51 protein-coding genes (2 of these 51 cut by a window edge) are annotated in these 57,671 nt (G+C 29.2%); 31 read left to right on the top strand and 20 right to left on the bottom strand.

Annotated elements, in window-relative coordinates:
• The 7 genes from acs to MC378_RS10785 all read left to right on the top strand — a co-directional run.
• Positions 1 to 191, top strand: the 3' portion of a protein-coding gene (gene acs, locus MC378_RS10755; RefSeq protein ID WP_242178771.1) for an acetate--CoA ligase. The gene continues 1,717 nt to the left of window position 1, outside the view; the window shows 191 of its 1,908 coding nt (coding positions 1,718-1,908); its start codon lies off the left edge, out of view; its stop codon occupies positions 189 to 191.
• A gap of 23 nt (positions 192 to 214) precedes the next feature.
• Entirely contained in the window at positions 215 to 1,315 is a 1,101-nt protein-coding gene (locus MC378_RS10760; protein ID WP_242178772.1) for a sensor histidine kinase, read from the top strand.
• Positions 1,316 to 1,318: 3 nt separating this feature from the next.
• Positions 1,319 to 2,644, top strand: coding sequence for a sigma-54-dependent transcriptional regulator (locus MC378_RS10765; protein ID WP_242178773.1), 1,326 nt, complete (start codon positions 1,319 to 1,321; stop codon positions 2,642 to 2,644).
• Positions 2,645 to 2,829: 185 nt separating this feature from the next.
• Positions 2,830 to 3,015 carry a hypothetical protein gene (locus MC378_RS10770; RefSeq protein WP_242178774.1) on the top strand — a complete coding sequence of 62 codons (186 nt, stop codon included), beginning with the start codon at positions 2,830 to 2,832 and terminating at the stop codon, positions 3,013 to 3,015.
• A gap of 2 nt (positions 3,016 to 3,017) precedes the next feature.
• Positions 3,018 to 4,313, top strand: coding sequence for a Glu/Leu/Phe/Val family dehydrogenase (locus MC378_RS10775; RefSeq protein WP_242178775.1), 1,296 nt, complete (start codon positions 3,018 to 3,020; stop codon positions 4,311 to 4,313).
• A gap of 13 nt (positions 4,314 to 4,326) precedes the next feature.
• Complete coding sequence (locus MC378_RS10780; RefSeq protein WP_242178776.1) at positions 4,327 to 4,725, top strand: GreA/GreB family elongation factor; 399 nt, start codon at positions 4,327 to 4,329, stop codon at positions 4,723 to 4,725.
• 21 nt (positions 4,726 to 4,746) lie between these two features.
• Positions 4,747 to 5,130, top strand: a complete 384-nt coding sequence (locus tag MC378_RS10785) for a hypothetical protein (protein WP_242178777.1) — start codon at positions 4,747 to 4,749, stop codon at positions 5,128 to 5,130.
• Between the two features lie 6 nt (positions 5,131 to 5,136).
• Here MC378_RS10785 and MC378_RS10790 read toward each other — a convergent pair whose 3' ends face one another.
• On the bottom strand, positions 5,137 to 5,685 hold the full coding sequence (locus MC378_RS10790) for an NUDIX hydrolase (protein WP_242178778.1): 549 nt from the start codon (positions 5,683 to 5,685) through the stop codon (positions 5,137 to 5,139).
• A 61-nt stretch (positions 5,686 to 5,746) separates the two neighbouring features.
• Entirely contained in the window at positions 5,747 to 6,835 is a 1,089-nt protein-coding gene (locus tag MC378_RS10795) for a M42 family metallopeptidase (protein WP_242178779.1), read from the bottom strand.
• 215 nt (positions 6,836 to 7,050) lie between these two features.
• On the opposite strand from MC378_RS10795, the gene MC378_RS10800 reads away from it, so the two are divergent.
• The 14 genes from MC378_RS10800 to MC378_RS10865 all read left to right on the top strand — a co-directional run bounded on the left by MC378_RS10800 (position 7,051) and on the right by MC378_RS10865 (position 23,993).
• Complete coding sequence (locus MC378_RS10800; protein ID WP_242178780.1) at positions 7,051 to 7,941, top strand: ABC transporter ATP-binding protein; 891 nt, start codon at positions 7,051 to 7,053, stop codon at positions 7,939 to 7,941.
• Positions 7,942 to 8,042: 101 nt separating this feature from the next.
• Positions 8,043 to 11,699, top strand: a complete 3,657-nt coding sequence (locus MC378_RS10805; protein ID WP_242178781.1) for a M1 family aminopeptidase — start codon at positions 8,043 to 8,045, stop codon at positions 11,697 to 11,699.
• A gap of 2 nt (positions 11,700 to 11,701) precedes the next feature.
• Entirely contained in the window at positions 11,702 to 12,361 is a 660-nt protein-coding gene (locus MC378_RS10810) for a lysoplasmalogenase (RefSeq protein WP_242178782.1), read from the top strand.
• A gap of 26 nt (positions 12,362 to 12,387) precedes the next feature.
• Positions 12,388 to 13,467 carry an esterase-like activity of phytase family protein gene (locus MC378_RS10815; RefSeq protein ID WP_242178783.1) on the top strand — a complete coding sequence of 360 codons (1,080 nt, stop codon included), beginning with the start codon at positions 12,388 to 12,390 and terminating at the stop codon, positions 13,465 to 13,467.
• Positions 13,468 to 13,503: 36 nt separating this feature from the next.
• Positions 13,504 to 14,022: a DUF6913 domain-containing protein gene (locus MC378_RS10820; RefSeq protein ID WP_242178784.1), complete on the top strand. Its 519-nt coding sequence runs from the start codon at positions 13,504 to 13,506 to the stop codon at positions 14,020 to 14,022.
• A 100-nt stretch (positions 14,023 to 14,122) separates the two neighbouring features.
• Complete coding sequence (gene dapA, locus MC378_RS10825; protein ID WP_242178785.1) at positions 14,123 to 15,001, top strand: 4-hydroxy-tetrahydrodipicolinate synthase; 879 nt, start codon at positions 14,123 to 14,125, stop codon at positions 14,999 to 15,001.
• Positions 15,002 to 15,028: 27 nt separating this feature from the next.
• Entirely contained in the window at positions 15,029 to 15,535 is a 507-nt protein-coding gene (locus MC378_RS10830) for a ferritin (protein ID WP_242178786.1), read from the top strand.
• Positions 15,536 to 15,659: 124 nt separating this feature from the next.
• On the top strand, positions 15,660 to 16,520 hold the full coding sequence (locus MC378_RS10835; protein WP_242178787.1) for an outer membrane protein assembly factor BamD: 861 nt from the start codon (positions 15,660 to 15,662) through the stop codon (positions 16,518 to 16,520).
• 8 nt (positions 16,521 to 16,528) lie between these two features.
• Positions 16,529 to 16,849: a DNA-directed RNA polymerase subunit omega gene (locus tag MC378_RS10840; protein WP_242178788.1), complete on the top strand. Its 321-nt coding sequence runs from the start codon at positions 16,529 to 16,531 to the stop codon at positions 16,847 to 16,849.
• Complete coding sequence (gene coaBC, locus MC378_RS10845) at positions 16,849 to 18,060, top strand: bifunctional phosphopantothenoylcysteine decarboxylase/phosphopantothenate--cysteine ligase CoaBC (RefSeq protein ID WP_242178789.1); 1,212 nt, start codon at positions 16,849 to 16,851, stop codon at positions 18,058 to 18,060. The genes MC378_RS10840 and coaBC overlap by 1 nt, the downstream gene beginning before the upstream one ends.
• Positions 18,053 to 18,946, top strand: a complete 894-nt coding sequence (gene porD / locus MC378_RS10850; protein WP_242178790.1) for a type IX secretion system protein PorD — start codon at positions 18,053 to 18,055, stop codon at positions 18,944 to 18,946. The genes coaBC and porD overlap by 8 nt, the downstream gene beginning before the upstream one ends.
• A 58-nt stretch (positions 18,947 to 19,004) precedes the next feature.
• Positions 19,005 to 20,657 carry a DNA repair protein RecN gene (recN, locus tag MC378_RS10855; RefSeq protein ID WP_242178791.1) on the top strand — a complete coding sequence of 551 codons (1,653 nt, stop codon included), beginning with the start codon at positions 19,005 to 19,007 and terminating at the stop codon, positions 20,655 to 20,657.
• Between the two features lie 283 nt (positions 20,658 to 20,940).
• Complete coding sequence (locus tag MC378_RS10860; protein ID WP_242178792.1) at positions 20,941 to 22,941, top strand: T9SS-dependent choice-of-anchor J family protein; 2,001 nt, start codon at positions 20,941 to 20,943, stop codon at positions 22,939 to 22,941.
• Between the two features lie 92 nt (positions 22,942 to 23,033).
• Entirely contained in the window at positions 23,034 to 23,993 is a 960-nt protein-coding gene (locus MC378_RS10865) for a glycosyltransferase family 2 protein (protein WP_242178793.1), read from the top strand.
• Here MC378_RS10865 and MC378_RS10870 read toward each other — a convergent pair.
• The 3 genes from MC378_RS10870 to MC378_RS10880 are packed head-to-tail and all read right to left on the bottom strand — an operon-like array spanning position 23,977 to position 29,433.
• Positions 23,977 to 26,466 (bottom strand): beta-mannosidase, encoded by a 2,490-nt coding sequence (locus MC378_RS10870; RefSeq protein WP_242178794.1) that lies wholly within the window; start codon positions 26,464 to 26,466, stop codon positions 23,977 to 23,979. The two genes, MC378_RS10865 and MC378_RS10870, sit on opposite strands and share 17 nt — an antisense overlap.
• Positions 26,459 to 27,163, bottom strand: coding sequence for a copper homeostasis protein CutC (locus tag MC378_RS10875; protein WP_242178795.1), 705 nt, complete (start codon positions 27,161 to 27,163; stop codon positions 26,459 to 26,461). The genes MC378_RS10870 and MC378_RS10875 overlap by 8 nt, the downstream gene beginning before the upstream one ends.
• On the bottom strand, positions 27,163 to 29,433 hold the full coding sequence (locus tag MC378_RS10880; RefSeq protein ID WP_242178796.1) for a beta-N-acetylhexosaminidase: 2,271 nt from the start codon (positions 29,431 to 29,433) through the stop codon (positions 27,163 to 27,165). Before MC378_RS10880 ends, MC378_RS10875 begins: the two co-directional genes overlap by 1 nt.
• 40 nt (positions 29,434 to 29,473) lie before the next feature.
• Here MC378_RS10880 and MC378_RS10885 point away from each other — a divergent pair, with 40 nt between their 5' ends.
• The 3 genes from MC378_RS10885 to MC378_RS10895 are packed head-to-tail and all read left to right on the top strand — an operon-like array spanning position 29,474 to position 35,119.
• Positions 29,474 to 32,386 carry a GH92 family glycosyl hydrolase gene (locus MC378_RS10885; protein WP_242178797.1) on the top strand — a complete coding sequence of 971 codons (2,913 nt, stop codon included), beginning with the start codon at positions 29,474 to 29,476 and terminating at the stop codon, positions 32,384 to 32,386.
• A 47-nt stretch (positions 32,387 to 32,433) separates the two neighbouring features.
• Positions 32,434 to 34,098: an MFS transporter gene (locus tag MC378_RS10890; RefSeq protein ID WP_242178798.1), complete on the top strand. Its 1,665-nt coding sequence runs from the start codon at positions 32,434 to 32,436 to the stop codon at positions 34,096 to 34,098.
• Between the two features lie 16 nt (positions 34,099 to 34,114).
• Positions 34,115 to 35,119, top strand: coding sequence for an isoaspartyl peptidase/L-asparaginase family protein (locus tag MC378_RS10895; protein WP_242178799.1), 1,005 nt, complete (start codon positions 34,115 to 34,117; stop codon positions 35,117 to 35,119).
• Positions 35,120 to 35,199: 80 nt separating this feature from the next.
• On the opposite strand, the gene MC378_RS15480 is transcribed toward MC378_RS10895, so the two are convergent.
• The 3 genes from MC378_RS15480 to MC378_RS10905 all read right to left on the bottom strand — a co-directional run bounded on the left by MC378_RS15480 (position 35,200) and on the right by MC378_RS10905 (position 39,126).
• Positions 35,200 to 35,409: a T9SS type A sorting domain-containing protein gene (locus MC378_RS15480; protein ID WP_420851009.1), complete on the bottom strand. Its 210-nt coding sequence runs from the start codon at positions 35,407 to 35,409 to the stop codon at positions 35,200 to 35,202.
• Positions 35,410 to 35,461: 52 nt separating this feature from the next.
• Positions 35,462 to 37,348, bottom strand: coding sequence for a membrane protein insertase YidC (gene yidC, locus MC378_RS10900; RefSeq protein ID WP_242178800.1), 1,887 nt, complete (start codon positions 37,346 to 37,348; stop codon positions 35,462 to 35,464).
• Between the two features lie 164 nt (positions 37,349 to 37,512).
• A complete protein-coding gene (locus tag MC378_RS10905; protein ID WP_242178801.1) occupies positions 37,513 to 39,126 on the bottom strand; it encodes a CTP synthase in 1,614 nt (537 codons plus the stop codon).
• 228 nt (positions 39,127 to 39,354) lie between these two features.
• On the opposite strand from MC378_RS10905, the gene rpmH reads away from it, so the two are divergent.
• Both rpmH and carB read left to right on the top strand, forming a co-directional pair.
• Complete coding sequence (gene rpmH / locus MC378_RS10910) at positions 39,355 to 39,516, top strand: 50S ribosomal protein L34 (RefSeq protein WP_026775082.1); 162 nt, start codon at positions 39,355 to 39,357, stop codon at positions 39,514 to 39,516.
• A gap of 109 nt (positions 39,517 to 39,625) precedes the next feature.
• The gene (gene carB, locus MC378_RS10915; protein ID WP_242178802.1) at positions 39,626 to 42,481 is read left to right on the top strand and encodes a carbamoyl-phosphate synthase large subunit; all 2,856 of its coding nucleotides are present in this window, start codon (positions 39,626 to 39,628) and stop codon (positions 42,479 to 42,481) included.
• 61 nt (positions 42,482 to 42,542) lie between these two features.
• On the opposite strand, the gene MC378_RS10920 is transcribed toward carB, so the two are convergent.
• Both MC378_RS10920 and MC378_RS10925 read right to left on the bottom strand, forming a co-directional pair.
• Positions 42,543 to 43,466, bottom strand: a complete 924-nt coding sequence (locus tag MC378_RS10920; RefSeq protein ID WP_242178803.1) for a hypothetical protein — start codon at positions 43,464 to 43,466, stop codon at positions 42,543 to 42,545.
• A gap of 143 nt (positions 43,467 to 43,609) precedes the next feature.
• Positions 43,610 to 44,158 (bottom strand): acyl-CoA thioesterase, encoded by a 549-nt coding sequence (locus MC378_RS10925; protein ID WP_242178804.1) that lies wholly within the window; start codon positions 44,156 to 44,158, stop codon positions 43,610 to 43,612.
• 120 nt (positions 44,159 to 44,278) lie between these two features.
• Here MC378_RS10925 and MC378_RS10930 point away from each other — a divergent pair, with 120 nt between their 5' ends.
• Positions 44,279 to 45,454: a GlmU family protein gene (locus MC378_RS10930; protein ID WP_242178805.1), complete on the top strand. Its 1,176-nt coding sequence runs from the start codon at positions 44,279 to 44,281 to the stop codon at positions 45,452 to 45,454.
• A 78-nt stretch (positions 45,455 to 45,532) separates the two neighbouring features.
• Here the strand turns inward: MC378_RS10930 and MC378_RS10935 are convergent, their stop codons facing one another.
• The 5 genes from MC378_RS10935 to ttcA all read right to left on the bottom strand — a co-directional run bounded on the left by MC378_RS10935 (position 45,533) and on the right by ttcA (position 49,370).
• Entirely contained in the window at positions 45,533 to 46,267 is a 735-nt protein-coding gene (locus MC378_RS10935; protein WP_242178806.1) for a head GIN domain-containing protein, read from the bottom strand.
• Between the two features lie 328 nt (positions 46,268 to 46,595).
• The gene (locus MC378_RS10940; RefSeq protein WP_242178807.1) at positions 46,596 to 47,381 is read right to left on the bottom strand and encodes a hypothetical protein; all 786 of its coding nucleotides are present in this window, start codon (positions 47,379 to 47,381) and stop codon (positions 46,596 to 46,598) included.
• Entirely contained in the window at positions 47,365 to 47,889 is a 525-nt protein-coding gene (locus MC378_RS10945) for a hypothetical protein (RefSeq protein WP_242178808.1), read from the bottom strand. The genes MC378_RS10940 and MC378_RS10945 overlap by 17 nt, the downstream gene beginning before the upstream one ends.
• Positions 47,879 to 48,445, bottom strand: coding sequence for an RNA polymerase sigma factor (locus MC378_RS10950; protein WP_242178809.1), 567 nt, complete (start codon positions 48,443 to 48,445; stop codon positions 47,879 to 47,881). The genes MC378_RS10945 and MC378_RS10950 overlap by 11 nt, the downstream gene beginning before the upstream one ends.
• A gap of 130 nt (positions 48,446 to 48,575) precedes the next feature.
• Positions 48,576 to 49,370 carry a tRNA 2-thiocytidine(32) synthetase TtcA gene (gene ttcA, locus MC378_RS10955; protein ID WP_242178810.1) on the bottom strand — a complete coding sequence of 265 codons (795 nt, stop codon included), beginning with the start codon at positions 49,368 to 49,370 and terminating at the stop codon, positions 48,576 to 48,578.
• 183 nt (positions 49,371 to 49,553) lie between these two features.
• On the opposite strand from ttcA, the gene lon reads away from it, so the two are divergent.
• The gene (gene lon / locus MC378_RS10960) at positions 49,554 to 52,028 is read left to right on the top strand and encodes an endopeptidase La (RefSeq protein ID WP_242178811.1); all 2,475 of its coding nucleotides are present in this window, start codon (positions 49,554 to 49,556) and stop codon (positions 52,026 to 52,028) included.
• 59 nt (positions 52,029 to 52,087) lie between these two features.
• Here the strand turns inward: lon and MC378_RS10965 are convergent, their stop codons facing one another.
• From MC378_RS10965 to MC378_RS10985, 5 genes are read right to left on the bottom strand one after another with little or no spacing between them, the layout of a single operon-like run.
• Entirely contained in the window at positions 52,088 to 52,699 is a 612-nt protein-coding gene (locus tag MC378_RS10965; RefSeq protein WP_242178812.1) for an IMPACT family protein, read from the bottom strand.
• Between the two features lie 2 nt (positions 52,700 to 52,701).
• Complete coding sequence (locus MC378_RS10970) at positions 52,702 to 53,562, bottom strand: EamA/RhaT family transporter (protein ID WP_242178813.1); 861 nt, start codon at positions 53,560 to 53,562, stop codon at positions 52,702 to 52,704.
• 2 nt (positions 53,563 to 53,564) lie between these two features.
• Entirely contained in the window at positions 53,565 to 54,170 is a 606-nt protein-coding gene (locus MC378_RS10975) for an HAD hydrolase-like protein (RefSeq protein ID WP_242178814.1), read from the bottom strand.
• On the bottom strand, positions 54,163 to 55,200 hold the full coding sequence (ribD, locus tag MC378_RS10980; protein WP_242178839.1) for a bifunctional diaminohydroxyphosphoribosylaminopyrimidine deaminase/5-amino-6-(5-phosphoribosylamino)uracil reductase RibD: 1,038 nt from the start codon (positions 55,198 to 55,200) through the stop codon (positions 54,163 to 54,165). Before ribD ends, MC378_RS10975 begins: the two co-directional genes overlap by 8 nt.
• On the bottom strand, positions 55,201 to 55,665 hold the full coding sequence (locus tag MC378_RS10985; RefSeq protein WP_242178815.1) for an LEA/WHy family protein: 465 nt from the start codon (positions 55,663 to 55,665) through the stop codon (positions 55,201 to 55,203).
• A 53-nt stretch (positions 55,666 to 55,718) separates the two neighbouring features.
• Between MC378_RS10985 and MC378_RS10990 the strand changes: the two genes are divergently transcribed.
• The 3 genes in view from MC378_RS10990 to MC378_RS11000 are tightly spaced (at most 13 nt apart) and all read left to right on the top strand, a layout consistent with a single transcriptional unit that may run on beyond the window.
• Positions 55,719 to 56,210 (top strand): GNAT family N-acetyltransferase, encoded by a 492-nt coding sequence (locus tag MC378_RS10990; protein WP_242178816.1) that lies wholly within the window; start codon positions 55,719 to 55,721, stop codon positions 56,208 to 56,210.
• Positions 56,207 to 57,055 carry a peptide chain release factor N(5)-glutamine methyltransferase gene (prmC, locus tag MC378_RS10995; protein WP_242178817.1) on the top strand — a complete coding sequence of 283 codons (849 nt, stop codon included), beginning with the start codon at positions 56,207 to 56,209 and terminating at the stop codon, positions 57,053 to 57,055. Before MC378_RS10990 ends, prmC begins: the two co-directional genes overlap by 4 nt.
• 13 nt (positions 57,056 to 57,068) lie before the next feature.
• Positions 57,069 to 57,671, top strand: the beginning of a protein-coding gene (locus MC378_RS11000; RefSeq protein ID WP_242178818.1) for an NAD(P)/FAD-dependent oxidoreductase. 954 nt of this gene lie beyond the right edge of the window; only the first 603 of its 1,557 coding nucleotides appear in the window; it begins with the start codon at positions 57,069 to 57,071; the stop codon falls past the right edge of the window.

Consider the following 57,671-nt stretch of genomic DNA (forward strand, 5'->3'; position numbering starts at 1 on the left):
CAGATAGAATTGGGCCAATTGCAAAACTAGATAAAATTCAGTTTACACTTGGATTGCCAAAAACTCGTTCAGGAAAAATAATGAGAAGAATATTACGTAAAATAGCTTCAAATGAAATGGAAAACTTAGGAGATGTTTCTACTTTGTTAAATCCAGAATGTGTACAAAATATAATAGATAATAGGTTGTAATTATTTAAATTTTTGTCGATTACATGGAGAGTCAAATAACTTTAGAAGACAAACTAAAAGAACGGATTAAAGAATTAACTTGTTTGTATAAGGTTAGTTCTTTAATTCGTAATAATGATTTCTCTAATATAAAATCTTTATTGCAAGAAATTTCATTAAGTGTTAAAAAAGCCATACGTTTTCCTGATGAAGCGTTTGTAGAAATAAAAACGGATGATTTTACAATTGTAGAGGGAGAGAAAATAGAAGATGCTATATGTATTGTAGCCGCTTTAAAGCCTTTTAATAAAATTAAAGGGGCCATAACTGTTGGCTATTCTAAACAAAAATTTTCTGAAAATGCCTTTTTGAATGAAGAAAAATTGTTATTAAAAAAAGTATCTTCAGAAATCAGTGATTTTTTTGAAAGAAAAGCAATAAAGGAAAAAGAAGATATTGCTAAAAGACAAATAGAAAGAGCAGGAAGACTTACTATTTTAGGAGAGATTACAGCAGGAATTGCACACGAACTAAATACACCTTTAGCAAATATTTTAGGGTTTACAGAATTGTTAAAAGAGCGTTATAAAGAAGATAAAATAGGAAGTGAAGATTTAGAAAAAGTAATAAATAGTGCTATTTATTCTAGAGAAATAGTAAAAAAGCTAATGTTTTTTTCTTGTGAAATGCCACAGCAAATGGCATCGATTAATATTAATAAAATTATAGATGAAGCCATAGGGTTGTTAAAACCTAACTTTAAGAAAAAAAACATTCAATACAATGTTTCTTATTTAAATGATGAAATTTATTTAAAAGTTGATAGAATTCAACTTACACAAGTTATCTTTAATTTAATTATAAATGCCATTTACTTTTCGCCATTAAATGGTAAAATTAATATTATTGTTGAAGAGAAATCTAAAACGATACAAATTAAAATTTCTGATGAAGGAAAAGGAATAGGAACCACAAATTCAGAAAATATTTTTAATCCGTTTTTTACAACCAAACCTGTAGGAGAAGGTTCTGGTTTAGGTTTAAGCGTTGTTCATGGAATAATTAAAAGCCATAAAGGGACTATAATTCACCAGCCAAATTCACCTAAAGGTACTATTTTTGTTGTTAGTTTCCCTAAAAGTTAAAAGATGCTAAATAAAGAAAATATATTAATTGTTGATGATGATGTTCATATTTTAGAGCTTATCCAAAGGCATTTACAATCCTTAAATTATCATACTTATAAAGCCATTTCGGTAAAAGAAGCTTTAGAAATTTTAAAAGATACTTCAATAGATTTATTAATTACTGATTTACAAATGCCTGGTGTAGATGGCTTGGAACTTATAAAATATGTCTCTGAACATTATCCTAAAATACCTAAATTAGTAGTTACAGGTTTTCCATCTATAGATGGCGCTTTAGAAGTCATGAAATCTGGTGCAGTAGATTACATTACAAAACCATTTACAAAGGAAGAGTTAAAATTGGCAACTTTAAAATCATTAGAATTAAACCTTAAAGTTAGAAAAACTCAGAAAGTAAAAGAAGAATTAGCACCAAAGTCTTATGGAGAATTAATAGGTTCTTCTATTGCTATAAAAAAGGTTACCGATGTTATTGAGCGTTTAAAAAATAACAAAGCAACAGTTTTTATTCATGGTGAAAGTGGGACAGGAAAAGAGTTGGTAGCGCGTTCTATTCACTATATGGGGAAATATTCATCAGCTCCTTTTGTTGTTGTAAATTGTGGGGCAATTCCAGAGAATTTATTAGAATCAGAATTATTTGGTTATGTAAAAGGCGCTTTTACCGGAGCAGAAAAAGATAGAAAAGGTTTTTTTCAAGCGGCAAATAACGGAACTATTTTTTTAGACGAAATTGGCAATGCTTCTTTAGCTACACAATTAAGATTGCTACGTGTTTTACAAGAAAAAGAAGTAGTAAAAGTTGGGACTCAAAAAGCAGAAAAAATTGATGTAAGGGTAATCGCAGCTACAAATGTAGATGTAAAAGATTTGATTAAAAAAGAACGCTTTAGAGAAGATTTGTATTACAGATTAACTGTTGTTCAAATAGAGGTGCCATCATTATTAGAACGACTTTCAGATATCCCATTATTGGTTGATAAATTTTTATTAAAATACGGAATAGAATATAAAGATCGATTTTTAAAAATCACTCCAGAAGCTATAGATATTCTTAAAAAATATCATTGGCCAGGAAATATAAGAGAGTTAGAAAACGTAATTCAAAGAGCTATTATTATGTGTGATAAATTTGTAGATGTAGAGCATTTGCCGGAACACATAAAATATCAGATAAATTTCCCTAAAACAGATAAGCTTTTATCATTAAAAGAATTTGAAAAAGCATATCTTTTAAAAGTGCTTCATGCTACTAATAATAATAAAACCAAAGCGGCAGAAATTCTTCAAATTGATAGAAAAACTCTTCGAGAAAAATTAAAATAAATTTTATTTATAAACGAGTAAAAAAGTAGCGACTGGGGATTTTTTCCTCAGTCGCTACTTTTTGTATCTATAATAAATTTAGTTCTTAATACTTGATAATTAGATTTTTAAGTATTGGGTGTGTTTAGAGTATTAATAATTGGCATATCACTTGCCTATGTTAAAGTGTAATTAAAAATATAATTATGAGTATTGACAGTAAAAGTTTATGTAATGCTTGCATGCATGTAAATTCTTGCAGCTTAACATCAAGTAAAAAATTTATTTGGTCTTGTAGTGAATATGAAGTGTTAAGTAGTACTGATACAGAACCAATTTTACCAACCAATTTTAGTTTCACAAAAAGTGAAAAAGAAATTGAAATTAATTAAAGATGACATTAACAAAAGAATTAAAACAAAAACAACAACCTAAACAAGGGATGTTAGAAAATGTTATGCAGCAATTTGAAAATGCCGCAGAATTAATAAACTTAAACCCTAATATTAAAAAGATATTAAGCGTAACAAATAATGAGCTAATAATTCATTTTCCAGTTAGAATGGATAATGGAGAGGTAGAGGTTTTTAAAGGGTATAGGGTACAGCATAATAATGCCCTTGGACCTTATAAAGGAGGCTTAAGATATCATCCAACAATTGATGTAGATGCTGTAAAAGCATTAGCGATGTGGATGACATGGAAAACATCTTTAGCAGGTTTGCCTTATGGAGGAGCAAAAGGTGGGATTCAAATAGATCCAAAGAAATATTCTAATGCAGAATTAGAGCGTATTACAAGAAGGTTTACCTATGCTTTAGGGGATAATATTGGTCCAGAACACGATATTCCAGCTCCTGATGTAAATACAAATGCTCAAACTATGGCGTGGATAGCAGATACCTATATGTCTACAAAAGCACCATCAGAAAGATCAAGAAATCAGCATGTTGTTACAGGGAAACCAATAGGTTCTGGAGGTTTAGAAGGTAGAGATAGGGCTACAGGTTTTGGTGTTTTTCTTACGATTAAGTTTTGGGCAGAACAAAAAAGTGTTAAACTTAAAGATAAAACTTTTATCGTTCAAGGTTTTGGAAATGTTGGTTATTGGGCTGCACATTTTTTAGAAAAAGAAGGAGCTAAATTTGTAGGTGTGCAAGATGCATTTGGTACAATTGTAAATAAAGAAGGAATAGAAGTAGAAAAATTATTAGCCTACACTAAAGAGAATCAAGGAAGTATTGTCGGTTTTTCAAATTCAGAAAACATTGCTAAAGAAGACTTCTTTGGATTAGATTGTGATATTTGTATTCCTGCTGCTTTAGGAAATCAAATAACAGAAGAAAAAGCACATCAAATTAAAGCTTTTTTAATTGCTGAAGGTGCAAATGGACCTACAACTGTAGAAGCAGAAAAAATATTATTAGAAAAAGGTGTGGCAATTATTCCTGATATTTTATGCAATTCAGGAGGTGTTATTGGAAGTTATTTTGAATGGCTTCAAAATAGAAACGGTGAACTTTGGGAGTTGAATGAAATAATTGAAAGACTTAATAAAAAAATGAAAGAGGTTTTTATTAAAGTTCTTAATGTTGCCGAAAGTAAAAAAATAGATCTGCGTTCTGCAGCTTATGTTTTGGCTATTGAAAGATTAGAAAGAACTTATATTCAACGTGGTGTTTTTCCATAAAAAAAATGTATAGATGATGAAATATGGAAAATTAATTATAGAAGAAAACCAATATGTAATACTTAAAAAACTTTTAAACCTGTCTAGTATAGATCATTCTAAAACGGTAAAAGGTTATATTTTGAAGTTGCAAAATGAGTTAAGAGAAGCAATTGTTTTGTCAAAAAAAGAAATGCCTCAAGATGTAGTAAGGCTTAATTCTTTGGTTACTGTTATCACTAAAGATAAGTTGTGGAAAAAAACTTTTGAGTTAGTTCTACCTTCAAAAAATAATATTTTAGATAATAAAATTTCTTTATTATTACCAATGGGAGCTGCTGTTTTAGGTTATGCAAAAGGTGATGCTATTCTTTGGGAATTTCCTGGTGGCTTAAAAGAATTAAAAGTTTTAGACGTAGTGCAAGTAGATTAGAAAATGAATTAAAATACTCATATGCAATCAAATAATATTTATAAAAACGATTCTGAAAACCAAATAATTCAAAAAAGAAGTTTAGAAGAGTTAAATATGTGGATATCACAAGTAAATTATATCTTAGAAGAATCTAATACTTTGGCTAAAATAGCGTCGGATAAATTAAAAAATAAAGATTTAAGAGATCAATTTTTAATGATAATTGAAAAAAATGCAGGTATCCTAAGTGCTTTTTTAACCTATAAAAATACAACAGATAACTTTATGGAATGTATTGATTTAGATTGTGATTTATTTTATTACAATGAACACGAAAAAATTAGAAATCTATACACTGAGTACCTTAATAATTATAGAAGTGTAAAAAAGAAGTTTTTTAAAAGTTTATTAATTCATAATTAATTTTTACTATTTAAGAAGCAGTTCATCACTAATTTTATCATAAACGGTACAATAATAATCATGAAATCTAGGAAGCAATATGTTTTCTAGGTTTTTTGTTTTTTTTAGGATATCTAAATCAAATAATTGAATTGCATCAACCTCTTCCTCTTGAATGGTTAATGTTGATAAAGGAACTTTTAATTCTGCGATAAATACATGATGATGTTCATTGTCTTGAATTCCGTTTGCATGAGAAACTTGATGAATTCGCGTACCAATTTTGATGAGGTCTTTATCTACTAATTGTAATCCGATTTCTTCAAAAACTTCTCTTTTTGCAGCGGTTAAAATTTCTTCACCTGCAGCAATATGTCCAGCAACAGAAATATCCCATAAACCAGGAAATACTTTTTTTGTTAAGGCTCTTTTTTGAAGCAATATCTTTTTATCCGAAGTAAAAATCCAAATATGTACAGTGGCGTGAAACCATCCATTTTTATGTGCTTCAGATTTTAAAGCAGTTTTTCCTGTTGGTTTCCCTTCAGGAGTTAAGATGTCAATGAGTTCGTCCATATATAAGAATTATGAATTACGAATTCGTAATTACAAATTCGTAATTCATAATTGAAGTATTTTATTCAAAATAAGAAAAAGTTTCATCACCTTTAATATTCAATAAAGTTTCATAAATCATTTTAATCACATTTTCCACATCTTCTCTATGTACCATTTCTACTGTTGTATGCATGTATCTTAATGGTAAAGAAATTAGAGCAGAAGCAACACCACCATTACTATAGGCAAAAGCATCTGTATCCGTTCCTGTTGCTCTAGAAAGGGCAGAACGCTGAAAAGGAATCTCTTTTGCTTGGGCAGTTTCTGTAATTAAATCACGTAATTTTTGTTGAACAGCTGGCGCATAAGCAACCACGGGGCCTTTACCTAACTCTAAATGACCCGCAGATTTTTTCTCAATCATTGGAGTTGTTGTGTCATGAGTTACATCGGTAACTATAGCCACATTCGGTTTAATGGTTTGTGTGATCATTTCTGCACCACGTAAACCTATTTCTTCTTGTACAGAATTGGTAATGTATAATCCGAAAGGCAATTCTTTTTTGTTTTCTTTTAGCAAACGAGCAACTTCGGCAATCATAAAACCACCCATTCTGTTGTCTAAAGCTCTACAAACAAACTTATCTCCGTTTAAAATATGAAACTCATCTGGGTAGGTAATTACACAGCCAACATGAACACCAAGTTTTTCTACTTCTTCTTTGGTTGCACAACCTGTATCAATAAAAATATTGTCTGGTTTTGGAGCTTCTTCATTAGCTTTATTTCTAGTGTGAATTGCAGGCCATCCAAAAACACCTTTTACAATTCCGTTTTTGGTATGAATGTTTACAATTTTACTAGGTGCAATTTGATGGTCAGAACCACCATTTCTAATTACATAGATTAAACCGTTATCAGAAATATAATTTACATACCAAGAAATTTCATCAGCATGTCCTTCAATTACTACTTTGTATTTTGCATTAGGATTGATAACTCCAACAGCAGAGCCATAGGTGTCTGTAATAAATTCATCTACATAAGGTTTTAGATACTCCATCCAAATTTTCTGACCTTCCCATTCGTATCCGGTTGGTGCAGCATTATTTAAGTATTTTTCTAAAAATGTAAGTGACGCTTTATTTAAAATTGATTTTTTTTTCATTATATATTTATTTATAAATTTGAAAAGTATTTAAAGTTATAATGCCTGTTTGTAGGTTTTCTTCTAGTAAAATTGAAAAAGAAAAAGTATTGATAGCATTTTGTGTTTCCAATTGTAAAAATAATACGATTTTTTAGGAATTCCATTAAAATAATCACAAAAAAGTGTAACAAAAGTCCTTACTTTTACACTTATTAACAAATAAAACCAAGACCATGAAGTTAGTAATTGAAAATTTGACAAAGACTTATAAAAACGGCGTAAAAGCAATTGATAATTTAAGTATAGAAATTGGTACAGGGATGTTTGGTTTGTTGGGCCCCAATGGAGCAGGGAAATCATCTTTAATGAGAACAATTGCAACGCTGCAAAGTCCAGATTCGGGTTCAATTAAGTTTGGTGATATTAATGTTTTAGAAGACAATATGTCTTTACGAAAAGTATTGGGTTATTTACCTCAATCTTTTGGAGTATATCCTAAAATGTCTGCAGAAGAATTACTCGATTATTTTGCGACTTTAAAAGGAGTTGCAAATAAATCAGAAAGAAAAGCAATTGTAAAAGAAGTTTTAGAAATTACCAATCTGTATGATGTAAGACACAAAAATGTTGCGGGTTATTCTGGAGGAATGAAACAACGTTTTGGGATTGCGCAATTGCTTTTAAATAACCCCAAATTAATCATAGTTGATGAACCAACTGCGGGTTTAGATCCGGCAGAAAGACATCGTTTTTTAAATGTTTTAAGAGAAGTTGGTAGTAATTGTACCGTTATTTTTTCTACACATATTGTTGAAGATGTAAAAGAATTGTGTAATGAAATGGCAATTTTAAATGGAGGTAAAATATTAAAACACTCTACACCACAAAAAGCAACAAAAGAATTAGAAGGTACAATTTGGACAAAGGTTATTGATAAAGATGATTTAGAAGAAAATATGAAGCTTTACAATGTATTGTCTAGAAACTTTAATCCAGATAACACATTAAATATTAGAGTGCATTCAGTAGAAAAACCTTCTAAAGATTTTATGACTGCTACACCTCAATTAGATGATGTGTATTTTATTGCTTTAAAACAAGATGAACCAGTTTTAACAAGTTAAGAGTTTTTTAATTATGAGTTTTAAGTTAGAATTTAGTCTAAATTTTTATAATGAAACTCAAAAAACTAAATACTCAAAACTAAACACTCAAAACTTTTTTTATGTTTTCAACTATTTTCAAACAAGAATTAAAATACTGGTTTCATAAACCTGTTTTTTATATTTATATCTCAATATTTTTACTAATTTCTTTCTTTTTATCAGCAACTGCTGCAGGTATTTGGGATGGAATTACAGGAACCACAGGGTCTTCAAGAATTGTAAACTCGCCAAAAGGTGTTTTTGACCTATTCAATGCATTTACAGTTTTAATTTTCTTTTTATTTCCATCTATTATTGGTGTTTCTATTTATCGAGATTTTAAAAGTGAAATGCACACTATTTTGTATTCCTATCCATTTACAAAATCCAATTATTTATTTGCAAAATTTTTTAGTGGTATTGTTGTTGTGTCTATTATTGTTTTGGTAATTGCACTTGGAATGATTATTGGTTTTCGTTTCCCCGGAACCAATTCAGAAATAGTAGGTGATTTTAATGTAATGGCCTATTTACAAACTTATTTAGTATATATTCTGCCAAATATATTGTTTTTTGGTGCCGTTGTTTTTGCAGTGGTTACTTTTTCTAGAAATATAGCAGCGGGCTTTATTACGGTTATAATTTTAATGTTTGCACAAGGTGCTATTGCTAGTATTTTATCTGAACCAGAGCAAGCAACTTTATTAGCAATTTTAGATCCTTTTGGTTCTTCTGCATCTGAATATTATACCAAATATTGGACAGTTTCTGAGCAAAATGAATTACAGTTACCGATTAAAGAATTCATTATTTATAACAGATTGTTGTGGTTAGCCATTTCTTCCTTAATTTTTGGATTGGTATATAGGTACTTTAAATTTGGTCAGAATGCCATTTCTATTTCTTTTAGAAAATCTAAATCAGAAAGAGTCACAAAATCTAATTTTAGCGGAATTACAAGAATAATTTTACCAAAAGTAACACACAATTATTCTTTTATTCAGAATTTAAAAGTGATGTGGAAATTGTCTAACATCGATTTTAAATACATCTTTAAGAGTTTACCATTTATCTGTATTCTTATTGTTGGTATTTTAATGTTAGTTGGAACTTTGTTTAGTTCTAGTGAAATTTTTGGAACAGATACGCTTCCTGTAACTTGGCAAATGTTGGGGGGAGGGAATGTTTTTAGTTTGTTAGTAATAAATATTTGTACTTTTTTATACGCAGGTATGTTGGTGCAAAGAGCAAGAACTGCTAAAATAAGCCATTTGGTAGATAGTACACCAATACCAAATTGGACGTTATTATTTTCTAAACTAATAGCTTTATTAAAAATGCAAGTTGTTTTATTGGCTGTAATTATGGTATCTGGAATGTTATTTCAAGTTTATAAAGGATATTATAATTTTGAAATAGGACATTATTTAAAAGAATTATATGGTTTAAAATTTTTAAATTATATAGTGTGGGCCTTTTTAGCCATATTTATACAAACATTATTTAAAAACCAATATTTAGGGTTATTAGTATTGTTGATTATTGCTATTGGAATTCCTTTTTTATCTTTAGTTGGAATTGAGTTGTCAATCTTTAAATACAATGAAGGTCCTGGTTATAGTTATTCAGATATGAATGGTTATGGATCTGCTTTATCGAGATATTTATGGTATAAATTGTATTGGATCTTAGGAGGAACATTACTGTTAATTGTTAGTATTTTATTTTGGGTTAGAGGTTTACCAAATTCTTTTCAAGAAAGATTACAAATAACATTAGTAAGATTTAAAACCCCTCAAAAAATTAGCTTTGCTATCATTTTATTGTCTTTTTTAACTTTAGGATTTACCATTTATCAAGAAACAAAATCTGAAGAAAAAAACACAGCATCTAAGCAAGCCGAATTAAACGCAGTTAAATGGGAAAAAACGTATAAAAAATACGAAGATTATAAACAGCCAAGGATTGTAGCCGTAAAAGCAGATGTAGCTATTTATCCGAAGCAAAGAACTTATAAAGCAAGTGCTATTTACACTATGGTAAATAAAACCAATAAGGCAATAGATAGTATTTTATTAAATCATAATTCATTAGAGAGTGAGTTTGAGTTTAATAAACCTAATAATTTGGTTTTAGAAGACACTGTTTTTAATTTTGATATTTATAAGTTTGATAAAAAAATACAGCCTGGAGATTCTTTGCAATTAACAATTCATGTAAAAAGCAAAGAAAACACTATGTTCGAGCAAAAATCTCCAATAAGAGAAAACGGAACATTTATTAATAATTTTGGAATGTTTCCATCTTTAGGATATTCTTCAGGAGGGGAACTTACAGATAATAAAACTCGTAAAAAATACGATTTACCACCCAATAATTTACGTCCTCACCCCTCAGATTCTACAGCTTTAGGAAACACATATATTTCTAAAGATTCTGATTGGATAGATTTTGAAGCAACAGTTTCTACATCTAAAGACCAAATAGCAATTGCACCAGGTTATTTGCAAAAAGAATGGACAGAAGGTGATCGTAAATATTTCCATTACAAAATGGATAGTAAAATATTAAATTTTTATGCTTTTAATTCTGCTAGATATGAAGTGAAAAAAGAAATGTGGAATGGTATTAGTTTAGAAATTTATTATCACAAACCACATGATTTTAATTTAGATAGAATGATGAAGGGGATGAAAGCATCTTTAGCATACAATGCGAATAATTTTAGTCCTTATCAGCATAAACAATTAAGAATTATTGAATTTCCAAGAACGGCAGGAACATTTGCACAATCATTTGCAAATACAATTCCTTTTTCTGAAGGTTTTGGTTTTATTGCAGATGTAGATGAAGAAAATGAAGATGGTGTAGATTACCCTTTTGCAGTAACGGTACATGAAGTAGCACATCAATGGTGGGCGCATCAAGTTATTGGTGCAGATGTTTTGGGAGCTACAATGTTGTCAGAAAGTATGTCTGAATATGTTGCCTTAAAAGTGTTAGAGCATCAACATGGAAAACCTAAAATGCGAACATTTTTAAAAGAAGCCTTAGATAGTTATTTAATGCAACGAACTTTTGAAACCAAAAGAGAAAAACCACTAATGTATAATGACGGTCAAGGTTATATCCGTTATCAAAAAGGATCTTTAGTTTTTTATGCTTTGAGTGATTATATTGGCGAAAAAAAATTGAATGGAGCGTTAAAAAAATATGTAGAAAAAGTGAAGTTTCAAGAACCTCCTTATACAACTTCTATAGAAATGGTAGATTATATTAGAAAAGTAACTCCAGATTCTTTACAATATGTAATTAAAGATATGTTTGAAACCATTACACTTTATAAAAATAGAATTGTAGAAGCTACAACTACAAAACTAGAAAATGGTAAATATCAAGTAGATATTGAATTTGAAGTTTCTAAATATAGAAATGATGAAAAAGGAAAGAAGTTTTACGGAGAAAAAGTAGGAGATACTTTAACTTATAAAACAGAAAAAATGACCAAACCTGTTTTGTCTGTTCCATTAGCAGATTATATAGATATTGGTATTTTTACTAAAGAAGAAATTGATGGTAAAAAGAAAGAAAAAGAATTGTATTTACACAAACATAAAATTACTAAAATCAATAATAAAATTACACTTATTGTTGATGAAAAACCAACAGAAGTTGGTGTAGATCCCTATAACAAATTGATTGATACACAATCTGAAGATAACAGAAGAAAATTATAATGATGAATAAAAAAACAAAAAGAATTCTTACTTCTACTTTTTTTCTGATTGTAGTAATTTTACATGTTTACGGACTCTTGGGGCATGAAATGTTGGCATTTTATACAAAACCTTTTTTAATGATTTCTCTTGTTTTAGTTTATTTAGGAGCAACAAAAAAAGCGAATTTTTGGTATGTTTCTGCAGTGTTTTTTTCTTTTTGGGGTGATGTGTTTTTGCTTTTTAAAGAACAGTTTTTTATACATGGTTTAGCATCATTTTTATTTGCTCATGTATTATATATTAAAATATCTGCAGAGTTTTTAAAGAAAATTAACTTACAAAAAGCAGCTTTTATTTCTGTACCGTTTGTAATTTTTTTAGTGGGCTTAATTTTTCTAATTAAAGATAGTTTAGGAGAAATGTTATTCCCAGTAATTATTTATGGAATCACAATTTCTTCTTTTGGAGCAGTAACTTTATTAAATTATCTACAAAAAAAGACTACAGAAAATTTGTGGTTGTTTTTAGGAGCTATTATTTTTATGGCATCAGATAACTTAATTGCAATTAATAAATTTTATGAGCCTAAAGAGTTTTATGGAATTACCATTATGCTAACTTATATTATTGCACAATATTTAATTTGTAAAGCTATGATTGTTAAAGATTCTAGTTTGTAAATAATTAATTTGTTTAAAATTTTTCAATGAAAAAAATCATATTAGTTTTTCTTTTAATAAGCGTTTTTGGTGCGTGTAAAAAGACAAATAATACCAAACTTACTTTTTTAGATGAATTTGTATTAGCAGATTCAATACCATTTCAGAACTCCATTATTGGCGGACTTTCAGCTATTGATAAAACAAATGGATTTTATTACTTTGTAGTTGATGATGCTAGAAATCCACGCTTTTTAAAAGCGAAAATCAATATACAACAAAATGAAATACAAGCTGTAGATTTTAAAGATGTTGTGTTTTTAAATGATTCGACAACTTCGTATTATAAAGAAAATCACTTAGATTTAGAATCTATCTTTGTAGATGAAGAAACAGAAGAAATTACTTTTGTTGGTGAAGGCTCTATTCGAAAAAAAAAAGGGTTAACTGTTTTTAAAACAGCTGCAAACGGAAAGTTTATAGAGGCTTATAAACTTCCAGAAAGTTTAAGTAATAATAAAATAATAAAACACAATGCAGGTTTTGAAGGTTCATCAAAAAGTATTGATGGTAAAGGATTTTGGGTTGCAATGGAAGCTCCTTTAAAAACCGATGGTGAAGATCCAACTTTTACAAAGACATCATCACCTATTAGAATTACTTATTATGATAAAGCAACTAAAAAAGCCACAAAACAGTTTGCTTATCAATTAGAAAGAATTACAAAACCAGCAAAAGGAAAAGTAAATTTAAATGGAGCTACAGCAATTTTAGAATATAAAAAGAATCATTTTTTTATTATAGAAAGAACCTATCAAAGCGGTTATGGAGCTCACGGAAATATAGTTAGAGTATTTGATGCAACTATAGATAAAGAAACTACCAATGTTTTAGAAATAGATTCATTAAAGAAAACTACATTTATTCCTCTTAAAAAACGATTGTTGTTAAATTTTGAAAAAGTTCAAGATCAATTAACTAATGGAATTATTGATAATATAGAGGGGATGACTTTTGGGCCAATATTAGAGAACGGAAATCAATCTTTAATTTTAATTTCAGATGATAATTTTCAAGTTTATGGTAAACAATTAAATCAATTTGTATTATTAGAAATTACAAATTAAAATATCGTTTTATACATTCAACCTCAATAACTATCAATGTTTAGTAACTTAAAACATTCTCTTATAAAAAAAAGATTCAATAAATCTTTATTAAACTTTATTGCAGATAAATCAATTTCTCAGAAAGAAATTCTTACTGTAGGGATTTTAACAACAGATGAAATTTCATCACAATTCGACCTTCAAAAAGAAATAGAGGCTACTTTAAATGTTAGAAATGTAAAGTTATATAGTTATAGAAAGTATGATAAATTAGATGAGGTTTCTTTTAAACACTTTTCGGAAAAAGATATCAATTGGAAAGGAAATTTTACCCATCAAAGTTTGCTGGGCTTTTTAGAACAACCATTCGATTTATTAATAGGGTATTTTGATACAAATAATTTGTATTTAGAAAATGCAGTTTTACAATCTAAATCTTTATTTAAAACAGGCTTTGCAAATGTAAACCCTCAATTATATGATATAGAAATTGTAGAGGATGTAGAGCATTTATCTCAATTTTCTACAGAATTAAAAAAATACTTACAAATTTTAAAAAAGTTAAAAAATTAAACTTTAAAATTAAAGTTGTTTATTCTTCTTGTAATTTGTTTTTTTCTTATCAGCATATCAGGGAATAGTGTAATTTTACAGTATCTAAAAACAAGAAGGAATGCAAAAATTTATAGGAACAGGAGTTGCTTTAGTAACCCCTTTTAATGAAGATTTAAGTGTAGATTTTGATGCGCTAATTAAATTAGTAAATTACAATATAGATAATGGAACTAATTATTTAGTAATTAATGGCACAACCGCAGAAAGTGCTACTATTACAGAAGAAGAAAAACAAGAAATTATAGAGATTATTGTAAAAACAAACAATAAGCGTTTGCCTTTAGTTTTAGGTGTTGGAGGTAATAATACATTAAAAGTTGTTGAGGAATTAAAAACAAGAGATTTATCTGATATCGATGGAATTCTTTCTGTAGCTCCTTATTATAGCAAACCTACCCAAGAGGGTTTTTATCAGCACTTTAAAGCCGTTGCAGAAGCTACAGACAAACCTATAATTTTGTACAATGTTCCGGGTAGAACTGCTAAAAATATGGAGCCTGCAACAACACTTCGTTTAGCAAAAGATTTTTCAAATATTGTAGGCGTAAAAGAAGCAGGAAATAATCAGCAACAATATTATACATTACTTAAAAACAAACCAGAAGATTTTTTAATTATTTCAGGTGATGATGACTTAGTACTTGGGGTAACTTTAGCTGGTGGTTCTGGTGTTATTTCTGTAATTGGACAAGCATTTCCAAAAGAATTTTCTAAAATGATTCAGTTAGGATTAAAGGGAGAGAATAAAGCAGCTTTTGATATTCATTTTAAAATGATGGATATTGTAGATTTTATTTTTGAAGAAAACAATCCTGCCGGAATAAAAACGGTTTTACAAGAATTAAATATTTGTAAAAATGAAGTTCGTTTACCTTTAGTAAAAGCAAGTACAGAACTTCAATTAAAAATTGCTAATTTTGTAACTAGTTTTAAGTAAAAAAATATTCCTAAAATTTCAATAAAGATGTTATCAGCAAAAATACAAGACGCATTAAATAAACAAGTAACAATAGAAGCACAATCTTCTCAAGTATATTTAGCAATGGCTTCTTGGGCAGAAACACAAGGTTTTGAAGGAGTATCGCAGTTTATGTATGCACATTCAGATGAAGAGCGTATGCATATGTTAAAATTGGTAAAGTTTATAAATGAAAGAGGAGGTCATGCAATAATATCACCTTTAGCAGCACCACCAGTATCTTTTGGGTCTTTTAAAGAAATGTTTCAAGAACTTTTTAATCATGAAGTTTCGGTTTCTGCATCAATAAATGATTTGGTAGATATTTCTTTGCAAGAAAAAGATTATGCAACTCATAATTTTCTACAATGGTATGTTTCAGAGCAAATAGAAGAAGAAGCCTTAGCAAGAAATATTTTAGATAAAATTAGTTTAATTGGCGATGATAAAAGTGGTTTTTATCTTTTTGATAATGACATCAAACAACTAATTACAGCTACACCAGCAAAATAACATTAACAAACTTTTAGTATCATTTTATACGTTTTTTAAGACTTTTTTGCGGATAATTGCAGAACATAATTAACTGTGTAAAAAATCGTTTTATTTATCCATAATTAATCACTAATTTTGCCCGATGCAAAAAATTAAAAATTTAGCGTGTTTATTGATGATGAGCCTACTGTTGTTTTCATGTGGGGAATATCAAAAAGTCTTAAACAAAGGTACAACTGAAGAGCAGTATAAGATGGCTGTAAAAATGTACGAAAGTAAAAAGTATAGCAAAGCTTTACGTTTATTTGAGAAAATCACCCCTTCTTACAGAGGAAAACCTCAAATGGAACGTATTTCTTTTATGATAGCACAATCTAATTTTAACGAGAAAAACTATTCTTATTCTGGTTATTATTTTGATAGATTTACTAAAAATTATCCTAAAAGTTCTAAAAGAGAAGAAGCAGCTTTTTTATCTGCTTACAGTTATAAATTAGCATCTCCGGTTTTTAGTAAAGATCCCACAGATACTAACAAAGCTTTAGAGGCATATCAAAGTTTTATTAACACCTATCCAGATTCTGATAAAATTCCAGAAGCTAATAAGCATTACAAAGAGTTACGTTATAAGTTGCAAAAAAAATACTTTGAAATAGCAAAAACGTACTATACAACTGCCGATTACGATTTAAGAAATTATAAAGCAGCCATACAAGCCTTTGATAATTTGTTATCAGACTATTTAGGGTCAGAATTTAAAGAAGAAGCTTTGTATTATCGTTTAAAAGCAGCTCATGATTTTGTTTTAAAAAGCTACGATCGAAGAAAGCCTGAAAGAATTAAAGATGCTATTAAAGCATATGATAAATTAAAAAGAAATTTTCCAAAATCTAAGTATATGGAAGATTCTAATAAAATGTTAGCAACTTTACATAAAGAAGACGAAAGAGTAAAAGGTTTAATTGCTAAAAGTAAAGAGTTAGAAAATACAAAAAAGAAATAATTATTATTATGGATTATAAAGATACAAACGCTGCTATAAGTACTATTACTTATAACAAAAATGAGATTGAAGCTGAAACAGAAAATATCTATGAAGCTATTTCTATTATTGCTAAAAGAGCAGAGCAAATTAATTCTGACTTAAAAAAAGAATTAGTAGATAAATTAGATGAGTTTGCTACTTATAATGATTCTTTAGAAGAAGTATTTGAAAATAAAGAACAAATAGAAGTTTCTAAATTTTATGAAAGATTACCAAAACCAACTGCAATAGCTGTTGATGAATGGTTAAATCATAAAGTATACCATAGAACTCCAGACACAGAATAATGTCTGTTTTAAGTGGTAAAAAAATTCTACTTGGCATTACTGCCGGAATTGCTGCTTATAAAACGGCTGGTTTAGTTCGTTTATTTATAAAATTAGGCGCAGAAGTCAAAGTTATAATGACTCCTGCGTCTAAAGATTTTATAACACCTCTTACGCTTTCTACACTTTCTAAAAATCCTGTTCATTCTACTTTTTACGAAAAAGAAGATGAAAATGAATTATGGAACAATCATGTAGAGTTAGGGCTATGGGCAGATTATATGCTTATTGCACCAGCAACTGCAAACACACTTTCTAAAATGACAAATGGTACCTGTGATAATTTATTATTAGCTACCTATTTGTCTGCAAAATGCCCTGTATATTTTGCTCCAGCGATGGATTTAGATATGTATATCCATCCATCAACAAAAACAAGCATAGATACACTGCAAAGTTTTGGAAATATTTTAATTCCTGCAACTTCTGGAGAGCTAGCAAGTGGTTTAGTTGGTGAAGGAAGAATGGCAGAACCTAAAGATATTGTCTTATTTATAGAAAAGGACATCTTATCAAAGCTTCCATTACGTGGCAAAAAAGTTTTAATTACTGCGGGTCCAACTTATGAAGCAATCGATCCCGTTCGTTTTATCGGAAATCATTCTTCTGGTAAAATGGGATTTGAAATAGCAAAAGTAGCTGCAAATTTAGGTGCTGAGGTTTTTTTAATAGCTGGCCCTAGTCACCAAAAAATAAATCATTCATTTGTAAAAAGAATAGATGTTGTTTCTGCAGAAGAAATGTACAATGCTGCCCATAATTATTTTAATGATGTGGATATAGCAATACTTTCTGCAGCTGTGGCAGATTATAAACTAAAAAATGTTGCTCATCAGAAAATAAAAAAGAAAGATGTTTCGTTAGAGATAGAGTTAGAACCAACAAAAGATATATTGGCATCTTTAGGTAAAATAAAAAAACATCAATTTTTAGTAGGTTTTGCTCTAGAGACTAATAACGAATTAGCAAATGCAAAAGGTAAATTGCAACGTAAGAATTTAGATGCAATTGTATTAAATTCTTTACAAGATAAAGGAGCAGGTTTTGCAACAGACACAAATAAAATTACTATTATTGATAAAAATTTAAAAGAAACACCTTTTAAATTAAAGTCAAAAGAGGCTGTTGCAAAAGATATTATGAATGTTATTATAGATAAAATAGATGCGTAAACTAATTTTCCTTTTTGTATTCCTTTTTTCTGTTAGTATTGTTTCTTCACAAGAATTAAATTGTTTGGTAACTGTTAACTATAACCAAATTTCGGGTTCTAATACACAGGTTTTTAAAACTTTAGAGAAATCTCTTACAGAATATATTAATCAAACCAAATGGACAAATAGAACTGTAAAAACAGAAGAACGTATTAATTGTGCAATGACAATTATTGTTTCTGCAAAAGAGGATAATACTTTTACAGCATCCCTTCAAGTTCAATCTACAAGACCAGTTTTTGGGTCTAGTTATGCTTCACCTGTTTTAAATATAAAAGACAACGAGTTTAGTTTTAAATACAACGAGTTTGATCCTTTAATTTATAATAAAAATTCTTTTGATAGTAATTTAATTTCTACAATCGTTTTTTATGTAAACGTAATTTTAGGAGTAGATGCAGATACATTTAAAAAATACGGAGGAGAACCTTACTTAAAAGAAGCTCAAAATGTTATGTTACAAGCACAACAAAGTGGTTTGTCTTCTTGGCAAAATGTGGTAGGTAAACAAAATCGTTATCTTTTGATAGATAATTTACTGTCTCCTAAATTAAAAAATTACAGAAATGTAATGTACAATTATCACAGAAAAGGTTTAGATACTTTTGTAAGCAATAAGAATGCTGCAAAACAAAGTATAGAAGATAGTGTTATATCATTAGAAAATATTTACAATAAAACTATTGGTAATTATCTGATTAGAACTTTTTTTGACGCAAAAGCAGATGAAATTGTGAATGTTTATTCTGAAGGGGGAAAAACTAGAAATAAGAATAAGTTAGTACAAACTTTAAGGAAAATTTCTCCAAACAATAATTCTAAGTGGAGAAATATAAAGGAATAAATTCTCTCTCTAACTTTCAAATTTATTCCTTAATTTTATTCTTTTAAAATTAAAGAATTTGCTCACATCATTATCCATAAATAATTACGCATTAATCAACAAGTTATCTATTGATTTTTCTTCGGGACTATCAATTATAACAGGAGAAACAGGTGCAGGAAAATCAATACTCTTAGGAGCGTTAGGCTTAGTTTTAGGTAATAGGGCAGATTTATCTTCTCTAAAAGATAGTACCCAAAAATGTGTTGTAGAGGCTAAAATTGCTATTTCAAATTATCATTTAGAAGATTTTTTTAATCAAACAGATTTAGATTATGAGGCAGAAACAATAATTAGAAGAGAAATTTTGCCTTCAGGAAAATCGAGAGCTTTTGTAAATGATACTCCTGTAAACCTATCGGTTTTAAATGAATTGAAATCTAAATTGATAGATGTGCACTCTCAGCATCAAACAATGCAATTATCCGATACTAGTTTTCAATTTTCTGTTATTGATGCTTTGGCAAAAAATAAAGAAAGAATTGCTTCTTATAAACGCGGATTTCAGCAACTTAATCAACTAAAAAAAGAGTTGGTAGAATTAGAACAAACTCAGCGTGAAGCAAACCAACAATATGATTATAATTTACACCTGTTTAAAGAATTAGAAGAAGCTAATTTAAAAGTTAACGAACAGGCAGAGTTAGAAGTTACTTTAGAAAAACTAAATAATGTTGAAGATATTAAACTAAACTTATCTGAAGCACTAGAAATTACTATAAACGATGAAATAGGTGTTCAAAATTTACTTCACACTTTAGAAAATAGACTTTCTAAAATAGAATCTTATAGTAAAGAATATCAAGATTTATCAGAAAGAGTTACTTCTCTGAAAATAGAGATTGATGATATTGTTTCGGAATTAGAGAATGCCAATGAAAATGTAGATTTTAATCCAAATGAAGCAGAAAAAATTAATGATAGATTACAACTAATTTACAATTTACAGAAAAAACATTATGTAAATTCTAATGATGAATTGTTTACAATTTTTGAAGAATTATCAGAAAAAGTAGCACAAGTAGAATCTGCAGAAGAAGTTATCAATAAAAAGCAAGATGAAATTAAATTGGTTTCTGAAAAATTAGATAAGGTTGCTGCATTAATTAGTAAAGCTAGAATTTCATCCCTTTCAAAATTAACCAAAGAATTAGAAAGTTTATTAGTAGGTTTAGGAATGGAAAATGCAAGATTTTCTATTAAAATAAAACCTTCTAAAAATTATTTCATCAATGGTAAAGATGAATTAGAGTTTTTATTCTCAGCAAATAAAGGTGGTAATTTTGGTGAGCTAAAAAAAGTAGCTTCTGGTGGAGAATTGTCTAGAATAATGTTGTCTGTCAAAAAAGTATTATCAGAAAACACACAACTACCTACTATTATTTTCGATGAAATTGATACAGGAGTTTCTGGAGAAGTTTCTAATAAAATAGCAACAATAATGCAACAAATGAGTAAGCAAATGCAAGTAATTGCTATTACACATTTACCACAAATTGCGGCCAAAGGAAACAACCATTACAAGGTTTATAAAGAGGAAATAAACGGAGTTACAACAACAAATTTAAAACAATTAACTACAAGCGAAAGAGTTGTAGAAATTGCTGAAATGTTAAGTGGAAAAGACATATCCGATTCGGCACTTACACATGCTAAAGAGTTGTTAAATTAAATAGTTGCTACTACTTTAGGCTGTATCATTTCTTTTTTTGTATTAAAAATCGCTATATCAAAACTTATTTCATAATTTAGAAATAAGCATCTCTGTTACAGAGAAATTAGAATAAAGAATCACTAATATTTTGTAGGCTGAATAATAATAATCAAATTATTATTCATTTTTTTTAATAAAAAATGAATAATTGGTGTTTTTGGTTAAATATAATATGAAATATTATATTTTTTTTAGAGAAAAGTGTATTTTGCATTTTAAATTAACTTTAAACCAAACGTTTATGAAAAAAATTACTTTATTATTTCTTTTATTAACCATTAGCTTTTCTGCTCATGCTCAGTTTCCTGAAAGTTTTGACGGTGGAGTTTTACCAACAGGATGGACAACCTATATAGGTGCCAACGGATTGGGGACTTCTGAAAACTGGATAGCAGATGTAAATGGTTATATGTATTGTACTGATGAAAATGCTGGGGGAGTTACAGAAGATTGGCTTGTAAGTCCTTCTGTAAGTATTACTGCAACAAATTCATTATTAAGTTTTTATGAAGGAACCTTATATACATCAGTATACGAGCCTACTACTATGTATGTTAAGGTGTCTACAACTTCTCAAACAGACATTAGTAGTTTTACAACAGTAAGTTCATTGTCTGCTACAGACGTTTTTGGAGGTAATAATTCAAGAGATGTAGATTTATCTGCTTATATAGGTGAGACAGTCTATATTGCTTGGGTTTTAGAGCAAGATTATGGAGATGGTTGGATTGTTGATGATATTTTTCTAACCAATCCAAACGCAGCAGCACCAAATTGTGCTACAGACCCAACACCAGTTGATGGAGCAACAGGTGTTGTTTTAAATTCAGGTGAAGTTACAATTGGTTGGACAGCACCAGCAACAGGAGATATTCCAACAAGTTATGAGGTTTTTTGGGGAACAACTTCTGGAAGTTTAACCTCTTTAGGTTTTATTAGTTCAACTACGGTAGATATTACAAACGTAGATTTGTCAACTACTTATTATTGGATGATTGTTCCTAAAAACTCAGGAGGAAGCTCAGTTGGTTGTGCAGAATGGAGTTTTACAACAGAAGATCCACCACCACCACCAGTAAATGATACTTTAGCAGGGGCAATTCCTATTGTACCGTCTGCAGAAGGAACAGGTTGTACTTCATCAGGTTTTACGTTAAACTTTTCTACTGATGGAACTACAGATAGTGGAATGGATGGATCATGTAATGGAGCAGATACAGGTTTGGATCAATTTTTTACTTGGACAGCAACAACAGAAGGATTAATGTTTAACGATGCTTCTCCAGGAAATCCAGGAATTGTAATTAGAGACCTTGCAGGAAATGAAATTGCTTGTGCTTCAACTTATGCCGCTGATAATGTAATTTTAGATGGATGGAATATTGGTGATGATTTAATTATACAAATTTATGATTATGGAACAACAGTTTCTGATGTTGCATTTTGTTTAGAGCTTTATACGCCACCTGCGCCTATTGTGCCTAATTATTCTAATAATTTTGATGTTTTTCCTGGTGACGGTTGGTTTGAAGCAACTGGTGCATTTATGGATCCTTCAGGATCTACTTCTTCATTCGATATAGATGATTTTAAAAATGATGTAACGCATGCAAATGGTAATTCTGCACGTGTTAATATTTATGGATCTTCAACAGATGAGTATTTAATTAGCAATAAGTTTGATTTATCAGGAGGAACATATTACTTAAACTTCGATTTAGCGTTAACAAAATATAATGACACAGCTGTAGGGACATTTGGAGCTGATGATTATTTAGCATTATTGGTTACCCAAGATGATGGAGCTACTTGGACAGAATTAGCTAGATGGGATTCTGCAAATCCAATTTTAGAAGCAGAAGAAGCTATTTCAGAAATAACCTTAGCAGGGTATAATGATAATACGTATTTTGCTTTTTATGCTTATTCAGATACAAGTAATGAAGATAACGATTTGTTTATAGACAATTTTCAAATTACAGGATCTACTTTAGGTATTGCTAAAAATAATATAGATGGCTTTAGCTTATTTCCTACTTTAGTAAAAGATAAAATTTCTTTTACTTCTTTAGAAAATATAGAAAGCTTTGATGTATTTAACCTTTTAGGACAACAAGTTTTTTCTACAAAAATAAATGCTAAAAAAGCAGAGTTAAATTTATCTACATTAACAAAAGGGGTTTATATTGTAAAAGTAAAATCAGGTGATTCTATAGGAAGTTATAAGATTCTTAAAGAATAAATTTTAAATTTATATTATATAAAAATGCAAATCGATTTCGGTTTGCATTTTTTGTTTGTGTTCATTTTTGTAGTTTCGTTAAAAATATTTTCTTGAAGTTAAATTTTTCCATAATAATTCCTGTTTACAATCGTCCCAATGAAATAGACGAACTATTAAAAAGTCTTACAAAACAAGATTTTTCAGATACTTTTGAAGTATTAATTATTGAAGATGGTTCTGATAACATAGCAGAAGAAATTGTAAAAGGTTATCAATCAAAATTAAATTTAAAATATTTTTTTAAAGAAAATAGTGGGGCAGGAGCAAGTCGTAATTTCGGAATGCAAAAAGCTACAGGTAACTATTTTATTATTTTAGATTCTGATGTAATTGTACCAGAATCATATTTAAATGAAGTAAAAAAAGCTTTAGAAAAGAATTTTACAGATGCTTTTGGCGGTCCGGATGCTGCTCATACTAGTTTTACAGATTTACAAAAAGCCATTAATTATTCGATGACCTCTGTGTTAACAACTGGCGGAATTCGAGGAAAAAAACAAGCTGTTGGTAAGTTTCAACCAAGAAGTTTTAATTTAGGAATGTCTGCCACTGCTTTTAAAAAAACACAAGGTTTTTCTAAAATGAAAAACGGAGAAGACATTGATTTAACGTTCAGACTTTGGGAAAATGGATTTGAAACTCAATTGATAGAAAGTGCTTTTGTATATCATAAACGTAGAAGCACCATTCCACAGTTTTTTAAACAAACATTTGGGTTTGGTACTGCAAGACCCATTTTAAATAAAAAGTATCCACAGACAGCAAAACTAACCTACTGGTTTCCTAGTTTGTTTATTATCGGATTTGATTTTAGTATTATTCTAGCCATTTTTGGATTCAATTTATTTCTTCTTTTCTATGGAGTGTATTTTATAGCGATCTTTTTAAATTCCTTATTTCAGAATAAAAGTATTATCGTTGCTTTCTTAAGTATCATTACTTCCTTAACGCAGTTTTTAGGTTATGGATTGGGTTTTTTAGAATCGAAATTTTTTAATAAGAAAGATTAATTTTATTTAAAGTTTTAATCTGTAAATCATCCAAAGATTTTGCATCAGTTTCAAAAAAGATTGTTTCAACTTTATTAGGCTCTAAATTGAAAAAATTTATATTAAAATGACCTTTTTCGTTTGTAAACAAAAACACATCTTTTTGTAACGTTTTGCTTTGTAGTGTGATTAAAAACTGATTATCACCAAATTTGTTTATACTTTTAATTATCTCACTATTCTCTAAGATGAGGTTTTTAGGTTTTTCTAAAAAAGATATTTTTAATGCACTATTAAATTTAACTCTTAAATATGTGTTTTTTGTATTAATATTTTTATCTATTAAATCTAATTCATATATTTTTTTGCTAATGTTTTTATTAATAGTAATTAGCTTCTTGTCAGACCAAAGTATATTTCCCTTAAAATCGATTAATTCAATAGTTAGGTAATCATTAATAATATCAAAGTTGTCATTTAAAATATAAATAGAAGCTTTGTTGTTTTTGAAAGTTGTTGATATAGATAGGTTTTCAAAAGCTTTTGTAACTTTGTATTGCAGGGCTTTCCAATTCCCTAAATAATCGATAGAAGACCAAGAAATTGCTGGCCAACAGTCATTTAATTGCCAATATAAAGTCCCCATATTGGTTGGTTTTGCTCTTCTGTGTGCTTCAATTCCCATTACAATTCCTTTGGCTTGTAATAACTGACTTACATAGGCATAATCTTCATCATTTGTTGGAACTGTATAATCTCGTTCCATATATTCATTAATCAGTTGAAAACCTCTTACATGTTTTTGATGCGATTGTATAGCGTCAGTTTTTAAATTGATGGTATTACTTTGATTGATGTAATTAATCACTTCAAAACTCGGAAAAGATTGAAATCCGAATTCGCTCATAAATCTAGGAACTCTTTCTTCAAAATGTTCAAACGGAGCAGCATCATGCCAAACCCACCAATCGTGTGCATCGCCTTCAAATTCGTATTTAGGATTTCCTCGCCCGTATTTTGGAGAAGATTGCCAGTAATCAGTTTCGCTAAAATTGGCAACCGCATTTGGTAGAATGCTGTCGAAAACAATGGTATAATCATTCCAAATTTCTTGTTTTTCTTTTTCGGTTCTATCCGCTTGCCAACCCCAACGTTTCCAGCCTTCAGAGTTTTCATTGTTTCCACACCACAAGGCAATAGAAACATGATTCTGCAATCTGCTTACTTGTTGTGCAGCTTCTTCTTTAATATTTGCTAAGAATTCGATATCTCCAGGATACATGGCGCAAGCAAACATAAAATCTTGCCAAATTAGAATTCCTTTTTCATCACATAAATCGTAGAAAATATCATTTTCATAAATTCCTCCGCCCCAAACGCGCAACATATTCATGTTGGTTTTTACAACATCAGACAGTAATTTTTCATAATGTTGATTACTAACTTTGTTCTGAAAACTATTCTGTGGAATGTAATTTGATCCTTTAGCATACACCGGTTTTCCGTTCAATTCAAAATAAAAAGATTCTCCAATGCTATCTTTTTCAGTGATGAGTTTTATGGTTCTTAAGCCTTTTTTTATGGATTTCTCATCCTTTATTTTTCCATCAGAAATTAATTGAAAATTAAAATGATACAAATAAGGATCTCCTAAATTATGTGTCCACCACAACTTCGGGTTTTCTATTTCTATGGGAACTTTATAAGTGTGTTTCCCATTTTTTAGGGCAATGGTAGAAGAGATTTCTTTGTCATTAATTTTTGTAAAAAGATTTGCATTTTTATCAGCATTACTTTCAATAGTGATTTCAACTGACAATGTTGCTTTTTCTTTGTTGAGAGCTTCTTGTTTAATAAAGATATTTTCAAATTTTAAATCATCCCAAGCATTAATAAAAACATCTTTCCAAATACCAGAAGTATTTAGTTTTGGTCCCCAATCCCAGCCATATTGAAATTGCGCTTTTCTGGTGTAAATTCGTTTTCCTTCTGGTAGATTATATTTTGAGTTTAATTTTGCAGAATTTTCAAAACTTTCAGTTTTTTGAAATATAATTCTTAATTCATTTGTTTTGCTTAATGGAATATCTTTTAAAGATATCGAATATTTTCTAAAAGCATTATCAGTATCTAATTGATAATTTCCATTGATATAAACCTTAGCATAGGTGTCTAATCCATCAAAATTAAGTTCAATATTTTTCTTTTTGAAAACATCATCAGACAAGTTAAAAGTGGTTCTATACTCCCAATTTTTAGTTGAAACCCATTGTACTTTTTCTTCATTGGTTTTTATAAAAGGATCTACAATAATTTTATGATCTAATAAGTCTGTAAAAATATTTCCAGGAACAGAAGCCGATTGCCAACTTAGAGTATCAACTCCTTTAAATTGCCAATTTTCTGTTAGAGATATTTTTAAAGGAACCTCTTTTTCTAAAGTATTGCAACCAAATAATATTAGAATTGACAAAACAAAAATAATTCTACGCATCTTTAATCACTTTTAAAATTTTTTGAATGGTCTCAATACTTGAAACAGTTTGAGGTGTGTTTCCAAAGAAAATACTTTTTTCTATACTAATTATTTTAGATGCAGAAGAATGAATTTCTTTAAAACCTGCTTCTTTAAAAAGGTGCACATTTTTAGCATTAATGCCGCTTCCAGGTAGAATCACTAATTTATCTTTTGCTAATTTTTGTAGCTTTTTTAAAAGTTCAATTCCGTTTGCTGCTTTTTCTTGCAATCCAGAAGTAAGAATTCTATCCACTTTTAAATCAATTAATTGTTGCAAAGATTTTTGTGGATTAGTCACACAATCGAAAGCTCTGTGAAATGTAAATGACATAGGTTTGGAGAGTTCAATTAATTCTTTTGTTCTTTTAATATCAATTGAATTATCAGGATTTAAAACACCAGAAACAATTCCGTTTAAACCGAAATTTTTGCAGATTTTAATATCGTTTTTCATGATTTCAAATTCTTCATCAGTATAACAAAAATTACCACTTCTTGGTCTAATTAATACATTTACAGGAATTGTGATTTTCTGAGATATTTTTTCTAATACTCCTAAAGATGGAGTAATTCCTCCTATTGAAAGCTCAGAACAGAGTTCAATTCTATTTGCTCCAGCTTTTTGTGCATTAATTGCAGATTGATAAGAATTTGCGCAAATTTCTAATTTCATTATTCTACAATTATTTCATCAATAAAAGTCCAAGCTTTATGACCAGCACCTTGTTTTCCTTCTGGAATGATTCCGTAATTAGGAATAAATATTTTTATTTTTTTTGCTTTGATGTGATCTCCAACCAATATTGCTTCAACTAGTAAGTTTTCTGTATTATTTAATTTTAACTCAAAAGGGTGGTTTTTATCATCGAAAAAAATATTAATTTTTTTCGGTGCATAAATCCATTGTCCAGTTCCGTTGTAAAATCTTGTGGAAATTGAGTTGATTTCAGTAACTTCATCAAAATCAATGGTTATTTCTACATCTTCACCAGAAAAACCTAACCATTCTTTGTCTCCATAACGTTTGTTGTTTCCAGAAATACCATTAATTAATGCTTGTTTGCCACCCGCATTGTAAGATTTATGAGGTGCTACACTCAAACTAATTTTTTTACCAACAGCTTTATGTAAATTAATTTTTTGTTTAAAAACACTGCCTAATTGTTTGCCATCATTATTAAAAACAGCCGCTTTTAAAATGGTTGATGAATCAATTTCTACGGGTTTTTTATAAATAGATTTTTCTAAAAATATAGGATCATTTCCATCGGTAGTATACACTATTTTTTTATCTGTTGTTGTTTCTAATTGATACGTTAGTTTGCCATTTTTAGAAATCAATTCACCTTTAACTTCGTATAAATGATTTGCATAATTAACATTCATGGCGTCTAAGCGTAGGTTAAAACGTTCTAACCTTTTTACAAAATTGGTGTAGTTTTTATTTTTATTAGCACTCCAAACAACTTCACTTAAAGCAATTGCTCTTGGAAAAGCCATGTATTCTGCTTGCTCTGAAGTTGGTATATATTCTGTCCACAAATTTCCTTGTGCACCTAAAACATACTTACTTTCTTCTTTTGTTAATTCTTTTGGAATAGGATGAAAACTATATACTTTTTCTAAAGGTAAAAATCCACCAAAAGCCAAAGGTTCATTTTCGTTGGTAGATTGATAATGATCAAAATAACAATGAGAACCTGGAGTTAAAATAACATTGTGTTTTTCTTTGGCCGCTTGAACAGCTCCTTTGGTTCCTCTCCAAGACATCACCGTTGCATTTGGAGCCAAACCTCCTTCTAAAATTTCATCCCAACCAATTATTTGCTTGCCTTTAGAGTTGATGTATTTTTCCATTCTAGTGATGAAATAACTCTGTAAACCATGTTCGTCTTTTAATTTTTTAGTTTTGATTAATTTTTGGCAATGCCTACAATTTTTCCAATTGGTTTTTGGAGCTTCATCTCCACCGATATGAATATATTTCCCAGGAAATAGTTCAACTACTTCATCTATAACATCTTCTAAAAATTTAAAAGTGGTTTCTTTAGGACAATAGATATCGTTAAAAATGCCCCATTTTGTAGCAACTTCTACTTGTTTTTCTGTACAACCTAATTGAGGATAAGCAGCAATTGCTGCCTGAGAATGTCCGGGCATTTCAATTTCTGGAATAATTGTAATCTGTCTTTCCAAAGCATATTTTACAAGGTCTTTAATTTCTTCTTGTGTATAAAAACCACCGTATTTTTTACCATTAAATTTATGAGGCTGGTCAGAATAATGCCCAATTAAAGTTTCGTTTCTAAAGGCAGCAATTTCTTGTAATTTGGGATATTTTTTAATTTCAATACGCCAACCTTGATCTTCTGTTAAATGCCAATGGAATGTATTCTTTTTTAAGATTGACATTATATTAATATATTTTTTAATAAAATCGACAGAGAAAAAATGACGGCTAACATCTAAATGCATTCCTCTGTATTTAAATTGAGGGGCATCTGTTATTTCTAAACACTGAATTGATATTTGTTTTTCTTCATTTTTTAATGGTAGTAATTGAATTAAACTTTGTACTGCATAAAAAGCACCTTTTTGTGTTTTTGCTTCAATTAAAATTTGGTTTTCTTCTATCTTTAAATGATAAGCTTCCTCATTTTTAATTGAAGAATTTATAGAAAATTGAATTTTTTGTTTTTGTTGTGTAACGGCTAATTCTAAATCAAATTCGGTTTTTAAATAGGAGTTAAAGTATTCTGCAATATTTTTTAATTCCTCATCAAAAAGTAAAGCAACATTTTTGTTTAGAAAAAAAGCTCCTTTGTTTATAACTTGTGATAATGGTATTGGTATAATATTGGGTTTAATTGGAATTGTTTTTTCTTGGTTACAACTAACTAGAAAAAGAATAAATAATAATTTTAAATAATGATGCTGTTTCATTTTAGTATATTCGGTGCATAAATTTAAGCAACTACTTTTAATGAGAGCAAAAATCACCTTCTTTTTTCTTACAATTGTATTTATTTCTTCGTGTAAAAAAGAGCTTCCTCAAAAAGCAATAAAAGACAAAAATTTAATTTCTTATGTAAATCCGTTTATTGGAACAGGCGGACATGGGCATACTTATCCAGGGGCAGCAATGCCTTTTGGGATGATGCAATTATCTCCGGACACACGTTTAGATGGGTGGGATGGTTGTTCTGGATATCATTATTCAGATAATGAAATTTATGGGTTTTCACATACACATTTAAGTGGAACAGGAGTTTCGGATTATGGCGATATTTTATTAATGCCAACAAATAAAATTGTTTTTAATAATGGTGCTGATGGTAAAGAGGGGTATAAATCTAAATTTTCTCATGAGAATGAAATTGCAGAACCTGGTTATTATAAAGTGCATTTAGACAATACAAATATTGATGTAGAATTAGCCGTTTCTAAAAGAAGTGGAATACACCAATATCAGTTTCCTAATTCAGAAAATCAAATAATTATTTTAGATTTAGAACATAGAGATGAAGTTTTAGATTTTAAAATTGAAAAAATTTCAGAAAATGAAATTGTTGGTTATAGGCATTCAAAAGCTTGGGCAACAAATCAAAAATTATTTTACTTTATTCAGGTTAATCACAATTTCACAATAACGTATAATAAAAATAAAACAAAAGCAGCATTAAAATTATTGAATCAAGATAATGAGCCTGTAAATGTTAGAATAGGGATTTCTGCTGTAGACATTGAAGGTGCCAAGAAAAATTTTAGAAAAGAAGTTGAATCTAAAGCATTTTTTGAAATTAAAGAAGATGGGCAACATACTTGGGAAAAACAATTAGAAAAAATTATTATAGAAGATACAAACCAAGATAACAAGGTTAATTTTTATACATCAATGTATCATTCTATGATTGCTCCTAATTTATATCAAGATGTAGATGGAAGATATAGGGGAATGGATTTAAAAATCCATCAAACTAAAGATTTTGATTATTACACAGTATTCTCATTATGGGATACATACAGAGCAGCACATCCTTTGTACACAATTATAGAGCAAGATAAAACCAACGATTTCATAAATACATTTTTAGCAAAATATGATGAAGGCGGTATTATGCCAATTTGGGATTTATCAGCAAATTATACAGGTTGTATGATTGGTTATCACGCAGTTCCAGTAATTGCAGATGCGTATTTAAAAGGAATTAAAAATTACGATGTAGAGAAGGCTTTTAAAGCCATGAAGCATTCTGCAACTCGTGATAAATTAGGTTTAGATTCGTATAAAAAATTTGGTTTTATTCCTGTAGAAAAAGAATCTGAATCGGTTTCTAAAACCTTAGAATATGCTTATGATGACTGGACAATTGCGCAAATGGCAAAGTCATTAGGTAAAGAAGAAGATTATAAAACCTACTCAGAAAGAGCACAATATTATAAAAATGTTTTTGATCCTACTTCTCAATTTATGAGAGGACGATTTAGAAATACTTGGTTTGCACCTTTTGACCCTTATGAAGTAAACTTTAATTATACAGAGGCTAACTCTTGGCAATACAGTTTTTATGTGCCTCAAGATATTTCTGGTTTCATAAAATTGTTAGGAGGAAAAGACAAGCTAGAAAATCAATTAGATAAATTATTTGTAGCAGAAGATAAAACTTCTGGACGCCACCAGGTAGATATTACAGGTTTAATTGGGCAATATGCACACGGAAACGAACCTAGTCATCACATGGCATATTTATATAATTTTGTAAACAAACCGTATAAAACTCAAGAAAAAATTCGTCAAATTTTAACGGAATTATATGCCAATACGCCAGATGGAATTTCTGGAAACGAAGATTGCGGACAAATGAGTGCTTGGTATATCTTTTCTTCTTTAGGTTTTTATCCTGTTACACCTGCTTCTAACAAATACATTATTGGAAGTCCTTTGTTTAAAAAAGCTACGATTAATTTAGAGAACGGAAAGTCATTTACAGTTGAAGCTAAAAATCAATCTGTAGAAAATAAATATATTAAATCGGTACAGTTAAATGGTCGAGACTATGAATATTCATATATCAATCATCAAGAAATAATAAACGGTGGAAGTTTGGTTTTTGAAATGACAAATCAACCTACAAAATGGGGAACTCAAGATGCATTTATTCCTTCAACAAAAATTGACAAACATGTTATTGTAGCTGCTCCTTTTATAGCAAAAGGTGAGATTGCTTTTAAAGGAAGTACAGAAATTACTTTAGATAATGTAGATAAGCAGGCAGTTATTTATTATAGATTAGGTTACAAAGGAGGTTTTAAAAAATATGAAAAACCTTTTACAATTGATAAATTTATCAACCTTTCTGTTTATGCAATAAAAAATGAAGTAAAAAGTGCTGTAATTACTACTGATTTTTATAAAATAGATCCTACTATTAAAATCGATTTAAAAACAGTATATGCAAATCAATATAATGCAGGTGGACAAAATGCTTTAATTGATGGAATTGTTGGTGCCGAAGATTTTAGAACAGGTACTTGGCAAGGTTATTTTAATACCGATTTAGTGGCTATTGTAGATTTAGGAAGTGTAAAAAGAATAGAAAATATTCAGGTTAATTTTTTAGAAGATCAGCGTTCATGGATTTTTCTTCCGACGGAAGTCGAATATTTAATTTCTTTAGATGGAAATGATTTTAAATCAATTGCAAAAGCACAATTAGAAGCAACAAAAGCAAATGAAAATATAAGGATTACAAAACACAACTATAGTTTAAAAGGAAAAGAAACTCGTTATGTAAAAGTTGTTGCAAAGAAATTAGGGAAACTTCCAAAATGGCATCTTGGGTATAAACATGATGGGAGAAGTTGGATGTTTGTAGACGAAATTCAAATAAAATAAAGATAATAACTATATTTAGACCAAATTAAAAACCAAAATTAAAACGAATGAACAACCAAAATAACAAATCTGCTTTAACAACACTAGTTACAGTCTTCTTTTTCTGGGGATTTATAGCTGCATCTAATAGTGTATTTATTCCTTTCTGTAAAACGTATTTTGAGATAGATCAATTTCAATCTCAATTAGTAGAATTTGCATTTTATGGTGCTTATTTTATTGGAGCTCTTTTGCTTTTTATCATTTCTAGTTCTATTAAAAAAGACATTATAAATTCTTGGGGCTATAAAAAAGGGATTATTTATGGTTTACTTTTATCTGCTATAGGAGCTTTTATAATGTTTCCAGCAACATTAGGAGCAGAACAAGGACAAACACAAGTTTTCTACCTGATACTTGTTGCTTTGTTTATTGTTGGTTTAGGATTTTCTTTACAACAAACAACAGCCAATCCATTTGCTATTGCATTAGGAGATCCTGCTACAGGGTCGCATAGATTAAATTTAGCAGGAGGTATTAATTCTTTAGGAACAACTATAGGTCCAATTGTAGTGTCTTTAATTTTGTTTGGAACAGCAATAGATGGAGATCAATTAACAGCAATGATTAAAAATAATGAAATTAAATTAACCACTATTCAAGGTTTGTATATTGGTGTTGGTTTGCTCTTTTTAGCTGCTGCTGCATTATTTCATTTTTCTAAAAAACTTCCTGCGTTAAAATCAGAAACAGCTTTTGAACCTGCTAATAAAGCAAGGAATTTATTAATTTTATTAACGCTTGTAATTGCAGGGTGTTTTGGTTATATTTTTAGCACCTATTCTGGTAATGCCGCAACAACCGAAGATTTAGAAAAAACAAGATTAATTATATTATTTATTGCTCTATTTGCAGTAATTGCTACTGTTTTTATAGCAAATACTAGTGCTACAAAAAAACCAGAAGGTTGGGGAGCAATGAAATACCCTCAATTAGTTTTAGGGATGCTTGCTATTTTTACTTATGTTGGTGTAGAAGTTACTATAGGTAGTAATTTAGGGGAATTGTTAAAACAAGTTGCAGACAAAGCTAATAACTTAAATCAGTTAGGATTAAAAGTTTTTAATGATGCAGAGATATCTCCTTTTATTTCTCTTTATTGGGGAGGGTTAATGATTGGTCGTTGGGTAGGTGCAATTACCGTTTTTAATCCGTCTAAAGGATTAAAGAAAGTATTATTAATTATTGTCCCATACGTAGCATTTGCGATAATTCTTTTAGTTAATAAGGTTCATTATTCATTAAATCAAATTTTGTTTTTCTGTGTATGTATTGCAATACAAATTATAGGTTTCTTTATAGCTAAAGACAACCCTGTTAAAAGTTTAAAAATATTTAGTTTTCTAGGTATTACTGCAATGTTAATTGGAGTATTTACAACCGGAAACGTAGCATTATTTGCTTTTATTTCTGGAGGATTATTCTGTTCTATTATGTGGCCATGTATTTTTACTTTAAGTATTGCTGGGTTAGGTAAGTATACTTCTCAAGGTTCAGCTTTTTTAGTCATGATGATTCTTGGTGGTGCAATCATTCCGCCTTTACAAGGGAAATTAGCAGATGTATTTGACATTCAGTCTTCTTATTGGATGGCAGTAATGTGTTTTTCATATTTATTATTTTATGCATTTAAAACAAAACGAGTTTTAGATAAACAAGGCGTAGAATATTAATTCTAAATAAAAAAAAATGAAACGTAGAAATTTTATAAAAAAAGCTTCAGTAACAGGTTTGGGTATTGTGGCAGTTTCATCTTCATTTATGAGTTGTGATGAAGTTAAATCATCAGAAAAAAAAGTTGTTGCATCAAAATTAAACCCCATAAGGCCGTTGGTAATTGCAACTTGGAATACTTCTTTAGCGGTAGAGACTGCTGCAAAAGTTTTAGAAAAAGGAGGGTCAGCATTGGATGCCGTAGAACAAGGTTGTAGAATTGAAGAAGGCAATGAGAAAAATCACACTGTTGGTAAAGGAGGTTTACCTGATAGAGAGGGAAACGTAACCTTAGATGCCTGTATTATGGATGAAAAAGGGAATTATGGTGCTGTTTTAGGTGTAAAAAATATTGTGCATGTAATTTCTGTTGCAAGAAAAGTTATGGAAGATACACCACATGTTATGTTGATTGGAGAAGGAGCTGAACAGTTTGCGGTTTCTAAAGGCTTTAAAAGAGAAACTTTATTAACGGAAGCTTCTAAAAAAGCATGGGAAAAGTGGAAAATAAAATCAAAGTATAAACCAATAATAAATATAGAGAATCATGATACTATAGGAATGTTAGCTATAGACAAAAAAGGAAATATTTCTGCAGCTTGCACAACAAGTGGATTGGCTTATAAAATGGCAGGTAGAGTAGGAGATTCTCCAATTATTGGTGGCGGTTTATTTGTAGATAATGAGGTTGGAGGAGCTGCGGCAACAGGCTTGGGTGAAGAAGTTTTAAAAACAGTAGGAAGTTTTTTAATTGTTGAATTAATGCGACAAGGAAAATCTCCACAAGAGGCTTGTGAAGAAGCGATTGGTAGAATTGTAAATAAACCGGGTAAAGATTATACGAATTTTCAAGTTGGTTATATTGCTGTTAATAAACAAGGAGAAACAGGAACATATTCTATTCAAGAATGGTTTAACTATAACCTCTTTAAAGAAGGAATAAACACAAATATAAAATCTGATTATTTTAATAAAGTATAAATTACTTAGATGCTATTTCAATAAAAAAACCGAAACTAATTAGTTTCGGTTTTTTTATTTCAGTTAAGGTTTTACTGTTTTTAGTTTAATAATAACTTTTTAGAAAAATCACCTTTGTTTGTTGTGATTTTTAGAATATAAATAGCGTTAGAAATGTTATTTACTTTAAGCTTATTTTCTGCGAAATTGTTGTTTGATAAGTCCCAAGATTTAATTTCTTGCCTCAGTATAAAATATAGCTTAACTTTTGTTATATTATTAACAGTATGTTTTATGTAGAATAAAAACACAAAAAAGAGAACCAAATTTTTGATTCTCTTTTCAGTTTATTTTTAAGAAATGTTATTTTCTTTTTTGCTGTGCAGCTTGTTGTTCTTGTGCTTGTTTCATTGCAGTGTCAATTCTTTGACGGAATTTACTCTTTTTCTTTTCTGGACGTTTTTTATTTTCTTCAATTTTTGCATGAATCTTATCTTCATCAATAACATAGTTTTTAATTACCAACATAATGGCAATGGTTAACAAGTTAGAAATAAAGTAGTACAAACTTAAACTACTAGCGTAATTGTTAAAGAAAAACAACATCATAATAGGAGAGAAGTAAATCATATACTTCATCATTTTACTCATATCTGGCATGCCTTCTTGTGTAGGAGCTTGCATATTTGCTTGTTGGCTTTGGTTCATTTTCATATAAAAGAAAATTGCTATAGATGCTAAAATTGGAAATAAACTTACGTGGTTTCCGTAAAATGGAATTGTAAAAGGTAATTGAAAAATTGTATCATAAGAAGATAAATCTGGTGCCCATAAAAAGCTTTCTTGTCTTAATGCTAAATTTGTAGGAAAAAATTTAAATAAAGCAAAGAATACAGGCATCTGTAATAATGCAGGGATACAACCAGACATCATGCTTACTCCAGCTTTTCGCTGAATTGCCATGGTTTCTTGTTGACGTTTCATTGCATTTTCTTTTCCAGGATACTTTTCGTTTAATGCCGTTAATTCGGGTCTAATAACCTTCATTTTAGCACTTGATAAATACGATTTGTAAACTAGAGGAGACATAATTAATCTAACAACAATGGTCATTAAAATAATGATTAACCCATAATTAGATAAAAATCCTTTTAAAAGATTAAATACTGGATAAAATATTGTTCTATTTAAGAAACCAAAAATACCCCAACCTAAATCTGCTGTTTGATCTAAATCTGTGCCTTTAAAAGTCTTTAATAAATTGTAATCACTTGGTCCGTAAAACCATTTCATATTATAATTTAACTCTCCATTTGTTAGTGATAAGGGAGTTTTTAATTCGTAACGTTTTGTGTAAACTGTGTCAATTTCTTCATTTTTAACCAAATCTATAGACGTTACAGTTGCGTTATTAAAAGGTGTGTCTGTTAATAAATTTGATGTAAAAAAATGTTGTTTATAAGAAACCCAATCTACATCATTTAGTACTTCAGATTTTCCTGCATTTATGTAATCTACTTCATCTTCAGTTTTATAATAAAAATGAGAATACATTGTATTTTCTGTCTTTAAACTTTTTTCATGTCTAAATCCATTTAAACTCCAATCTAAGTTGATCGGATTTGATGTGTTTATAATGTTATTTAAACCTTGAGAGCGAACAGAGAAATTAACCATATACTTATTTGGTTTCATTTCATATCGATATTCTAAAAACTGAGTATCAGAAACTTTTAGTTTCATAGATATCACATTGTTTTCTCCATTTTTAGAAATTGAAGGTTCAAAGAATAAATCTTTTGTATTTAAAGTTCTATTATCTGTTGTTCCAAAATTGATATTAAAAGATGAGTTTTTATCCTTTATCATATATAAAGGAAGAGAATCGTATGTTTTATAATTTTTTATTAACGCTTCTACAATTTGTCCTCCTTTGTTGTTAATGGTTAATTTTACCAATTCATTTTCTAAAACAGAAGTACCTTCTGTTCCGTTAATAGCGCTTTGTGCAAAAGCTCCAAATTTGGTTGTAAAAACGGCTTTTTTTAACGAATCATTTTCAAAAACAGTTTCGTTTACAATTTTTGTATTTTGAGGATTTTGGTGTACAGTAGAATCTACAATTTGTTCAATTGTAGAGGTTTCTGGTGTTATTTCTTCTGGTTTATTAGTGTTCATCCAGTATAGTAAAATACCTCCTAATAAAATCATTCCAATAAAAGAATTGTAGTCGAATTTTTTTTGTTCCATATTTTTAAAATGTCAATTTGTCATTGTATCAAGATGTACTCTTGATAAAAACGCGACAAATGTAGTGAAAAAGCAGATTTTATATTGATTTTACTGCTCTATTTTTTATACTAGTTAGTAGTTCAAATAGTGTTCCCTTTTTATTGCTAACTTGTTTTAGTGTCTTATTTTTTAGATTGTTTTAATGCTGCTTTAATAAAATTAACAAACAAAGGGTGAGGTTTTAAAACCGTGCTTTTGTACTCAGGATGATATTGTACACCAACAAACCAAGGATGAGTAGGGATTTCTACAACTTCAACCAAACCTGTTTTAGGGTTCATTCCTGTAGCTTTCATTCCGGCTTCTTCAATTTGTTTTAAATAATCATTATTAAATTCGTAACGATGTCTATGGCGTTCGCTAATTAATTCAGATTTGTAAGCATTGTATGTTTTAGAGTCTTTAGAAAGTTTACAATCCCAAGCACCTAAACGCATTGTACCACCTTTTTCGGTAATGTTTTCTTGACTTTCCATTAAGTTGATAACTGGGTATTTTGTGCTTTTGTTCATTTCTGTAGAACAAGCATTTTCAAGTCCTAAAACATTTCTAGAGAATTCTATAACTGCCATTTGCATTCCTAGGCAAATTCCGAAAAATGGAATATTACTTTCTCTTGCATATCGTACCGCTCTAATTTTTCCTTCAATTCCTCTATCACCAAATCCGGGAGCAACTAAAATTCCGTTGACACCTTTAAGTTTTTTTTCAAAGTTTTTAGGAGTTAAGCTTTCTGAATGTACCCAACGAACTTTTACTTTTGTTTCATTAGAAGAACCAGCATGAATAAAAGCTTCTGTAATCGATTTATAAGAATCGTGTAATTCTACATATTTCCCAATTAAGGCAATTTCTACTTCTGAAGTCGGGTTTTTATGTTTTTGTAAAAAGTTGTTCCAAACTTTAAGTTCTGGCTCTCCTTTAGAAGCTAATTTTAATTTATTTAAAACAACAGTATCTAAACCTTGCTCTAACATTAAGTTAGGAACATCGTATATTGTTTCTGCATCTATAGATTGTATAACATCTTCTTTTTTTACATTACAAAATAAAGCGAGTTTACGTTTAATGTCATCAGAAATTTCGTATTCTGTTCTACAAACTAATATATCTGGACTTACACCACTTTGCATTAACATTTTTACAGAGTGTTGTGTTGGTTTTGTTTTCAACTCTCCTGCAGCAGCTAAATAAGGTACTAATGTTAAATGAATAACAATGGCATTTTCTTCTCCTTTTTCCCAAAGTAATTGACGTACAGACTCAACATAAGGTAAAGACTCTATATCTCCAACAGTCCCTCCAATTTCGGTAATTACAATGTCATAATCACCTGTTTCACCTAAAAGTTGAATTCTGCGTTTAATCTCATCAGTAATATGAGGAATAACTTGCACGGTTTTTCCTAAAAATTCTCCTTTTCTTTCTTTATTAATTACGGATTGATAGATTCTACCTGTAGTAACATTGTTTGCTTGACTGGTAGGGATGTTTAGAAAACGTTCATAATGTCCTAAATCTAAATCGGTTTCTGCACCATCATCTGTAACATAACATTCTCCATGTTCATAAGGGTTTAAAGTTCCAGGATCTATATTAATATAAGGATCTAATTTTTGAATGGTTACAGAAAAGCCTCTAGCCTGTAGTAGTTTTGCTAATGAAGCAGCAATAATTCCTTTTCCAAGAGATGATGTTACGCCTCCTGTTACAAAAACGTATTTTGTGTTATGCATGGTGTTGTTAGGTTTAGGCAAAAGTAGTAACTCTAGCTTTTATCACAAATAAAAAAGATGAAAACATTTCTAAAATTTGTAGATTTGTACCAAAGAAAAATATTTTCATTTTTTTTCTAAATAGTGTTTGTCAAAAATAAAAACAGTTGTATATTTGCACACGCTTTTAACAAGGTAAACGAGTTGAGCAAAAAGAAATAATATAGAAGACATTTAAAAATACAGATAATGCCAAAAAGAACGTATCAACCATCAAAGAGAAAGAGAAGAAATAAACATGGTTTCATGGAAAGAATGGCTTCTGCTAATGGAAGAAAGGTATTAGCTCGTAGAAGAGCAAAAGGAAGGAAGAAAATTTCTGTTTCTTCAGAAACTAGACATAAAAAATAAAATGATTAACAATTTGTTAATAATTAAGGTGTTACTATTTTTAGTAACACCTTTTTTTATATCTAAAGGTTAGATATTTTTACAAACTTATAAAAAACAACTACTTACCATGCCAAAAAGAAAAGACCTTAAATCTATTTTAATTATCGGATCTGGACCAATTGTTATTGGGCAAGCATGCGAATTTGATTATTCTGGATCCCAATCTTTAAGATCTTTGAGAGAAGACGGAATAGAAACAATTCTAATAAATTCTAATCCAGCAACAATTATGACAGACCCTTCTATGGCTGATCATATTTATTTGTTGCCATTAACAACAAAATCGATCATTCAAATCTTAAAAGAGCATCCGCAAATTGATGCCGTTTTACCAACAATGGGTGGGCAAACAGCATTAAATCTTTGTATAGAAGCAGACGATAAAGGAATTTGGAATGATTTTGATGTACAATTAATAGGTGTTGATATTGATGCAATTAATATTACAGAAGATAGAGAGCAGTTTAGAGAGTTAATGCTAAAGATTGATGTGCCAATGGCACCTCAAGCAACTGCAACATCTTTCTTAAAAGGAAAAGAAATCGCTCAAGAATTTGGTTTTCCATTAGTAATTCGTTCTTCATATACTTTAGGTGGAGCAGGAGCTTCTATTGTATATGACGCAAAAGATTTTGACGAATTACTAAGCAGAGGTTTAGAAGCATCACCAATACATGAGGTGATGATTGATAAAGCAATGATGGGATGGAAAGAATACGAATTAGAATTATTACGTGACAGAAATGATAATGTTGTAATTATTTGTTCTATCGAAAATATGGATCCGATGGGAATTCATACAGGAGATTCTATTACAGTGGCACCAGCTATGACTCTTTCGGATAAGACTTATCAGAAAATGCGTGATATGGCAATTAAGATGATGCGTTCTATTGGAGATTTTGAAGGTGGTTGTAACGTACAGTTTGCAGTTTCGCCAGATGAAAAAGAAGATATTATTGCCATTGAAATTAATCCACGTGTTTCTCGTTCCTCTGCTTTAGCATCGAAAGCAACAGGATATCCTATTGCAAAAGTAGCTACTAAATTAGCTATTGGTTATACTCTAGATGAGTTAGAAAACGGTATTACAAAATCTACATCAGCTTTATTTGAACCAACTTTAGATTATGTTATTGTAAAGATTCCACGTTTTAACTTTGATAAATTTGAAGGATCTGACAGAACTTTAGGCTTACAGATGAAGGCAGTTGGAGAAGTAATGGGGATTGGACGTTCTTTTCAAGAAGCATTACATAAAGCAACACAATCTTTAGAGATTAAAAGAAATGGTTTAGGTGCAGACGGAAAAAGTTATACAAATTACAACCAAATTATAGATAAATTAACCAATGCAAGTTGGGATCGTGTGTTTGCTATTTACGATGCCATTGCAATGGGAATTCCATTGTCTCAGATTTATGATATCACAAAAATAGACATGTGGTATTTAAAACAATATGAAGAGTTATTTCAATTAGAAAAAGAAATTTCTACTTATAAAATTGATACTCTTGGTAGAGATTTATTGCTAGAAGCTAAGCAAAAAGGTTATGGAGATAGACAAATAGCACACATGCTAGGTTGTTTAGAGAGTGAGGTTTATAATAAGAGAGAAGAATTAAAAGTACAACGTGTATTTAAATTAGTTGATACTTGTGCTGCAGAGTTTAAAGCAAAGACTCCTTATTACTATTCAACGTTCGAAAACGAAATTGAAACTGCGGATGGAGAAATTATTATAGCCAATGAAAGTATTGTAACAGATAAAAAGAAAATTATCGTTTTAGGTTCTGGACCCAATAGAATTGGGCAAGGAATTGAATTTGATTACTGTTGTGTACATGGAGTTTTAGCTGCTGCAGAATGTGGTTATGAAACGATTATGATTAACTGTAATCCTGAAACGGTTTCTACAGATTTTGATACCGCAGATAAATTATATTTTGAGCCTGTTTTTTGGGAACATATTTATGACATCATTCGTCATGAAAAACCAGAAGGAGTTATTGTACAATTAGGAGGGCAAACGGCTTTAAAGTTAGCTGAAAAACTTACTAAATACGGAATTAAAATTATAGGAACTTCTTTTGAAGCACTAGATTTAGCGGAAGATAGAGGTCTTTTTTCTGAATTGTTAAAGAAAAATAAAATTCCTTATCCAGAATTTGGAATTGCAGAAACTGCCGATGAAGCTCTGGCTTTGGCAGATCAACTAGATTTTCCAATTTTGGTAAGACCTTCTTATGTTTTAGGTGGACAAGGAATGAAAATTGTCATTAATAGAGAAGAGTTGGTAAAACATGTTGTTGATTTATTAGGAAGAATGCCTAATAATAAATTGTTATTAGATCATTATTTAGACGGAGCAATAGAAGCAGAAGCAGATGCAATTTGTGATGCTGATGGAAATGTGTACATTATCGGAATTATGGAACATATAGAGCCTTGTGGAATTCATTCGGGAGATTCTAATGCAACCTTGCCAGCTTTTAACTTAGGAGAATTTGTGTTGCAACAAATTAAAGATCATACATATACAATTGCAAGAGAATTAAAAACTGTTGGATTGATAAATGTTCAGTTTGCTATTAAAGATGATATCGTTTATATTATTGAAGCAAATCCTAGAGCTTCTAGAACTGTGCCTTTTATAGCAAAAGCCTATAAAGAACCTTATGTAAATTATGCAACAAAAGTAATGTTAGGAGAGAAAAAAGTAACGGATTTTAATTTCAACCCACAATTAGATGGATTTGCAATTAAACAACCTGTATTCTCTTTTAATAAATTTCCGAATGTAGATAAAAAATTAGGACCAGAAATGAAATCTACTGGAGAAAGTATCTTGTTTATTGATAGTTTAAAAGATGATGAATTCTATAATTTATACGCTCGTAGAAAAATGTATTTGAGTAAGTAATAATTATTACAATAAAAAAAGCCTCCAATTTGGAGGCTTTTTTTATTGTTTTTTTTAACTTCTACCTTGTTCTTCCACAAGTCCAAACAGTTTTATTTGTACTGCTTTTTAAAGCACAAATACCAGAATTACTAATTTCTAATTTTACGGGTTTCCATAATCTAGAAGCGTATTTTCTATCAAAATAAGACATGGTTTCTGTACTCCAAACAGGTTTGTTATATTTGTCATATACTACCAAATTACCATCGTTTTGTAAAGTACATTTAACACCTTTACCATTAGTTTTAGCATCCCAAATGTATCTATTATTTGGACCGTAAAAAGCTAAATTTCCATCCTTTTGAAATTTTAGTTGATATTGTTTGTTTGGTGATTGAATACTTGAACCTTTTAATAAGCTAGCACCTGATCTAAGAGTAGAGTTATTAGACCATTTTCTTTGGGGCTTATTTGTGCTAGAATTTATGGCAGTTATTTTCCATGCTTGACCTAAATAATTACCTGTTTTAGCAACTTGAATTTTATTATTTTTACCATCATTAATAATGTCAAGAGACGAATCACTTAACCATAAGTTGGTAATCCTAAAATAACCATTTCCTAACGAAATAATTTTCCAAGCACCTCCAGATCTTCCTGTTTGAGTATTTAAAATTGGTCTATTTTTATTTGGTCCTTGAACGCAATCTAATATTTTATTTGAACCTCTCCATTGTGTACTCAAAGTATAGGTGTTAATACCTACTTTTTTAATTTTCCAAAATTGACCTGAAACATTTGCTGTTTTTGCTAAAATTGGTTGATTTTTTTTACCGCTATTTAATATGTCTAGAGATAATCCACTACCTCTCCATTGAGATGTTAAACGATAATATTGATTTTCATCAAATGAAGTCCTACTTTGAGAATGACTTGTAAAAATGGAAAAAATCATAATTACTATGAGTAACTTAATTTCTATCAATAAATTGATTGATTTCATATATTTTTTTTAATGTTAAGTTTTAAACATACAATAAATATTATTAGTCAGTATTTTTTGAGTTGTTAATGTTTAAATAATAGTAAGTGTATTATTTTGATTCTAATAGGCTTACATCATCAAGGTAAGGCTAAAAGGATGTTTTATTCTAGCTTTAATTTAGAGTTGCTATCCTTAAAAAGTTCTAAATAATCTTCTGTTTTAAAAACTTCACTACTAAATCTAGATGTTCTATTTTTACCTTCTTCTTGCCTTTTAATACTTCTAGCAAAACGTCTTATTTCATCTTTGTTTGTTAAAACTATTCCAGGAACTTTTGCACTTTTTCCATTTTCATCTTTAGCTACCATTGTAAAATAAGAAGAATTACAATGCTTTTTTTCTCCTGTTCTTATATTTTCAGACTCTACTCTTAGGCCTACAACCATAGAAGTTCTTCCTGTGTAGTTTATAGATGCTTTCATGGTTACTAATTCACCAACCTCTATAGGATTTAAAAAATCTACTTTATTTACAGAAGCGGTAACACAATAATTGCTAGAATGTTTAGAGGCGCAAGCAAATGCAATTTGATCCATTAAATTTAAAATGTATCCTCCGTGAATTTTACCACTAAAATTAGAATTAGAGGGTAGCATTAATTCAGTAATTGTAAGTTGAGAATCTTCGATGTTTTTAAACTTCGTATTCATATTTTATTTTTTTCAAAAATACAATTATATTCTATTTCATGTTTTGAAGGTCTTTAAATTAAATTTAATAATAAATTTTATCGATATTAATTTATCTTTGTAAAAAAGTTATTAAAAAAGATGAATTATATTCTATTTGATGGAGATGTAAGAAAATCATTATTACCATTTACATATACAAAACCTGTAGCAGAAATTAGAGTTGGTATTTTAACCATAAGAGAAAAATGGGAACTGCATTTAGGTTTAACAACTACAACAATTACAGAAGAGTATTTAGAAGAAAAATACCCGATGGTAGAATTAGAAGAAAATATTTTAATAAATGCTTCCTATTTTCCCAATGAAATTTTAGTAGAACAAATTAAAAACTTAGCTAAGAATGAGGCTATTTTTAAAGGAGATGATGTGCTTGCTTTTTTTACAACAGATAATCAAGAAGAAGTAAACTTTGAAACATATAAGCAAATTGAGTTTGAAGAAGATTTAATTAAAATTAAAAATACTTGGGATATTTTTGCTTTAAATGACGAAGCAATTCAGCAAGATTTTAAATTAATTACAGAGGAAAGAACTTCACAACCTATTCCTGAAGGAACAAAATGTATTAATAAAGAAAATATTTTTATAGAAGAAGGAGCGGAAGTTGTTTTTGCTACTTTAAATGCTTCAAATGGGCCTATTTATATTGGTAAAAATGCTCTTGTTATGGAAAACACCTCAATAAGAGGTCCCTTTGCGATGTGTGAAAATTCAGTGGTTAAAATGGGGGCAAAAATCTATGGAGCTACAACTCTTGGTCCTTATTGTAAAGTAGGAGGGGAAATAAATAATTCGGTTTTAATGAGAAACTCTAATAAAGGTCATGATGGTTATTTAGGGAACTCTGTTATTGGTGAATGGTGTAATTTAGGAGCAGATACCAACAATTCTAATCTTAAAAACAATTATGCTGAAGTAAAATTATGGAATTACGAAGAAGGACGTTTTACAAAAACGGGATTGCAGTTTTGTGGATTAATGATGGGAGATCATTCTAAATGTGGAATTAATACAATGTTTAATACAGGTACCGTTATAGGTGTTTCTGTAAATATTTTTGGAAGTGGGTTTCCTAGAAACTTTGTTCCATCGTTTAGTTGGGGTGGAGCATCAGGTTTTACAGAATACAAGCCTAATAAAGTTTTTGAAGTTGCAGAGGTTGTAATGAAACGTAGAAATATTACTTTTGATGAAAAAGAACAACATATTTTAGAACATGTTTTTGAAGAAACAAAAGAGTATAGAAATTATTAAACTTAAGTTATAAAGTAAAAAAGCCCTAAAATGAATTTTCATTTTAGGGCTTTTTTAGTACTATTTATAAGATAAATTTTAGTTTTTATCAATTACATCACCAGAGCCTACCGATTTTGTATTTATATGTTTAGGATTTCCTTTGTAATAAATACTACCAGAACCTACTACTTTTGCATTAATTTTAGATTTTACAGTTGTACTAATGCTTCCAGAGCCAGCAATTGTAGCATCTAGCTCATTTGTTTTTAAACCATAGGCCTTTACACTTCCAGAACCAGCAATAGAACAATCTAATTCATTAGAATTACCTGTTAACTTGATGTTTCCAGATCCCCCAATAGAAGATTTAACTTCATCAACATCAATGTTTAGAGTGATATTTCCAGAACCTCCTAAACTTACTTTAAGGTCATTGCTTTTAATAACACCTTTATTTATAATATTACCAGAACCACCTAACGAAATTTTGTCTAAACTATTGTAAGCTACTGTTATGGTTAGTTTTTTTGTTGTTCTAACATTAATATTCTTTTTGTATTTTATTTGTAAAGTACTTCCTTTGACTTCTGTTATTATATAAGGAATGATATTTTTTTCACCTTCAATTGTAATTTTTCCTTCTTTTCCTTTTATGAGAATGACATCAAAAGATCCTCCAACACCCACTCCGTTATAATCAGAAGTTGTTCTGTTTACAGTTACTATTTTTCCGTTTCCTTTAATTTTTTTACTACTTCCCCAAGAATTTTGTGCGTTAACGGAAATTGTAACTACAAAAAGAAGGGCTGTTAAAACAATTTTTTTAAACATGATTGATTATTTTTTAGTTGATTTTAATTAATTATTATTTAATGGAAACTCCACCAAATTGTGATTTTATTTTTATTTTAGAATTCGATTTTCCTTTTCCAAATTTACCTTCGTAATATTTTTTTGTTGATTTTGAAATACTTTTATAAAATTCTATTTTATCATCTTCTCTTTTAAAACTAGCGTATTGTAAATCTATAATAAAATCGAAAACAGCATCTGTATCTACGTCAATTCTAATGCCAGTATATTCTCCGTCAATATCTACATTTTCAAAGTTTTTTACTAATCTTTTTACACTAACAGATCCGTAATCAGTATCAATTTTTTAATTTTTTCTTACTGTTCCAAATCGCATACTAACATAATCAGAATTTCCATTAATATTTTCAGCATCATCAATAACAATACTTCCGTAATCAGAGTTAAAATTTACTGTACCTGCTTTATCCAATATTATTGTAGAATAATCTGCGGTTACTTTTAATTGATCTGATTTTTCTATTGTTATTTTAGAGTAATCTGCATTTATGGTTCCGCTTTTCATATATAGAATAGAAGAAGAAGAGCAATAATCTAAATTAATATTATTGTTGTTTGCAGATAATTCTCCAAGATAAATTTTTCCATAATCGCAGTCTATATTTGCTTTCCCTTTTAAGTTGTCTAAGTAAATACTTCCATAATCATTTTCTAAATTAACAGCATTAGATTTTGGCATTTTAACAATATAATTAATTTTATAGTTTACATTTTTACTTTTTTTCCACCAAGACCAATTGCTTTTTGTTTTTTCAAAAATTGTTTCTGCTTCTACTAATGATGGGCTTGCATTAAATGCGATATTAATCGAGTTAAATTTAGCTTCTACATCATCTAAATCTTCACCTTTTACAGTAATAATAACTTCAATTTCTACACGATTCTCTTTCCATGTTGTAATGTTTAAATCTCCATATCTATTACTGATAGCAACGGTAGCATTGGGATTTACTGTAAATATTTTTTTTATGGTTTTATTTTTTTCGTGTTTTGCTTTATCATTATCATTATTTGCAACCGCTATTATTGGAAGAAAAAAGAGCAAAAAAGTGATTTTATATATAGATTTCATCGTTTAATAGATTAGGGTTTTTTATGTATTCAATTTGTTTTAAGACATTTTCTAGGATTTCTAGGCGCTGTTGATAATTTTTAATCATTGCACTAATAATTTTTCTTTGATTACCATTATTGTTCAGTTCGGTAATAAAAATATTGTAGTTTTCTTCAAGTTCTTCTAATTGATCTAATGCTTGTTCAATAATAGTTTCTGTATTTAAGCTTCTGTTTTTCTCTAAAGTTTTTAATTCTTGATTGATTGTAGAAACAAAATAACTTTGTACTTCTTCCATTTTTGGAGAAATATCTGCCAAATCTAATTGTTGTTTTTGATGATTACTTCCTAACCAAAAACCTAAAACTAACACTACAGAAGCAGCTACAGAAAGCCATTTCCAAGAAGTTTTATTTATTTTATTTGGCGCGTTAAGTTTGCGTTCAAAACGTTCTAAGTGACCAGAATGTGGTTCTTTGTAATCGAATTCATTTTCAGAAAAAAATTGATACAATTTATCTTCCATATGCTTGTGCTTTAATGTTGTTTGCAAGTAAAACTTGCTTTAATTTTTTCTTTGCTCTAGAAACAGTAGTTCTAACGTTTTCGTTTGTATAATTTAAAATTTGTGCAATTTCTTCATAATCAAATCCTTCAATTAAATTTAAAGTTAATACCAACCTATAATTTTCTTTTAAACTATTTAAAGTTGTTAGTACATCTTTAGGATTTAAGCCCTTGTAGTTTATAACTTCTTCTTTCAGCTCATCATTGGTAACTACTTCCATTTTAACCTCTTCATACCTATTGTTTTTCTTAAGCTGTGTTAAGCTTTTATTAATTACAATTCGCTTTAACCAAGCTCCAAAAGTAACTTCTCCTTTAAAAGTATGTAACTTTGTAAAAGCTGTTAAAAAAGCTTCTTGCATAATATCTTCTGCTTCAAATTCATCTTTTAAAATTCTAAACGCAGTATTAAACATTGCTTTATAATAAGCTTTGTATAATTGTAACTGAGCGGTTTTATCTGATGATTTACAGCGTTCTACAAGTTTGGTTATATGTGGTTGGTTGGTTTCCAATAAAACGTATCTATTCTAGAGACAAAATCATTTTTAATTTGTGACACTTTCTAGAAATAAAAGTAAACTTTTTATTTGAAATTTGTTTTTTTACTAATCTTCTTTATTCTTATCAAATAAAAAAATAGCTTTAAGAGGATGTAGACACTACAACTTTACTTTTTAGAGATGTAAAATCATATAGGTTTTGATCTAATAAATGAGAAAGAGATACATTTTGTAAAGCATTCATCATAACTGAGCTTCTATCAGGGAAATCAACTTCCCAGTTGGTTATCATTTGCTTTACTTTTTTACGTTGTAAGTTTTCTTGAGAACCACATAAATTACAAGGGATAATAGGAAAATTTTTAGCATTAGAGTAGGTTTCAATATCGCTTTCTTTACAAAAAGACAGAGGTCTTAAAACAATTAAGTCTTCAGAATCATTTATAAATTTAGGAGGCATTGTTTCCATTTTTCCAGCAAAAAAGAAGTTTAAGAAAAAGGTTTCAATAATATCATTTCTATGATGACCGAGTGCTAATTTATTACAAGCTAAATCTCTAGCAGCTTCGTACAAAGTACCTCTACGCAATCTAGAACAAAGACTACAGGTTGTTTTTCCTTCGGGAGTTTTGTCCATTACAACCTTATAAGTGTTTTTTTCTATAATTTTATAATCAACTTTTAATTGGCTTAAATAGTTGGGTAATACTTCTTCTGGAAAACCAGGTTGCTTTTGATCTAAGTTAACGGCTACAATCTCAAAAGAAATTGGCGCAACTTTTTGGAAGTGTAACATCATATCTAATAAGGTATAACTGTCTTTCCCTCCAGATAGACAAACCATAATCTTGTCTCCATCAGCTATCATAGAGAATTTTTTGATTGCTTCAGCAACAGCATTCTGTATTTTTTTGGTGGTTTGTTTGATGTTTTCCATAAAGGCAAAAATAATATTTACTTAGCGATTATTACAATTAGATTCTTAATAAAATCATTTGGCATAACAATTGTCTTTATTAATAATGATAATGAATATTTTATTTTTAAGTATTTATTTATCAATAAGTTATAAAATAAAACATAGATATTGATTTTTAATTTTTTATAAATCAATGTCAGAATGACAGATATACAGCAGATGAGCAAAACAAAGATTATAAAATTAGACAGTTTGTCCTTTCAAAACATAATGAATGAAGATTCTGAGTTAATTCCTTTAATGACACCAGAAGATGAAGAAATCATAAATAATGAAAGTGTACCAGACATATTACCAATTCTTCCGTTAAGAAATACGGTTTTATTTCCTGGTGTTGTAATACCTATTACAGCAGGAAGAGATAAATCTATTCAGTTAATTAAAGATGCCAATAAAGGTGATAAAATTATTGGAGTTGTAGCACAACGTAATGAAGAAGTAGAAGAACCTACTTTAAAAGATATTCATACAACTGGTGTTGTAGCGCAAATTCTAAGAGTTTTAAAAATGCCTGATGGTAATACAACGGTTATTATTCAGGGTAAGAAACGTTTTGAAATTGATGGAATTGTTCAAGACAAGCCTTATTTAAAAGCAACGGTAAAAGAAGCTGTAGAAGATAGAGTAGTAGATGATGAAAAAGAATTTGAAGCCATCATTGAGTCTATAAAAGAATTAGCTTTAGAGGTAATTAAAGAAAACCCAATGTTGCCGTCAGAAGCTTCTTTTGCAATTAAAAATATTAAATCGGATGCATTTTTGGTGAACTTTATTTCATCAAATATGGATTTAAGTGTAATGCAAAAACAAGTAATTTTAGAAAAAGACAATCTAAAAGAACGTGCGTTATTGGCTTTAACTAATTTAAATAAAGAACTTCAGAAGTTACAATTGCGTAATGATATTCAGTCTAAAACTAGAGAAGACTTAGATCAACAACAACGTGAGTATTATTTAAATCAACAGTTAAAAACTATTCAAGAAGAACTAGGAGGTGTTTCTAATGACCAAGAGTTAGAAGAAATGCGTTTGCAAGCCAAAAGTAAAAAGTGGACCAAAGAGGTAGATGAAACTTTTCATAAAGAATTGTCTCGTTTGAAAAGAATGAATCCACAAATGGCTGAATATGGTGTGCAAAGAAGCTATTTAGAATTAATGTTAGAGTTGCCTTGGGGAGAGTTTACAGAAGATAAATTTGACTTAAAAAGAGCAACTAAAATTTTAGATAGAGACCATTTTGGTTTAGAAAAAGTAAAAGAAAGAATTATAGAACATCTGGCAGTTTTAAAGTTACGAAACGATATGAAATCGCCAATTATCTGTTTGTATGGACCTCCAGGAGTAGGTAAAACTTCTTTAGGTAAATCGGTTGCAGAAGCTTTAGGACGTAAATATGTTAGAATGTCTTTAGGTGGATTAAGGGACGAGGCTGAAATTCGTGGTCATAGAAAAACTTATATCGGTGCTATGCCTGGGCGTTTGATTCAGAATTTAAAAAAAGCAGGATCTTCTAATCCGGTTTTTGTTTTAGATGAAATAGATAAGTTAAGTAATAGTCATCAAGGTGATCCTTCATCGGCAATGTTAGAGGTTTTAGACCCCGAGCAAAATGAAGCTTTTTACGATAATTATTTAGAGGTTGGATATGATTTATCAAAAGTACTTTTTATTGCAACAGCTAATAATTTAGGTCAAATTCCTTGGGCGTTAAGAGATAGGATGGAAATTATAAATGTTACAGGTTATACTATTGAAGAAAAGGTAGAAATTGCCAAAAGACATTTATTGCCTAAACAATTAAAAGAACACGGTTTAACCACTAAAGATTTAAAATTAGGAAAAGCTCAAATAGAAAAAATTGTTGAAGGTTATACAAGAGAATCTGGGGTAAGAGGTTTAGAAAAACAAATTGCTAAAGTGGTTCGTTTTGCTGCAAAATCTATTGCTTTAGAAGAAGAGTATAATATTTCTGTTTCTTCAGAAGAAATTGAAACTATTTTAGGAGCTCCTAGATTAGAAAGAGATAAATATGAAAATAATGGAGTTGCTGGAGTTGTTACAGGTTTAGCTTGGACACAAGTTGGTGGAGATATTTTATTTATTGAGTCTATTTTATCAAAAGGAAAAGGAACACTTTCTATAACAGGTAATTTAGGAAATGTAATGAAGGAATCTGCAACCATTGCTTTGCAATACATTAAATCGAATGCAGATGAATTTGGAATTAAGCCAGAGGTATTAGAGAAATTTAATGTTCATATTCATGTTCCTGAAGGAGCTACGCCAAAAGATGGACCTAGTGCAGGAATAACAATGTTAACTTCATTAGTTTCATCATTCACTCAACGTAAAGTAAAAAATAAATTAGCCATGACAGGTGAAATTACATTACGTGGAAAAGTGCTACCTGTTGGTGGAATTAAAGAAAAAATATTAGCAGCTAAAAGAGCTAATATTAAAGAAATAATTTTATGTGAAGATAATAGAAAAGACATTTTAGAAATTAAAGAAAGTTATTTAAAAGGTTTAACTTTTCATTATGTTACGGATATGAAACAAGTAATAGATATTGCATTGACAAAACAAAAGGTCAAAAATCCTAAGAAATTAGATTAAATTTTAATAAAAAAAGCCTCCAATTTGGAGGCTTTTTTTATTAAAACAAAATTTAAACTTTAGTCTAAAAGTTTAATATTAACTTTATAAAGGTTTTCAAAAATTTCAAAAATAATTTGTGCATCTTTTTTTCTGACAGAAATAATATATTGACAATCTATTTCTAATTTTTGAGAAACAATATTTAGGTTTCTCTCTTTAACAATTCTCATTACAGCATTCATTAAATCATAACCAAAATTTAGTTGATACCTTAAATCTATTGTTTTTTCTAAAATTTCAGAAGCTTCTAATGTAAGTTGAGCGGAAGTTTTATAAGCAGAAATTAAACCGCCAACGCCTAATTTTGTTCCTCCAAAATAACGAACTGAAACAATTAAAATGTTGGTAACTTCAAAAGATTGAATTTGTCCATAAATTGGCAAACCCGCAGAATTGTTTGGCTCTCCATCATCATTTGCTCTAAATTTAATTTGTTCAATTCCTATTTGATACGCATAACAAAAATGACGTGCAGCATGATGTTTCTTTTTTAAATCTTCTATACAGATTTTAACTTCATCTTCTGAAAAAACAGGAAAAGCATATCCAAAAAATTTACTTCCTTTTTCTTTGAAAAGAGTTTCTTTAGAAGGGATTCCAATAGTTTTATACGTGTCTTTTATTTCCATATTTAAGCAAATGAAACAAATAAGATACTAATGATTGCTAAACCAATTCCAATCCAATTCTTTTTAATCAGTTTTTCTTTAAAAAATAACAAGGCAAAAACGGTGGTTAATAAAACAATTCCTACATTATTAATGGTAAATAAGATAGAACTTTCTATATCTGTTTTAAAGGCTTTTAATAAAAACTCCATTGCATAATAGTTAGGGATTCCTAATAAGACGCCTCCTAAAATATTTTTAAATTGGAACTTAAATTTGCCATTGATCATTTGAGTAATGATAACAAAAATACCTAAAATAAAAGCACACCCAAAAATGGTTGCTAAAAATAAGGGTTCTTCACCAGATGAAACGGATGTTGTTTCTACATACTTTAATCCGGTATCTATTATTCCGGATCCCACAAAAAGCAATAATGGAAAAATTAAATTTTTAAGTTTAACAGGATTTGTATCGCTTTTTGCAGAAGATAAATACACCGCTATTAAGGCTAGTACAATTCCAGTAATTTTAACAAAACCTATGCCTTCATTATAAACAATGATTCCAAAAACAATAGGAATTACTACAGACATTTTCCCTGCAACAGAAGCAACAGATAGTCCGTTTTTTTGTGAAGTTATTCCCATAACATTAAAAACAGAAATAAATAAAAAGCCTAAACAAAAAGCACCAATAAACCAATTTTGTTGCGGAATTTGAGTAATGGGAACCAACGTATTAGAAGTTGCAATACCAAAAGATAAAGCAATTATATAATTAACAACAATTGCTTGTAAAGTGTTAATTTTAAAGATATCAAAAAGTTTAAAAATAACAAATAACAAACTAGAAATTAGAATGCTTAAAACTAGATATATCAAAATTAAATAATTTTTTTAGTAAATAATTCTACAACATCTTCTTGTCCTGGAGTTAAGTTCCAAACCTTAATTCCTAAAGATTCTGCAACAACTGTATTTTCTTTTAAGTCATCTACAAATAGAGTTTCTTTAGCTATTAAGTTATTTTCAGTGATCACAAAATTGTAAATGTTGGCATCTGGTTTTCTAAAGTTAATTTCATGCGATAAATAAAATTGTTCGAAACAATTTTTAAATTCATTATACAATTCTATTCCCCAATTTTCTTGAATCCAAGAAATATGCAATTCGTTTGTGTTGCTTAATAAAAATAACCTGTATTTTTTACTGGCAGATAATTCTTTTATAAATTGAAAACGATTTTTAGGAAAATCTAACAAAATAGCATTCCACGCTCGTATTAAGTCGGATTTATTAATATTACTTGTTTGATGATAAAAATCTACAAATTCATCTGTAGAAATCAATCCTTTTTCATATTGATGATAAACTGCCATCATTTCATTAGAAATATTGGTAACTCCTAATTTAGCCATTTCTTTGTAAGTAGCTTGTTTATCTAAGTTGATAAAGATATCTCCAAAATCGAAAATAATATTTTTAATCATTTTTATAAAATTTTAAAACATCATTTTGGATGTTTATTTCTTTTGTCTTTTTCGTTTTTATTATTGGTGCTTTTATTCCTTTTTCAAAAAGAACATTTCCAATAATAATGGTTGCTTCATCCCACAAATTGGCATCAATAAATGTTTGTAAAGTTTGTGTGCCTCCTTCAATAATTACCGATTGAATTTTATGTTTTTGTAAAACAACACAAATTTGCTTTGCTATATTTTCAGAAAAATTAATTTCTTCAAAAATTACATTTTTTTTGTCTTCTAGCTTTGTTTCTGTTATAACAATAGTTTTTATACTTCCGTCAAAGACATTTAAAGATTTAGGAATTCGTAAGCTTTTATCTAATACAATTCTAATAGGATTTTTTCCAGACCAATTTCTAACATTTAACTTAGGGTTGTCTGCAATAGCCGTATTTGTACCTACTAAAATGGCATGCTCTTTACTTCTTAATTTATGGACTAATTGTTGAGAATATGTATTAGAAATCCAAACTGGTTTTTGTTCATTTTTAAAATGAGGTGCAATAAATCCATTTTGGGTTTGTGCCCATTTTAAGATGATATAAGGTCTTTTTTTTTCTTGAACTGTAAAAAAGCGTTTATGATGTGCTCTGCATTCTTTTTCTAAAACACCCACAATAACATTAATTCCTGCTTTTTCTAAACGGTCAATTCCTTTTCCTGCCACTAAATCATTAGAGTCTACAGTACCAATGACTACATTTTTAAATTGATGTTTTACCAATAAATCTGCACAAGGTGGAGTTTTCCCAAAATGAGAACAAGGTTCTAGGGTTACGTAAATTGTTGCTTCTTTTAAAAGAGCTTTGTTTTTTACAGAATTTACGGCATTTACTTCGGCGTGATTTCCGCCGTAAGGTGATGTAAATCCTTCTCCAATGATTTTGTTTTGATGTGTTATCACTGCGCCAACAGAAGGATTTGGACGAGAAGTTCCAATTCCGTTTTTAGCAATTTGTAAACAACGTTTTATGTAAAATTCGTGATTGATAATTTAAAATTTAATCTTTAGATCTTCTGTTTTGTTTATTATAAATTCTTTTTTAAAACCTAAAACAACGTAGTTTAATTTGCCTTTAAACTGAACTTTAACGGTTTTATTTAAAACAGAATTTATCAATCCACCTAAAATACCATTTTTATTGTTTTCAAAAACCTTTTTAGCAGGTACTACAACATTTAAAGGAATGGTAAATTCATTTCTGGCTGGTACTTTAAATTCATCTGAAGAAACTTGCGCAACTTCGGCTCCGTTTATAATTACTTTAATTTCATCTGTAGAAATTTTACCGCCAACATCATTTGGATTTTCAAAAAACGCTTCTGCTTTTAAACGAATAGTATCTGAAGTAAAAGAAACTATTTTTATATTATCAACTTTAATAAAAATTGGTTTTTTCTTTACAGCACAACTGCTAATTAGTAAACTTAAAGTAATAAAATATAGTAGTTTTTTCATTCAAATTATTTTAAAATTTTCGATACCTTGCTACTGCAAAAATAAGTTATTAAATGTCAACAGAAGATTTTATCATTAGAGAAATTGAACCTCGAGATAATTCGCAAATTGCAAAAGTAATTAGAAGTGTGTTAATTGAGTTTGGTGTACCAAAAGTAGGTACAGCTTATGAAGATAAAGCTACTGATGAAATGTATGAAAATTTTCAAAAATCGACTTCGGTTTATTATGTCATTGAACATAAAAAAAAGATTGTAGGTGGAGTAGGAATAGCTCAATTAGATAATTATGAAGGGAATGTTTGTGAACTTCAAAAAATGTATTTTTTGCCAATTACAAGAGGAAAAGGCTTGGGGTCTAAGCTAATAAATACTTGTTTAAATAAAGCAAAATCATTGGGTTATGAAAGTTGTTATTTAGAAACCATGCCATATATGGATGCTGCAAAAGCTTTGTACAAAAAAAATGGTTTTGTTAATTTAGAGAAACCAATAGGGAATACTGGTCACTATTCTTGTAACGTTTGGATGATTAAAAAATTATGATTTTAAAAGATTTTAAAGTTTATTTATCGGAAGTATTATTGCCTATTTATCCAAAAACAGAAGTTGATACTTTTTTCTTTTTATTGATTGAAGAGTATTTAGGTTTTCAAAGAATTGATGCTGTTTTAAAACCTGATTTTTTAATTCCTACAGAGAAATTAGTTCTTCTAAAAACGGTTGTCAAACGATTGCAAAAAGAAGAACCCATACAGTATATTTTAGGGAAAACAGAATTTTACGGCTTACCTTTTGTTGTCAATGAAAAGACCTTAATTCCAAGACCAGAAACTGAAGAATTAGTAGAATGGATTATTACTGAAGTAGATCAATATAAACCCTTACAAATTTTAGATATTGGAACAGGATCTGGATGTATTCCTATTTCTTTAAAAAAGAATTTACCTAATGCTGTAATTTCTGCAATAGATGTTTCTAAAGAAGCATTAATCATAGCAAATAAAAATGCAATTTTAAACAAAGTTGATATTAATTTTATAGAAAAAAACATTCTTAATACAAACACTTTATCACATTCATTTGACGTGATTGTTTCTAATCCTCCTTACGTTCGTGAATTAGAAAAAGTAGAAATTAACAACAATGTATTAAATAACGAACCTCATTTAGCACTTTTTGTAGATGACAATAATCCATTAATTTTTTATAACAAAATAGCCGATTTAGCAAAAAAATATCTTTCTGAAAAAGGAATATTATTTTTTGAAATCAATCAATATTTAGGAGTAGAAACAGTAAAAATGTTAGAAGAAAAAGGTTTTACAAATATTGTATTAAAGAAAGATTTATTTGGTAATGATCGAATGATAAAAGCCTTTATAATTTAATTACTTTTGCAAAATGGTTAAAGAAATTCAACTTCGTGTAAATTTAATTGAAGAGCGTAAAGAAAATATTCTTTTATATAAAGCTTCTAAACAATTAGCAATCGATAAAAATGAAATTTCTGCGATAAAAGTTCTTAGAAAATCTATTGATGCTCGTAAGAAAGATATTATTTTTAATTATAAAGTTGCTGTTTATATAAATGAACAAGTTCCAGAAAAATCAGATTATATTTTTGAGTATAAAGATGTTTCTAAATCCAAAGAAATCCATATTATTGGTTTTGGACCCGCAGGAATGTACGCTGCATTACGCTGTATAGAATTAGGTTATAAGCCTATTGTTTTAGAACGTGGTAAAAATGTTCAAGATAGAAGAAGAGATTTAAAAGCGATCAATCAGGATCATTTTGTAAATGAAGATTCTAATTATTGTTTTGGAGAAGGTGGTGCAGGAACCTATTCTGATGGGAAATTGTATACAAGAAGTTTAAAACGAGGAGATGTTAGACGTATTTTTGAAAACCTTGTTTTTCATGGAGCTACAGAGCAAATTTTAGTAGATGCACATCCGCATATTGGAACGAATAAATTACCCAAAATAATTCAGAATATTCGC

This window comes from Polaribacter marinus, from assembly GCF_022662535.1.
Taxonomy (GTDB): domain Bacteria; phylum Bacteroidota; class Bacteroidia; order Flavobacteriales; family Flavobacteriaceae; genus Polaribacter; species Polaribacter marinus.

Excerpts from the sequence above, each read along its gene's own strand:
- MC378_RS10760 (WP_242178772.1), top strand. The coding sequence starts at position 215 with ATGGAGAGTCAAATAACTTTAGAAGACAAACTAAAAGAACGGATTAAA.
- MC378_RS10765 (WP_242178773.1), top strand. The coding sequence starts at position 1,319 with ATGCTAAATAAAGAAAATATATTAATTGTTGATGATGATGTTCATATT.
- MC378_RS10770 (WP_242178774.1), top strand. The coding sequence starts at position 2,830 with ATGAGTATTGACAGTAAAAGTTTATGTAATGCTTGCATGCATGTAAAT.
- MC378_RS10775 (WP_242178775.1), top strand. The coding sequence starts at position 3,018 with ATGACATTAACAAAAGAATTAAAACAAAAACAACAACCTAAACAAGGG.
- MC378_RS10780 (WP_242178776.1), top strand. The coding sequence starts at position 4,327 with ATGATGAAATATGGAAAATTAATTATAGAAGAAAACCAATATGTAATA.
- MC378_RS10785 (WP_242178777.1), top strand. The coding sequence starts at position 4,747 with ATGCAATCAAATAATATTTATAAAAACGATTCTGAAAACCAAATAATT.
- MC378_RS10790 (WP_242178778.1), bottom strand. The coding sequence starts at position 5,685 with ATGGACGAACTCATTGACATCTTAACTCCTGAAGGGAAACCAACAGGA.
- MC378_RS10795 (WP_242178779.1), bottom strand. The coding sequence starts at position 6,835 with ATGAAAAAAAAATCAATTTTAAATAAAGCGTCACTTACATTTTTAGAA.
- MC378_RS10800 (WP_242178780.1), top strand. The coding sequence starts at position 7,051 with ATGAAGTTAGTAATTGAAAATTTGACAAAGACTTATAAAAACGGCGTA.
- MC378_RS10805 (WP_242178781.1), top strand. The coding sequence starts at position 8,043 with ATGTTTTCAACTATTTTCAAACAAGAATTAAAATACTGGTTTCATAAA.
- MC378_RS10810 (WP_242178782.1), top strand. The coding sequence starts at position 11,702 with ATGAATAAAAAAACAAAAAGAATTCTTACTTCTACTTTTTTTCTGATT.
- MC378_RS10815 (WP_242178783.1), top strand. The coding sequence starts at position 12,388 with ATGAAAAAAATCATATTAGTTTTTCTTTTAATAAGCGTTTTTGGTGCG.
- MC378_RS10820 (WP_242178784.1), top strand. The coding sequence starts at position 13,504 with ATGTTTAGTAACTTAAAACATTCTCTTATAAAAAAAAGATTCAATAAA.
- dapA (WP_242178785.1), top strand. The coding sequence starts at position 14,123 with ATGCAAAAATTTATAGGAACAGGAGTTGCTTTAGTAACCCCTTTTAAT.
- MC378_RS10830 (WP_242178786.1), top strand. The coding sequence starts at position 15,029 with ATGTTATCAGCAAAAATACAAGACGCATTAAATAAACAAGTAACAATA.
- MC378_RS10835 (WP_242178787.1), top strand. The coding sequence starts at position 15,660 with ATGCAAAAAATTAAAAATTTAGCGTGTTTATTGATGATGAGCCTACTG.
- MC378_RS10840 (WP_242178788.1), top strand. The coding sequence starts at position 16,529 with ATGGATTATAAAGATACAAACGCTGCTATAAGTACTATTACTTATAAC.
- coaBC (WP_242178789.1), top strand. The coding sequence starts at position 16,849 with ATGTCTGTTTTAAGTGGTAAAAAAATTCTACTTGGCATTACTGCCGGA.
- porD (WP_242178790.1), top strand. The coding sequence starts at position 18,053 with ATGCGTAAACTAATTTTCCTTTTTGTATTCCTTTTTTCTGTTAGTATT.
- MC378_RS10860 (WP_242178792.1), top strand. The coding sequence starts at position 20,941 with ATGAAAAAAATTACTTTATTATTTCTTTTATTAACCATTAGCTTTTCT.
- MC378_RS10870 (WP_242178794.1), bottom strand. The coding sequence starts at position 26,466 with ATGCGTAGAATTATTTTTGTTTTGTCAATTCTAATATTATTTGGTTGC.
- MC378_RS10875 (WP_242178795.1), bottom strand. The coding sequence starts at position 27,163 with ATGAAATTAGAAATTTGCGCAAATTCTTATCAATCTGCAATTAATGCA.
- MC378_RS10880 (WP_242178796.1), bottom strand. The coding sequence starts at position 29,433 with ATGAAACAGCATCATTATTTAAAATTATTATTTATTCTTTTTCTAGTT.
- MC378_RS10885 (WP_242178797.1), top strand. The coding sequence starts at position 29,474 with ATGAGAGCAAAAATCACCTTCTTTTTTCTTACAATTGTATTTATTTCT.
- MC378_RS10890 (WP_242178798.1), top strand. The coding sequence starts at position 32,434 with ATGAACAACCAAAATAACAAATCTGCTTTAACAACACTAGTTACAGTC.
- MC378_RS10895 (WP_242178799.1), top strand. The coding sequence starts at position 34,115 with ATGAAACGTAGAAATTTTATAAAAAAAGCTTCAGTAACAGGTTTGGGT.
- yidC (WP_242178800.1), bottom strand. The coding sequence starts at position 37,348 with ATGGAACAAAAAAAATTCGACTACAATTCTTTTATTGGAATGATTTTA.
- MC378_RS10905 (WP_242178801.1), bottom strand. The coding sequence starts at position 39,126 with ATGCATAACACAAAATACGTTTTTGTAACAGGAGGCGTAACATCATCT.
- rpmH (WP_026775082.1), top strand. The coding sequence starts at position 39,355 with ATGCCAAAAAGAACGTATCAACCATCAAAGAGAAAGAGAAGAAATAAA.
- carB (WP_242178802.1), top strand. The coding sequence starts at position 39,626 with ATGCCAAAAAGAAAAGACCTTAAATCTATTTTAATTATCGGATCTGGA.
- MC378_RS10920 (WP_242178803.1), bottom strand. The coding sequence starts at position 43,466 with ATGAAATCAATCAATTTATTGATAGAAATTAAGTTACTCATAGTAATT.
- MC378_RS10925 (WP_242178804.1), bottom strand. The coding sequence starts at position 44,158 with ATGAATACGAAGTTTAAAAACATCGAAGATTCTCAACTTACAATTACT.
- MC378_RS10930 (WP_242178805.1), top strand. The coding sequence starts at position 44,279 with ATGAATTATATTCTATTTGATGGAGATGTAAGAAAATCATTATTACCA.
- MC378_RS10935 (WP_242178806.1), bottom strand. The coding sequence starts at position 46,267 with ATGTTTAAAAAAATTGTTTTAACAGCCCTTCTTTTTGTAGTTACAATT.
- MC378_RS10940 (WP_242178807.1), bottom strand. The coding sequence starts at position 47,381 with ATGAAATCTATATATAAAATCACTTTTTTGCTCTTTTTTCTTCCAATA.
- MC378_RS10945 (WP_242178808.1), bottom strand. The coding sequence starts at position 47,889 with ATGGAAGATAAATTGTATCAATTTTTTTCTGAAAATGAATTCGATTAC.
- ttcA (WP_242178810.1), bottom strand. The coding sequence starts at position 49,370 with ATGGAAAACATCAAACAAACCACCAAAAAAATACAGAATGCTGTTGCT.
- lon (WP_242178811.1), top strand. The coding sequence starts at position 49,554 with ATGACAGATATACAGCAGATGAGCAAAACAAAGATTATAAAATTAGAC.
- MC378_RS10965 (WP_242178812.1), bottom strand. The coding sequence starts at position 52,699 with ATGGAAATAAAAGACACGTATAAAACTATTGGAATCCCTTCTAAAGAA.
- MC378_RS10975 (WP_242178814.1), bottom strand. The coding sequence starts at position 54,170 with ATGATTAAAAATATTATTTTCGATTTTGGAGATATCTTTATCAACTTA.
- MC378_RS10985 (WP_242178815.1), bottom strand. The coding sequence starts at position 55,665 with ATGAAAAAACTACTATATTTTATTACTTTAAGTTTACTAATTAGCAGT.
- MC378_RS10990 (WP_242178816.1), top strand. The coding sequence starts at position 55,719 with ATGTCAACAGAAGATTTTATCATTAGAGAAATTGAACCTCGAGATAAT.
- prmC (WP_242178817.1), top strand. The coding sequence starts at position 56,207 with ATGATTTTAAAAGATTTTAAAGTTTATTTATCGGAAGTATTATTGCCT.